The following is a 56,799-nucleotide window of genomic DNA, read 5'->3' on the forward strand; positions in this document are numbered from 1 at the left end:
TGGTTCCCGTCGGAATGGCAGCGGCGACTTTCGGTGACGACAACGGCAACGGAATGCTGCCGTGGGTCGAGGAAAAGCTCGATGACCTTGGCGCGAAGCCGCCGGTGCTCTTCGACGAGACCGACGGCATCGACTTCGAAGCCGTCTCCGATACGAACCCTGACGTCATTCTTGCCGCGTACTCCGGATTGACGCAGGAGGACTACGACACTCTCAGTGAGATCGCTCCGGTTGTGGCGTATCCCGAGGGGCCGTGGGCGACGTCGTGGCGCGACGTCATCAAGTTCAACAGCATGGGCCTCGGCATGGAATCCGAAGGGCAGGAACTGATCTCCACCATCGAAAAGGAGATCGCCGACGAGGTTGCCTCGCATCCGCAGCTTGCCGGCAAGGCAACCATGTTCCTGACGCACGTCGACACCGCTGATCTGAGCCAGGTCAGCTTCTACACGGCGAACGACACGCGCGCCGCGTTCTTCGAGGACCTCGGACTTTCGACGCCGAAGAGCGTTGCCGACGCCTCGACGGGTGGTGAGTTCTCGAAGAAGGTCAGTGCGGAGCGTGTGGACGTCTTCGACGACGTCGAACTGATCGTCACCTACGGTGACCAGGCACTTGTCGACGCACTCAAGGCTGACCCGCTGCTCTCGCAGATGCCTGCCGTCGCCAACAACGCGATCGTGTTCCTCAATGGAACCGGGCCGATGGGAACGGCGGCCAACCCGACTCCACTCGCAATTTCGTGGGTACTCGGCGACTACGTCGATCTGCTCGCCGGGGCCGCTGGAAAGTCGGAGTGACTGTAACCTCGCAGGATTCGACGTCGGGCGCTCGCGATACGCGGCGCCCGACGTTCGGCAATTCGCTGTGGCTGATCGCCCTTCTCGTTGTCCTCGCGGTGCTCATGTGCGCCTCGATCGTCATCGGCTCTCGTGAGGTCGACTGGTCCGATATCGTTGCCGCACTAGGCGGTTCAACGGACAACATCGGTCAGGGTGCGATTGCCAAGCGCATTCCGCGGACGGTGCTCGCGATAATCGTGGGAGCTGCGCTCGGTCTTGCCGGCGCAGTGATGCAGGGGATCACCCGAAACCCTTTGGCGGATCCCGGAATCCTGGGCGTCAACATGGGCGCTTCGCTCGCCGTGGTGATCGGAATGGCATGGTTCGGACTGTGGACCCAGACCAGCATGATCTGGGTGGCCGTACTCGGTGCAGCCGGGGCGGCGTTGTTCGTCTACGTGGTCGGGTCATTCGGGCGAGGTGGAGCCACCCCACTCAAGTTGGCTCTCGCCGGGGCCGCAACATCGGCTGCGTTTGCTTCGTTCATCACTGCGATCATGCTGCCGCGAAACGATATTGCGGGCAACATTCGTTCGTGGCAGATCGGCGGCGTCGGTGGCGCGAGTTTCGAGGTGATCCGGCAGGGTCTGCCTTTCCTCATTGTCGGCTTCGTGATCTGTCTGCTGTCAGCGCGCAGTCTCAACTCTCTTGCGCTCGGCGACGAGGTTGCATCAGGTCTCGGCGAACGCGTCGCGGTGGTTCGTGCAGTGGCAGCGCTCGGTGCAGTGCTGCTCTGCGGTGCAGCCACTGCCATTGCCGGACCGATCGGCTTCGTCGGTTTGGTTGTCCCGCATCTGTGCCGGTTGCTGATCGGGATTGACAACCGTTGGCTACTACCGTTTTCTGCGCTGACAGGTGCCGGCCTTCTCGTCGCCGCCGACATTCTCGGACGAATTGTCGCCCGGCCGAGCGAAATCGACGTCGGCATCATCACCGCGCTCATCGGAGCGCCCTTCTTCATTTACATAGTCCGCCGTCAGAAAATACGTGAGCTGTGACCACTACATTCGTTACTCCCGAAGTCGAGGTCGACGCAGTCGGAGCAAGCCGTATCCGACGAGGTAGACGCCGCCGCATCGTGATTGCCGTGCTGACGGTCCTCGCCGTCGCCTCTTTCGCGGTCACTCTGATGGTGGGAAAAGCCTTCTACCCGCCGTCAGATGTGCTTCGCGTCGTGCTGGGGGAGAACGTGCCTGGTGCCTCGTTCACCGTCGGTCGCCTCCGTCTGCCTCGCGCTGTCCTCGCTGTGGTCGCCGGAATCTGTTTCGGCTTGGGCGGCATCACGTTCCAGACGATGCTGCGCAACCCGCTCGCGAGCCCCGACATCATCGGGATCAGCTCGGGCGCAAGCGCTGCAGCGGCTTTCGCGATCATCTCGCTTTCGCTCGGCGGCTCGCAGGTCTCGATCTTCGCCATCGCTGTCGGTCTGGGCGTCGCAGTCTTGATCTACGTTCTGTCCTTCCGAGACGGTGTAGCGGGCACTCGGCTGATCCTGATCGGTATCGGCATCGCCGCGATGCTCGACAGCGTCACCGCCTACCTGCTCAGTACCGCCGCCGCGTGGGATCTGCAGGAGACGATGCGTTGGCTCACCGGCAGTCTCAACGGTGCCAACTGGGGTTCGACGGTTCCCGTGGTCCTGGCGCTGGTTGTCCTCGGACCGGTGCTGCTGAGCCAATCGCGCAACCTTTCGACCAGCCAACTCGGTGACGACGCAGCACAAGCGCTCGGCGTCAGAGTGGAACGAACGCGCATTCTGTCGATCATTGCGGCCGTCGGACTCATCGCCTTTGCCACTGCCGCTGCGGGGCCCATCGCCTTCGTCGCATTTCTGTCAGGGCCCATCGCCGCCCGCATCGTCGGTCCGGGAACATCACTTTTGATTCCGTCGGCGCTGGTCGGAGCGCTGCTGGTGCTAGTTGCCGATTTCTGCGGACAGTACGCCTTCGGCACCCGCTACCCCGTTGGCGTGGTGACTGGCGCGCTGGGAGCGCCGTATCTCGTCTACCTCATCATTCGCTCCAACCGAACGGGAGGTTCGCTGTGACCGAATCCCATACTCTGACTGCCGAAAACCTCGAACTCGGTTACGGAGGACGGACCGTCGTCGAATCGCTCGACCTCGCGGTGCCGCCGGGAAAGATCACGACCATCGTGGGTGCCAACGCGTGCGGCAAATCGACACTGCTGCGGTCGATGTCGCGGCTACTCAGTCCCCGAAGCGGTCATGTTCTGTTGGACGGCAAGGATGTTCATCGCCTGCCTGCGAAGAAGCTCGCTCGCACTCTCGGTCTGCTGCCGCAGTCACCGATCGCACCGGAAGGGATAGTTGTCGCCGATCTCGTCGGCCGTGGTCGTCATCCACATCAGCGGGTGCTGTCGAGGTGGAGCCGCGAGGATGACGCAGCTGTCGCCGAGGCGCTTGCGGCCACGGACACAACCGGATTGGCCGAACGATCGGTGGACGAGCTTTCCGGTGGTCAGCGCCAACGTGTGTGGATTGCGATGGCGCTCGCCCAACAAACCGATCTGCTTCTACTCGACGAGCCGACCACCTTCTTGGACGTGAGCCACCAGGTTGAGGTCTTGGACCTGCTCACCGACCTGAACCGGACTCGGGGTACAACGATTGTCATGGTTCTGCACGATCTCAATCTCGCCGCCCGCTACGCCGACTACCTCGTCGCCATGGCCGATCGCCGGGTCTACGCGGCGGGTGATCCTGCCGAGGTGCTCACGAGCGACAACGTCCGCACCGTGTTCGGTCTCGAGAGCCGAATCATCCCCGACCCCATGTCGGGTAAGCCGTTGGTGTTGCCGCTCGGGCGCCACCACGTGCTCGACGACGTGTCGACGTGACGGCGTCGAACGCCCCGGGCGGGCGGATCGAATCCGTGGAACAACTCAATGCGATTCTCGGACAGCCCCATCCGACGATCATGGAGAAGCAGACCGCTCACACAACTCCGTTGATCCGTGAATTCATCGAGCAGGCACGGTTTTTTGTGCTCGCGACATCCGATGCGGCCGGAAATTGCGATTGCTCGCCGCGTGGAGACCTGGTCAGTCAGGTTCTCTTCCCCGACGAGAAGACGCTCGTGCTCCCGGATCGTCCGGGCAACCGGCGCGCTGACTCGTACCGGAACATGATCGAGAATCCTCACGTGGGGATCCTCTTTCTCGCTCCCGGGCACGACGAGATCGTGCGCGTCAACGGCACGGCGACGCTGTCTACCGATCCTGATCTGTTGGATTCGATGGCGATGAACGGCAAGCCTGCACAGCTTGCGGTGATCGTGCAGATCGACGAGGCGTATCTGCATTGCGCGAGAGCGATTCTGCGGGCGAAGCTGTGGGATCCGTCGACGTGGCCCGCATCCGATGAGGTGCCGAGTCTGCGCGACACGATGGCGGAGCAACACAGCCTGCGCGTCGAGGACCTCGAACCCGCCAGACAAGAGGCGTACCGCAAGTACCTGTACTGACCTCAGTCCGTTGGTCTTTCGCAGGAGAACGGACTCCACCAGCTGATCGTCAACTGGTGGAGACCGTCGTTCTTACTGTTCCGGGTTTACTGAAGCGAAATTGTGGCGCCACCGGAGAACATCGAGTCGTGTACCTCGATCTCCTTGGGGGTGGCACTGGTCGGGATGTCGAAGACAATGGTGGTCTTCCGTGTGATGCCGGGGTTTATGTCGCCGCCGATCGCGGTTTCGGCGTCGATATTGATCGCTGCCATCGTGTTGTTGGTGAACTCGCGACCTTCGGTGTCGATCAAGGTCTGATTGGATCCGAAGTAAGCCTGGGGCTTGTCGGAAGTGTTCGTGATCTCGACGTGAACGAGTACGAACTGACCCTCAGCTTGCTCTTGCAAGTAGGGATTGTCGCCGATCGTCGTGAGGCCGGTCTCGATACCCGTCACGACGAAACCGAACTTTCCGTCTCGCACTTCCTCGCCGATTCCGGGATTCGAAGACTTCGTTTCCTTGGGAGCTTCGGCCGGGGCAACTGCGGCCACGGAGGCACCGTTGTCCGCGGCTTGCGTGGTTGTGGGGGCCGCGGCGGATTCTTCCCTGTCTTTGTCCCCGCCGCCAGTGGCGATCGCGACAATCACGAAGAACGCCACGATGCCTCCGACGACCCATGGCCACTTCTTCTTTTTCGCCGGTGAAGGCGGCGGTTGCTGAAATCCACCGGCCGGCTGAGCGTACTGGCCCGGGAACGGCGCGCCAGACTGATCTGGATAAGGCTGTCCATAAGGTTGCTGAGCCGGTGGTTGCTGTCCGTAGGGCTGCTGGGGTTGCTGCCCGTACGGCTGCTGAGGCGGCTGGCCATATGGCTGGTTAGGGTCCTGCGGGGGTTGTGTCATGGCCGTTCCTTCACGTGGGATTGCTCACGCATTACTAGGTGAGCATTCGATACTTCTACCAGACTGACCGGTCGCAATGTGTGCAGAGTGGTCGGTTTTGTCCGACAATGATCCGTGCCTTCAATTGCCTCCTCGCTGTTCTGGATTGCGCTGATCGCGGCCATCGCGCCGATAGTCGCGGGCCTGATCCCGCGTCGACTGGTTCCCGAAGTGGTGTTGCTACTGGTCGCGGGCGCAGTGGTCGGGCCGTTCGCCCTCAACATCGCAGCTGACAGCGAAGCGATCGGCATCCTGCGCGAACTCGGCCTCGGCATGCTGTTCCTGCTCGCCGGCTACGAGATCGACCGACAGGAACTCAGTGGGCGCGGCGGACGTCGAGCGCTCTACACGTGGCTGTTCTGCCTCGCGCTGGCGTTCACGGTGGTCGCGCTGCTTGGCATGAGGAACGTGATCTCCGCCGAAGCCGCTGTTGCCATCGCGATGACGTCGACCGCTCTGGGCACGCTGCTGCCGATCCTCAAGGACAACAAACTCCTCGACACACGCTTGGGTAAGACCGTCCTCAACCACGGGGCCGTCGGCGAGCTCGGGCCGGTCGTCGCGATGGCGGTGCTGCTGAGTGCCCGTGGTGCCGTACTGTCGCTGATCGTTCTTGCCGTCTTCGCCTTGATCGCTGTCATCGTTGCGGTGCTGCCCGGCAAGCTGATTCACGAAGGCTCGTGGACACATCGCCTGGTGCGGGCAGGGGCGGACACGACGGCGCAGACGACGGTCCGCCTCACCGTTCTGTTGTTGGTCAGCCTCGGAGTGCTGTCGGCCGTGTTCTCACTCGACGTCATTCTCGGTGCATTTGCCGCCGGCTTCATCCTGCGGCGATTGATGCCAGAGGGCGACGAGCGCCTCGAGATCAAGCTCGACGGGATCGCCTTCGGGTTCCTCATCCCGATTTTCTTCATCACTTCAGGCATGGCGATCGACGTCTCGGCGGTCGCCGCCAGTCCCGGCATACTGATTGCGTTTTTGATCCTGATCGTTGTAGTCCGGGGCGTGCCGGTGTTCTTCGTGACCAAGTTCGAGAAGGTGGAGCCGCCCTTCACCACGCGCGAAAGTGCGCAAGTCGCGTTGTACGGGGCTACCGGCCTGCCCATGATCGTGGCGGTCACGGGCGCGGCCGTCGACGCGCATCAGATGTCCTCGGACAACGCGTCGATTCTTGTCGCGGCCGGGGCGATCACCGTTCTATTGCTGCCGATGCTCGCCACTCTCTTGACGAAAAAGGAGAAAGTGTCCTGATTCAGAGATCCAACTGCTCGTCGAGCCAGTCGAACATCCGCTGATCAGTCAGACGCCTCGCCATGGGCTGGCAGTGGAAGTTCGCGCCCTCGGCAGCGGTGAAGGGAACCACCGTCGTCGGTCCGCCGGCGAGGGCGGCAAGGCGCTTGGATTGACCGGGCCAGAATTGCTCGCCTTCCGGATCGGTGATGAGCAGGGGAGTGGAGATCGAGCCGGCGACGTGTTCGAGGTGGTACTTCCGAACCTCGGCGAGAGTGTTGTAGTAGCCGTCGGCGAGGTACGGACGCGCTCGGAAACGCCAGATTCGGGCGCTGTCCTTGGAGAATTTCATTCCCAGCCCTATCGCCATGTCGCGGTCGAAGGCCTCCGACTTCCCCTCGTCGAGCAGCTTCTGCATGTTCTTGGGGATATGGGCGAGCCACGACGCGGCCACGTCCACGACCCCCGGATCGGCGATCGCTGCCGCGATCCGATGCTCGAACGCCAACGACTGCGGCACCCAGTACCCGCCCTGACTGATCCCGTACATCGCCAGCTTCGACGCATCGACGTCCGGCCGGTCCACGAGATAGTCGACGACGGGCGTGATGACGGCTTCCCAGTCGTGACGGAACGGGATGTTGCGCTCGAAGAGCATCGACTGCTGACCGGGACCGTCGAACATCAACACGTTGTAGCCCCGCTCGAGCGCCCCGGCACCGCCGCTGCCCCACAGCCCGCTGATTGGGCCGTCGCTACCGTTCACCATGATCAACGTCGGCCGTCGCACGTCGCCGGGCGGCCGGAAGAAGTACCCGGGAAGGTAGGTGTCCTCGTAAGGGATCCGGACGCGTTCGACGGGCTGGGAGGTGGTGTCGACGAAGCGGTCCCACGCCTGTCGGTGACGTTTGAAAGTGGGGACCAGAACCGAATCGTCGCTGAGACCGTCGACGGCGTTGATCGCCACACCGAAGTACGACGCCGCCCGCAGGTACGCGTTGGACGCGCTTCGCGAATGCCCGGCCTCGGCTGCCTCATCGGCCTGCCCGAATACCCGTGTACCGAGGTCGAACCAGGCCTCGTACCAGCCTTCGAGGTCCTTCTCGCCGACGTGAGCGATGGCCGAGAGCACTTCGCCGGTGTCTGCCGCGCCGAAGGTGGCTTGCCCGAGAACGACTCGTAGCTCGAAGTCGAAGGACTCGTTGCGATAGAAACCAGCAGTGAACGCCTGGTGCGGATGGGCGAAGAACGACGACGCGAGAGACATGGGCACACCTTCGCTAGTTCGGGGCAGCCATTTTCAGTTGTAGTTCCAGGATCGCCCGAATCGCTTGCCGGAAAACCTGTCAGCGCGGCGACGCCGGGAGCCCGGTGGATGGCGGCCTCGACATCGCAAATGCCAGGGTGCACAACCACAACGACATTCCCAGCACCTGCGCACGTTGAGCGATACCCAGTCCGAGATTACCGCCGCCGGAGACTTCGATGCTGTTGGTCGTCAACATCCACACCGTCGCAAGGGAAGTCAGGATCAGAATGGTCAGACCCGTCGTCCGCAAAGAAGGGTGCTCGCGATACCTGAACGCTCCCACGGTGAATGCGATCATCGCGGTGAAGATCGCGAAGACCGCCACGCTGCTCGTCAACGCGTGAACATGGTGGAGCTGCGGAAGTAGACCGTCGGGTGCGCTCGACGGGCAACCCTCGCCCGAGCATTCGAGGGGGAACGACGCGTCGGCGATGGTCGCGATGCCGAACACTGCCAGCGCAATCCAGCCCGTGACGAATAGCCTTCGCCGGGGCGTGATCAGCAGGCCCAGCGCTCCGGAGATCAACATCAAGATTGCGGACAGGACATCGGCGTTACCGAAGACATCGCGGTATTTCTGGTTCTCGGCATCGAGTTCGCTGAGGAACGATGTCACCGGGTCGAGGCCGGTGTCCAGGAAGAATTCGAGAATCCACGACGAGTAGACGATTCCGCCCAGAGCCAGCGCAGCCACCAAACCCCACCGCGCAACGTTGCGTTCCTTCACGAAATCGAGCTTACGGACCGAGCAGGGCTTTCTGGACGCGTTCGGCCGCTACCAGCGGATCTTCGTGCTCCCAGATGCGGATGACGGTCCAACCCTGCTCTGCCAGACGTGCATCGGTGTCGCGGTCTCGAACCACGTTGGCGGCCAACTTGTCCGTCCACCACTGCGCGTTGTTCTTGGGAAACGTCGCATGCTGCGGGCAGCTGTGCCAGAAGCATCCGTCCACGAACACCGCGACTTTGCGGCGTGGAAATACCAGATCGGCCCGTCGGCGAACACCTTTGATCGGCGCCCGATCCACGAAGTACCGGAGTCCGCGTCGATGCAGCTCGCGTCGAAGTGCGATTTCGGGTTTGGTGTCGCGCCGACGCTGAGCGCTCATCCGAGCGCTGGTGGCAGGATCCGTCGCAGGCACCGTGGTTCCCTCAGCCGTCGGAATCTTCGCTGTCTTCGGGATCGGACCAGGTGGGCGCAAACCTGTTGCGACGCTCCACTTCACCGTGCACGACGGTCACGAAGTCGGTGAACGAGAGCGTCTGAGCTTCGGTGGGGCGTCCGTTGCGCGGCGGCGGCTCGTCGACGTCGAAGAACCGAACTGCGCCATCGGGTTCGTAGAGTCCGATGTAGACCTTCTCGAAGAGGTCGTAGCGGGTGTCCTCGGCGCCGAGATCCACCCAGGCCTTTCCCGGAACGCCGACCACCGCGCGCTTGCCTCGGCCCGAGCGCTTCGAGAGCGTCGTGACGTGGTGTGCAAAAGAGGATTTGCCGGTGTCGCTGGTCTTGGTCGGGTCGCCGTCGTCGCACGTGGCGTACGGCTCGAACATGACGGCGACCAACACGCTGTACGGCTGACGCTGATGCAGAACCATTGCCTCGCCACGCAATTCGTGGTCGTTGCGGACGATGTTCTTGGTCCACCGTCCCAGCTTGCCGCTGCGGGGACTGTAGTCCTGGAAGTTGTACGTCTTGATGGAGACGCAGAGGATCAGGCCGAGAGTGGGGTCGAGTGCCTTGACGTCCAAGCGCTTTCGGCCCTTGGCGACATCGACTGTTGCCTCCTGGCCTTCTCCGGACGCCGTCGGGGTGATGTTGGGATACAGCGGACGCAGAGCGTCGGCGACCGTCTGTGCCAGTTGATTGGACAGTCGCTGGGCGTAGTTCTTCTTCTCGCCGCGATCGGCGTCGGCCGGGGGCTTGTCGCCCGCGAGTTGCAGTGCACTCCACAGTGGTTCGTGTTCCGGCTCGGAAAACAGCGTTTCAGGTTCGGGAAACAGCGAGTCCGTCATGCTGCGGCCTCGGGGTATCCGCCCATCCGCTCGAGATGGCTTTCGACGTCCTCGATGAAACCGGGGATGAACCGAAGATTGCCCATGCGCGCGCGCTTGAGGAAGCCGGCGGTGGCCCGAGCCGACAGCAACCGCGTGTCTTCGAGGAAGCCGCTCAGATCCTCGTAGTCGTACTGGACCGGCCAGGTCGAGGTATGGACGCGGAAGGCCTGGCGGTTACGGCCCCAGGCCGCACTCGGCCAGGCGTCGCCCGGTTCGAGTGGCGTCTCGCCCGCGGCGTCGTATTCGATGGGATCGCTCAACCGGCCACCGACCCACGACGCCATCCGCACGCTCACGGCATTGCCGACGAGCTTCCAGCGATGGCTGTGGCGTAGGCCGGGAACCTCGACGGACGGCAGCGTCCAGTCGGGATCGAAACCCTGCAGTCGCTCGGCATCGACTAGACCGGGAGTGACGATCTCACCTGACGGCAACCGGACTGCCGGCTGACTGGGGATGCCGACGGACGAGCCGCCCTTGAGCGTCGGCACGGCATTGACGGCCCATCCGAGACCGCGAGTGCCTTCGGTCCAGTAGAAGCCGCAGGGGTAGTCCGCGGGATCGCCACCCAGGCGCTCGCCGGCGTCCTGGCCGAACAGGATTTCGCGGGGATCATCTGTGCGCGAGGCAAGCATGATGACTCGCTGGCGACGCTGGGGGAGTCCGAAGGCGCGGGCGTCGACCACCCGGTACGCCCAGGTGTATCCGAGGTCTTCGAGGGCGTCGGTGATGTGCCGCATGGCGGCGCCCTTGCCGAGCTGGAGCATGAACGGAACGTTCTCGATCAACAGCCAGCGCGGGCCCTTCTTGCGCTTGACCAGACGGAACACCTCGTCCACCAGGCCTGAGCGTGCGCCGGTGATGCCTGCCGTTTTGCCGGCCTGAGAGAGGTCCTGGCAGGGGAAACCGGCGGCCACCAATTCGATGTCACTGGGCAGCGCGCGAAGTTTGGTGACGTCACCGTGCAACGGCACGTCGGCGAAACGCGAACGGAGAACTGCCTGCGCGCCCGGATCGATTTCACACAGCAGTTCGGTGTTCCACCCATGTTCCGAGAGCCCCAACTCGAGACCACCGATACCGGCAAACAAACCCACCATGCTCCGCGACGACGTCACAGCACCCTTCCTCACGAACCGACCTAGAAGCACGGTACTCGAGAACTCCGACACCGTTTGCCAACTATTCGGTCCGCGGCGTGCTCCTTACGGAAGAACCGTTGTGAAACGCCTTACATCGAGATCTTCGGGGCCGATCGAAGTCCCTAAAAGGTCCCTGATCGAAGCAATAACCCGAACCAGCGGTGCTCCGTGCCCGTTCGTCCATTACCGTGGTCGGGTGAGCATCCAACCTTCCGGTGACGCGTCCTGGCCCGCGGTATTGACCTGGCAGGCCCACAACGCTCCTCGTATGGAGTCTGTTCGTGTGCAGCTGAACGGAAATCGCATCAAGGCTTCCGGCCGGATCATCGGTGGAGCCTGCAGTGAGCACCCGGCATTCAGCGCGTCGTACGACCTGGTCACCGACGAGGCCGGCATCACCCGCCGGTTGTCCGTGCGGACCGCCCTGGCCGCCGGTGAGCGTCAGATGTCGATCAGCCGGGACGAAGAAGGCACCTGGATGGTCGAGAACGGCGCCAGTCACCAGCGCTCTGCGTTCGATGGCGCACTCGATGTCGACGTGATCCTCAGCCCGTTCTTCAACACGCTGCCCATCCGCCGCGTCGGCTTGCAGAACGACATCGAAGACGCCGAGGTCCCGGTCGTCTACGTCAATCTCCTCGACCTGCGCGTCGAGGGTGCGACCATCACCTACAGCTCCGGCGCCGACGGAATCAGTGTGCTGTCCCCGGTGTCCAGCTCGACGCTGTCCGTCGACACCGAAGGTTTTGTCCTCGACTACCCGGGTCTGGCAACTCGTATCTAGGTTTCGTATCTCTAGGTTGCGTAGTTCTAGGTTGCGGATCGCCGGATGACGCCGCCGCGTCGACCGGCGTCTCGCATCCGGTTGATCCAGTCGGGTTCTCCGGCCTGAACGTCTTCGATGTCCCACCGCTCGTGCGACTCGTAGGCGCCGCGCGCCGCGAACCCTGCGTCCACCAATCGTGCCGTCGAGCCGTTGTCGAGCAGATCGGTACGTGCACCCTGCAAAAGGTCGAGCGCCTCGTCCAGCGCGACCAGCAGGGCGTCGCGGTTGCCCTCGCACATCGCCCGCACCAGGCCAGGAGCGCTCCCGGCCACGCGAGTGCCGTCGCGAAATGATCCGGCAGCCAGCCCGAGAGCCAGTTCGCCTCCGGCAGCTCCGGTGATCGCAAGCGTTTCCGCGAGCAGGTGAGGCAGATGCGAGATTCGCGCGACTGCTCGATCGTGCTCGAGAGATTCGGCCGGCACGACGACCGAGCCGCAGTCGAGTGCAAGGTCGGCGACCTGCGACCACACGTCTGCGTCGACGCCGCTGTCGGTGGCAACAACCCATACCGCGTCGACGAACAGATCGGCATCCCCGACCGCCCAACCCGAAGCTGACGTCCCCGCCATCGGATGACCGCCCACGAACTTGGCGCTCAAGCCCGCTCGTTCGACCGCGGCCTTCACTTCACCCTTGACGCTGACGACGTCCGTGATCGGATTGTCGGGCGCATGCGCGGCGATTGCCTCCAAGGTGGCGTCGACGGCAGGCATCGGCACGGCGACCACGATGATCGCGCCGCTTTCGTTTGCTCTCTGCAGCACTGAAACCAGATCGGTGTCGGCGTCGAAACCGTCGGCTCGGGCCGCGTCGGCGGACTCGCTGGAACGGTTGTAACCCCACGCCCGGCGGCCGGATCGGACGGCGGCGCGAAGTAGCGAACCGCCGATCAATCCGAGGCCGAGAACGCAGACTGGTGGGGCGGAATCGATCGCAGACACGAGTTCAGGTTGGCACATCGATGCTCGGACTTCACTCACTGGCACCAGGCGGGCTACCGTTGCGCCATGGGTGCACAGCGCGCGGGTAACAAGAGCGCCTCTTCGAACCAGTCGGAGGAGCTTGAAGGCTTCGGTGTCGCGGTGGTCCGTGAAGAGGGGCGTTGGACGGTCAAGGCACTGACGCCCGACGCGTTGACCTCGCTCTCGGCCGCCGAAACGCAGCTGCGTGAGCTGCGAAGTTCGGGTGCCGTCTTCGGTCTTCTCGACGTCGACGACGAGTTCTTCATCGTGTTGCGTCCGGCGCCGTCGGGCACGCAGTTGCTGATTTCCGACGCGACCGCCGCCATCGACTACGACATCGCAGCCGATGTCCTCGACGCCTTGCACATCGAGATCCCCGACATCGACCCGGACGACCTCGACGATGTCGAACCCTGGGAAGAGGGCGATCTGTCCGTGCTGGCCGATCTGGGCCTGCCGGAACCCGTGCTCGCCGTCATCGCGGCCGAGACCGATCTTTATCCGGACGAGCAGTTGGGGATGATCGCGCAGCGACTCGGGTTCGCATCCGAGTTCGGCGCAGCGCTCGACAAGCTCCCGCGCTAGATGACTCTCGCTGACGACCAGCGCATGATCCGTGCGGCCATCGTGGCCGCACGTTCCGCCTCCGACGCAGACGTCCCGGTCGGGGCAGTGGTGTTCGACGCAGACGGCGTCGAAGTTGCTCGGGCCTCCAATGCCAGGGAAGCGTCGTCCGATCCGACCGCGCACGCCGAAATCCTCGCGTTGCGTGCTGCCGCAAAAACCTATGGTGACGGCTGGCGCCTGGAAGGTGCGACGCTTGCCGTGACCCTCGAGCCATGCACGATGTGTGCGGGCGCTCTGGTCCTCGCCCGGGTTTCTCGGGTCGTTTTCGGGGCGTGGGAGCCGAAAACCGGAGCCGTCGGATCATTATGGGACGTAGTTCGAGATAAAAGATTGACCTATCGGCCGCAGGTGCGCGGCGGGGTCCTCGAGGACGAATGCGCTGGGCTTTTGGAAGATTTCTTCCGCGAGCAGCGGGCCTGAATTCGGCATTCCCCATTGAGAGTGATCGCACACTCGGGTAGCCGGATCCATCAATCGAGGGCATGGTGGAGGCAGATGCCGTCAGGGCATCGGCGGATCGTCGGAAGGCGATTCGTTCGCGTTCACAGAGGAGTACTCATGGGAATCGCAGACAAGGCTCAGAACAAGGCCGAAGACCTCGGGGGCAAGGCCAAGGAAGCTGCTGGCAGCGCTACCGGTGACCGGGACCTCGAAAACGAAGGCAAGGGCGACCAGGTGAAATCGGCCGTCAAGGATGCAGGCGAGAAGGTCAAGGACGCCGCGTCCAGCATCAAGGACAAGCTCACGTAATACCGCTCCACCTGGCGATTTCAGCCACGGGCACTCCATCCGGTAAAGTCACCAACGGTGGCGTGTCCGAGCGGCCTAAGGAGCACGCCTCGAAAGCGTGTGACGGGTAACCCCCGTCCGAGGGTTCAAATCCCTCCGCCACCGCCAAAGCTCCCCACCTGTTCACGCAGGTGGGGAGCTTTTTTGTGCTTGGTGGCGCCTATAGTCCCGTTGCTCGGACGACGTCAGGGAATCGGTAGGTTTCATCGAGGACTGATTTGTCGGGGACATAGCTGCGAATGATCAGTCGAAATTCGTCGTGCGGAGCGGGTAGCCAGTTGGCACGAGCATCCGGATCGGTCGGCTCGTCGTGAGACAGGTGCAAGGTGAGCTTCCCGTCACGAAAGACGAGATCGCCCGCGTCGAGATTGACGGTGCCGAGGTTGACGCGGTTACCCGGTGCGTCGGCGAGCATAAATGCGTCCTTGTCGTACATGGTCAGAGACCAGAAGCCGCCGCGACTGCGGTCGACGGGTGGGAGTGCGTCTTCTGTGAAGGTCATGGTGTACCGCTCGCGGCCGTGGAGTAACGCTCCGTCGTGGTCGGTACCCCGGATGAGGTAGACAGCCTCGTGAAAGTCGTTGACGTAAATGTAGATGACGGCCGCGAGCGCCCGTCCGAACCAGTCGGTGCCCCACAGGCCACTGTTGCGTTGCCGTTGCCATCCGTTGCCTGCGTCGACCCCGGTTTGGACGTAGCTCGCCGATTGATGGAGGGCGACGTCGGCGCGGAGCGCGGCGCGGTCGAGCAGCGCTCGGTACGACTTGTCCGAACGATACAGTGCGACAAGCGTCTTGGCTTGATCAGCCATCGGGGTGTCTGCTGCGCCCATGGTCGGGTTGAAATCGAGCATTGCTGCAAGATCGGTCCAGAAAGATTCCGGCTTCACCCATTGAGGTCGACTGGCGTCGGGATCGACCGCCAACATTTCGGCGGTGACGCCCTGAGGGTAGATCGAGTTCGCGGCGTGGGCCTCGTAGCCGAAGGACCGCGGGCCGGGTCGATCCTCGCTGAAGGGGTACATGCCGATCTGGTCGAGCACCGACCGCGCCTGCTGCTTGGACGCCTCGGAACGTGCTGCGAAACTGCGAGGGAAGACACCAGCCACGTTCGTCGGTGATCGAAGCACATCGAGGAAGTCTTCCGGCAACTCGCCATCCCAATCAGGTCCGACCAGAAGGAACTTTCCGCCGGGAGTGCCTGTCGCCGAACCAAGTTGGTGAGTCACATTGGTCAGCACGTCGACGATCTGGATAGTCCAGTAATGGCCGTCGGGTACCTCGGTCGGGGTCTGTATCACTGCGGTTTCGTCGGTGAGATCGGCGAATCCTGCGCCGTAGATCGTGTCGTTGTTGGGTGAGACGACCCACCGCTGCGCCGGGCTCATGTAGTCGGTGAGGGCACCTGTGTAATTCTTGGCGGCGCCTGGCAGAAGACCGAGTTGGAGTCCGGTCTTGCCATCCATGATCTCCCACATGTTTGTACGGCCGAAGGTGTCCACAGCTGGATAGCCCCAGTAATAGACGATCCGGGCGAGGGCTTCCACGTAACTCTCAGCGGCGAGCGTTGCTGGAACTCCGGCCGATCTCGCCAGTTGAGCGTGTGCCGGCGTGAAACCTTGTGCGATTGAGTCGGTCGGGGAGTCCATGAAGTCATGGTGCCGGTGACCGTCCGCTGCATCATCACCCTTGCGGGGTGAACCGGTGAGGAAATCGAAAACCGGTTCTGTGTGCGCAATTCGAACGTTCAGGAGCGGCGGGCGATCCACTCTGCAGCGGCGGCATCGATGTCCTGCTTCAGCTTCTCGAAGAACGAGGGTGGCGGGGTGGGGATCAAATCTGCTGCGGTAGTGAGGGATCGACTGAGGGCGATCCGACGCTCGCGTAACTCGTCGTCGGTCAGGAGCGTCAGGTCCGCCATCGCGAGCTCCCTCGATCGGTGTGATTCGTGTTTCGGGCAGACCGTGCGCATCGGGATCGATGCATGATTCGATGCGCACGGCCCAGGCATTCCAGGCTGGGGGCCGGAATGCACAGTCGACTTTACCAAATGATTACTAATGGCTGTAGACGCGGCTCGCCTTCGGTGGTCGTGGAGCACTTTCACAGGGTTCTCCCAGGTCGTAAGTCCTGACAACTGTTGAAGCTGCAACTATCGTCGAGCCCATGAAAAAGATCTGGTGGATCGGCGGAGCAGTAGTTGTGGTCGTACTCGCCCTGCTCGTGGGGCCGTGGGCGTACGGGAAGTTCATCGCTGAAGACGATGCACCGGCGGCCGTGGTGTCCACTGAGGGCGCGGAGGCGGCGTCCGGATCGATCGACGGGCAATGGACCGTCGTCGCCGGGCAGGGGGACAACCAGACGGCAGCTGGGTACACCGTGCACGAGATTCTCAACGGATCGAGTGTGACCGTCGTCGGAACCACTGGCGAGGTGAGCGGAAACGCGGTTGTCGAGGGTGAAAAGCTCACTTCCGGCGAAGTAACGGTGCAGGTGGCAAGCATCAAGACCGACTCGGATCGGCGCGACGGCCAGTTCACGGGCAATGTGATGGATACCAGCACGTATCAGACGGCGACGTTCACGATCGACTCGCCGGTGGACTTGTCTGCTGTACCGACGGACGGAACAACGGCGACGGTCACGGTGTCAGGAACGCTGACGCTCAAGGGTCAGTCCAAGCCGGTGTCGGTCGACATGACCGTGCTGCATTCGGGTGATTCGCTGATCGCATCGGGCTCGATTCCGGTCACCTGGACCGATTTCGGAGTCGAGCCTCCGTCCCTCGGTTTCGTCACCGTCGACGGCAGCGGCTCGGTGGACTTCCTGGTCTCACTCGCCGCGAGCTGAATTACGTCCACCCGATTCGCACTGCTTCGGGGCGGGCAGGGAAGATTAAGGACATGACCTTCCTTTCTTCTTGTCCGTTCCGAAGGCAGTGTGCGATCTCTGCCCGGACGGAATGAACAGGTGATGCCCCGGTGGAGACCGTTCCGAACGGGCGAAGACCCCGATCCACGGTTCACGCTCGCCAATGAGCGGACATATCTGGCTTGGATCCGCACTGCAACGGCCTTCGTCGCGTCGGGCGTCGGACTCGAAGCGTTCGGCGGCGACATTCTCAACCCGACGGTTCGTTCCGGCTTGGCCGCGTTGTTGCTCGTCGGCGGTGCTCTGATCGCCATCACTTCCTTTGTCCACTGGATCAGCGCCGAGCGTGCACTGCGAACTGAGCGCTCGTTGCCGGTGCCGCTCATGGCGCCGGTCGTCGGCATCGTGCTGGTGATCTGCGCGACCGTCCTGGTGGTCGAGGTCGTGAACTGATTGACCGCGCTGGAACCGTCGGAAGGTGTCAAGCCTCCGGACAAGGGCTTGCAGTCCGAGCGCACATCGCTCTCGTTCGTGCGTACGAGTCTGTCGATCCTCGGCTTGTCTGCCGCCTGTCTGAGATGGTTGCCGCAGTTCGGGTCGGTGGCCCTGATCGGCCCGTCCGTCGCTGCCGTGCTCGTCGTCGCGGTGACGGTCTACGAACGTCGGTCGCGGCCCAGGCGGTTGGCCCAGTTTTCGGCCGAAAAGGCAACGCCCGCTTTGGGTATGGGAGCAACTCTCGCGGTCGCTCTGCTCCTGCTCAGTGCGACGGGGCTGTGGATTCTGCTGAAGTGACCTCGGCTTTCGGCGCCCAGCCGGGCGGGCCGAACACGTAGCCGGCTCGCTGCCGCCACGATGTCGACGCCTTCCAATCGCGAGCAATGGCAGCATATTCGCGCGTTTGGAGCTTCCAGATGTTGTACGTTCCGACCGGCGTCGTGAGTCCGTAGGTGGGGCGGTGGGTTTCGGCTGCGAAGGTTCCGAACATCCGGTCCCAGATGATGAGGATTCCGGCGTAGTTGCGGTCGAGGTACTCGGCGTCGGAGCCGTGGTGGACGCGATGGTGTGACGGCGTGTTGAAGATGAATTCGATGGGCCGCCAGAGTTTTCCGACACGTTCGGTGTGGACGAAGAACTGGTAGACGAGGCTGACGGAGAAGCCGACGAACACCATCCACGGCGGGATCCCGAGGAACGGCAACGGCAGCCACATGATGATCTCACCGCTGTTGTTCCACTTCTGCCGCAGTGCGGTGCTGAAATTGAAGTACTCGCTCGAATGGTGAGCCTGGTGTGTGGCCCAGATGACTCGAACTCGGTGTGCGATGCGGTGATACGCGTAATAGAGGACGTCGATTCCGAGCAGCAGGATCACCCAGGTGTACCAGGCAGTCGGCGAGAGGTGCCACGGAGCGAGATACACCCAGATTGCGGAATAGCCGATCAGCGCCAGCACTTTCCAGAAGGTGCTCGTTGCGATCGACACGAGTCCGAGTAGAACGCTGGTTCTGGCGTCGGCGCTTCGGTAGCCGCCCTGTGCCGGCCGTGCGCGTCCGTCGGCGTCGTCGGGATGATCTTCGAGCGCACGGGCCGCGAACCATTCGATTGCGAGGAAGATGACAAACGCGGGGATTGCGAGCGTAACGGGATCATGGAGCGGTTCGAGCAGTGACTTCCATGATTCGAGAAGGGTTTCCCACACGTGATTTGTCCTGTTCTTTAGCTCCGATCGTTACATCATGCATTAAAATGTAACGTCAGGGAACCCTTTGCGGCGAAGAACTCGCAGGTTTGTTGCGACTATTCATAGAACGATGGTAGGAATTGCCGGTGCATATCACCGCGAAGGTGGACTACGCCGTGCGGACTCTGGTCGAGCTCGCGGCAGTTGGTCCTGACCCGGCCAAGGCCGAGTTTCTCGCCAAATCCCAGGTAATACCCCACAAGTTCCTGGAAGCGGTGCTCTCGGACCTGCGGCGCGGCGGCTTGGTCAACAGCCGTCGAGGCCCGGACGGGGGATACTGGCTCGCTCGGTCCGCGGACGAGATCACGATTGCCGACGTCATACGAGCTGTCGAGGGACCGCTGGCTTCGATTCGGGGTCAGCGACCGGAAGACGTCGACTACGGGGGACCGGCAACGCCCCTCAAGGAGGTGTGGATTGCAGTGCGAGTCAACCTCCGTGCTGTGCTCGAAAATGTCACACTCACCGATGTTGCAGGTGGAGAGTTGCCCGAGTTCATTCACGAACTGACGGCAGATCCCGAGGCGTGGAATCGGCGCTGATACAGCCCGGTTTCAGTGTGCCCGTCGACGCGGAACTGCCATAGGAGCAGTGTTCGCGGTGTTGCCTCCCGCGGATTTTGCGTCGTACATCAGATGATCGGCCGCAACGATTGCTCGGGAGAACTCGTTGTAATCGAACTCTTCCTGATGTGGGATGAAAGGTAGCGTCGCTGCGCCGACGCTGACCGTGGCCAGGGGGTCGTCGGAGGCGTTCACCACGGCTTTGGGGAGCGTCGCGATTCGTTTGCGAAGTCCGTACGGAGTACCGATCATCACAACGGTGAACTCCTCGCCGCCGGTGCGCGCGGCGTAACCGAAACCGTTCACATGCGCCTGCAGGCGCGTTCCGGTCCGGATGATGACGGCGTCACCGACTTCGTGGCCGAACGTGTCGTTCACCGCCTTGAACTTGTCGATGTCGACGACGGCAACAGCAATGTCGGCACGATTTGCCGACGCGACCGACCAGATGCGCTCCGACATGTCCCACAGTCCTCGTCGGTTCAACAGGCCGGTAAGTGCATCCACTTTGGATCCCGTTGCGCGCGCGAGTAATTGCCGCCAGGTGAACTGAATCGTGGCCGGAATGAAGATCACGGCACACAGGACGACGTCCGTGCGTGCGATCACGCTGGTTGTCGAGTAGTCGCCGTTCGTCAGGCCCAGCACCGTCAGGGCGATGACAAATGTCGTGGCAAAGGCGAGATGGAAGGCCAACCAGCGGTAATCGAGAAAATAGGTGAAGTAGGCGCCGGTGGCGACAAAGAGTGCCGCGCCGAAGAGGGCGGCGTTATGGCTGGTGAAGGTGATGAGAACCGAGGCAGTTCCGAGATCCGCCCACAGTCCGTAGAGCTTGAGCATGCGTGAACCTCTGATTCGGCCGACAAACCAGAGAATCGTAGGGATCAGGTTGACGGCCGCAATGCCGACGAGCCAACTGCGCGCAAACGGTCCGTCCGGGCCCTCTCCGCTGAGGAGAAACAGGAACGCCACGATCGAGAAATTGAGTGAGCAGAACCCGATGGTGAGACGGACGAGACGTAGTACGGAGCCTCGTCCGGACTTCGATCCCCACAGCATCACCGTGGACGAAACCGGCCAGGTGTGCAGGAGCGGGTCCATCAGATTCCTTCGCCGAGCAAATTACGGTTAATTCACCGCAAAGTATGTCAGGCCATGTTGATTCACGCGTCAACTTGGCAGGCGGCGTCAGGCGGCGGAGTTGCTCGCAACTCTCTCTGTCGCGCTGTTCAGGCATTTGCCGTGCGTGAGTGTGAGGTACGCCTCGAGTTTCCGTGCCGTGTGTTCGATCGCACAATATTGCAGACCTCTGCAAAGTTGCAGAGCTCTGCAAGTTCGGTACCGTGTTGGGGTGATCATCGAACAAGGCCTTCGTGACCGCAAGAAGGCAGCAACCCGTGCCGCACTCAGCGGCGCGGCAGCACGGCTCGCTCGTGCGCTGGGGATCGAATGCGTCACCGCTGACGCAATCGCCTCCGAGGCCGGAGTGTCGACGAGGACGTTCCACAACTACTTCTCCAGCAAGGAGGAGGCAGTGCTCGCCAGTTTCGAGGAATCGGTGACTTTGTGGATCGAGGCGCTTGCGTCACGGCCCGCGGACGAACCAATTCTCGACGTCCTCGAAGAACTTGTGGTCGAAATCGTGAACGACTCAGGTCCGAGTGGGAGTGAGAAGGCAAGTATCTGGCTGCTGTCGGATTCGAGTCCCGCGCTCTACCGGGATGCCGCAGACATGCATCAGCGGATCAACCGTGCAGTCGTTCAGGCATTGGCGGAACGCACCGGTACCGACGCCGAGAAGGACCTGTACCCGACGCTCCTCCTGGGAGCGGTGGGCGGAGCCGCGAAATCGGTGATCGACGTCTGGACTGGCGGAAAGTCGGAGGCTTCCAGTCCGGAAGAGTTGGTTCACGACGCTTTTCGGCAGATTCGTGCCGGGCTGCCCGCGCCGCCGCCTACCCCTGAGATGTCGCGTCCCTGAGATGTCTCGTCTCTGAGCCCCACACGTAATACCTGTCCACGTACACGCACCGAAACAGCAAGGAGCCCGTCGTGGCCACCTATCTTTATCGGATCGGCAAGTTCGCCTACCGGCGAAAAGGCGCGGTCCTCAGCGTTTGGCTGATAATCCTGGTCCTGATGGGCGTCGGGGCAGCGACTCTGTCCGGCCCCACCAAGGATTCGTTCTCCATTCCGGGAACCCCGGCGCAGCAGGCACAAGACCTGATGGCGGAGCGTTTTCCCGACGCGCCCAATCCTATGGATTCGCTGAGCGCACGATACGTAGTGCAAGCTCCGGCAGGCACGACGCTGGCCGATCCGGCGAACGTCAAGGCCATGGACGACATGCTCGCGAGTATTCGTGGCATCGACAAGGTCGCCGACTCTGCCAAGGTGGACCCGGCGACTGCCACTCCGGAACAGGCCGCGAAGGCGTTGGTCAATCCGGTTACCGGCAACGACTCCATGGTTGCGATGTTCAAGGAAAAGGCTGCTGCGGCTGGAACTTCCGAGACACAGGCCGTGGACGACGCGCGTGCGTTGTCGCCGCTCAGTGCCGACGACACAGTCGGGTACGTCGAGGTTCCGTTCAGCGGTGACTTCGCCGATCTCGATCAGGCATTGCGTGATTCGATCAACTCCGCAGCCGATGTCGGTCGGGCCGAGGGACTCAACGTCCAGGTCAGTGGTTCTGCTGCTCAGGAAGCGGAGATGCCCGGTGGTGTCACCGAGCTGATCGGTATCGCCGTTGCCGCAGTCGTTCTGGCCATCACGTTCGGTTCGCTTGTGGCCGCGGGGCTTCCGCTCCTCACCGCGATCATCGGTATCGCTATCGGCAGCCTCGGAATCACGGTTGCCACCGGATTCATGGATCTCAGTTCGATGACTCCGACGTTGGCGATCATGATCGGTCTGGCCGTGGCGATCGACTACTCGCTGTTCATCATGTCCAGGTTCAGGCATGAGCTCACCCTTACCGACAACCGTGCCGAAGCAGCAGGTCGCGCCGTCGGAACCGCCGGTTCCGCAGTGGTATTCGCTGGTTTGACGGTCATCATCGCGCTGGTTGCATTGCGCGTCGTCGGCATCCCGTTCCTCTCCGATATGGGTGCGGCAGCGGCCTTTACCGTGCTGATCGCGGTTCTGATCGCCTTGACCTTGCTGCCTGCGATCCTGGGTATGTTCGGACGCAAGGCTTTTGCCGGCAAGATTCCCTTCCTCAGCAAGCGCGCTGAGGAGTCCGAAGACGAAGATTCGGGCAAGCCGAAGTTGGCTCTGCGCTTCATCAGTGCCGTCGTCCGTCGTCCGCTCGTGCCGCTGATCGGTGGAGTAGTGCTTCTGGGCGCATTGGCTCTGCCCGCAACGGGATTGAGCCTGGCACTGCCGTCGGAGGCCACCGGTGACCCGGCGACCAGTGCGCGTCAGGCATACGACCTGATCGACGAGGGCTTCGGTGACGGTCGCAACGGACCGCTTATCGCCGTTGTCGACGCGAAGGGGGCCAGCGTTCCCGCCGGGGAGGCCTTTGCGGAGGTCGTCTCGACCATCTCGGGCTTCGATGACGTCCAGAACGCACAGGTCGTCGGGGTCAACGAGGCCGGCGACACCGCGCAGGTACTGATCACTCCGAAGAGTGGTCCGACCGACCCCGCCACGATGGATCTGGTGTCCAGCCTTCGTGGAGCCGAAGGCGGACTCAACGATTCGATCGGCGTCAGCTACGGCATCACCGGTCAGACCGCACTCGAAGGCGACGTTTCGGACACGCTGAAGGATGCATTGGTGCCCTACCTGGCCGTCGTCGTCGGCCTTGCATTCATCTTGTTGCTCTTGGTGTTCCGTTCGATCCTGGTTCCGCTGACGGCGACGCTCGGCTTCCTGCTCAGCGTGCTCGCGACCTTCGGTGCGACGGTGGCGATCTTCCAGCACGGTTGGTTGGGCATCATCTCGAACCCGCAACCACTCGTGAGTTTCATGCCGATCTTCCTGATCGGTGTGGTGTTCGGACTCGCGATGGACTACCAGGTGTTCCTCGTGACGCGTATGCGTGAGGAGTACGTCCACGGCGCGAGCGCGAAGGAGGCCGTGACCATCGGCTTCAACCATGGCGCCCGGGTCGTCAGTGCGGCCGCGGTCATCATGATCTCCGTGTTCGGTGCCTTCATCGCGGAACCGAACTCGTTCATCAAGTCGATCGGCTTCGCGCTTGCCGCGGCGGTGTTCTTCGACGCCTTCATCGTGCGCATGGTGATCATCCCGTCCGTCATGGCACTGCTCGGCGACAAGGCGTGGTGGTTGCCGAAGTGGCTGGACAAGATTCTGCCGAACGTCGACATCGAGGGTGAGAAGCTCAGCAAGGCCCTCCGTGAAGAAAAGGAAGCGGAGCTTCAGTCCGCATCTGCTTGATCTCTGCTGTGCGCCTTTATTAACCCCCCGCGGTTAATAAAGGCGCACAGCAGTTTTTGTGTATCGAAATATCCAGCGGCACATGTCGGCCAGGATTGGTAACCTTCGCTCACTATGCTGATCAGGCTGCTGCGCACTTATCTGACGCCGTACCGGGGTGAACTCACGGGCGTTGTCGTCCTGCAGTTTATTTCGACTATGGCGGCCCTTTACCTTCCGAGTCTCAACGCCGACATCATCGACAACGGCGTGACGAAAGGCGACACCGGCTACATCCTCTCCACCGGCGGGATGATGCTGATGGTCACGCTCACGCAGATCCTGTGCTCGGTGGGTGCCGTCTTCTTCGGTGCGCGAGTCGCCATGGGCGTCGGACGCGATCTCCGGGCTTCGGTGCTGCATCAGGTCGGGACGTTTTCGGCCCGAGAGGTCGGGCACTTCGGTGCGCCTTCGCTGATCACCCGCAACACCAACGACGTCCAGCAAGTGCAGATGATGGTCGTGATGAGTTGCACCATCCTCGTCATGGCGCCGATCATGTGCGTCGGCGGCATCATCATGGCTCTGCGTCAGGACCTGAATCTGTCCTGGATCCTGGGGATCAGCGTCCCGCTTCTCGTAGTCTCGATGGGTTTCCTGATTGCCCGGATGGTCCCCGGATTCAGGGTCATGCAGGGCCGCCTCGACGCCGTCAACCGTGTTCTTCGCGAACAGATCACGGGCATCCGTGTCGTCCGAGCGTTTGTACGGGAACCGTACGAGGTAGAGCGTTTCGGCGATGCCAACCGTGAGCTGGCGGAGACTGCACTCGGCGTCGGCCGCCTCATGGCACTGATGTTCCCGCTCGTGATGCTGATCAGCAATGTCACCAGCGTCGCGGTCATCTGGTTCGGTGGCCATCAGATCAACGAGGGCTCGATGCAGATCGGCTCGCTCACCGCGATGCTCAGCTACATCATGCAGATCCTGATGGCCGTCATGATGGCCACCTTCATGGCGGTGATGCTGCCGCGTGCGTCGGTGTGCGCCGAACGTATCTCCGAGGTGCTCGACACGGATTCGTCGGTGATTCCGCCCGAGAATCCGGTCCGAGAACTGAAAGACCCGGGAGTCGTCGAACTTCGTGGCGCTCAGTTCCAGTTCCCCGGAGCCGAGGAACCTGTATTGCGCGACATCACGTTCCGTGCCGAACCCGGCAAGACGACGGCGATCATCGGCGGCACCGGATCGGGAAAGACCACTCTGCTCAACCTGATTCCGCGATTGATCGACTCTACTTCCGGATCGGTATCGGTGGGAGGAGTCGACGTCCGCGACATCGACACGGAGTTGCTCTGCTCGGTGATCGGTCTGGTCCCGCAGAAGCCGTATCTGTTCTCGGGTACCGTCGCCACCAATCTCCGCTACGGAAACCCCGAAGCTACCGACGAATGGCTGTGGGAGTGCCTCGAGATCGCCCAAGCTGCCGACTTCGTTCGCGCCATGCCCGAAGGCCTGGACACACCGGTGGCACAAGGCGGTACGACGGTATCGGGCGGCCAGCGTCAGAGACTCGCCATCGCCAGAGCGTTGGTGCGTAAGCCACAGATCTATCTGTTCGACGATTCCTTCTCGGCACTCGACCTCACTACTGATGCGAGGCTGCGTGCGGCGCTCCGGCCGGTCACGCAAGACGCCTGCATCGTCGTTGTCGCGCAGCGTATTTCCACCATCGTGGAAGCCGATCAGATCATCGTGCTCGACGACGGCGCCATCGTGGGGATCGGCACGCACGACGAACTCGTGGTCAGTTGTCCCACCTACGGCGAAATCGTCGCCTCTCAGCTAGCCGTACAGGACGCATCATGAGCAATCGACCGACTTCCTCGCCTCCCATCGGCCCGCCCGGCGGCGGCGATCCCACAAAGAAGGCCATGAACTTCGGCCCTTCGCTCAAACGTCTCCTCGGTCGCTTGAGCCCCGACAAGCCGATCGTCGTCCTGATCTTCGCTTTGGTGACGGCAAGCGTCGTACTTTCCTCGATCGCGCCGAAGATCCTGGGAAACGCCACCAACCTGATCTTCGACGGCATCGTCAGCAAGCAACTCCAGCCGGGCACTACAAAGGAACAGGCTGTCGAGGGATTGCGTGCCTCGGGGCAAGGTCAGCTCGCGGACATGGTGTCCGGCATGGCCGTTGTGCCCGGAACCGGAATCGATTTCGACGCCGTCGGCAAGGTCTTGATGATCGTGCTGCTGCTGTTCGTCTGTGCGTCGCTGTTCAGTTGGTTGCAGGCGTATCTGCTCAACATCGTGGTGCAGCGGACCGTTCGCCGGTTGCGTGAGGATGTCGAGCAGAAGATTCACCGACTTCCCTTGCGGTACTTCGATACCCATGCCCGCGGTGATGTTCTCTCGCGTGTGACCAATGACATCGACAACGTCGCGCAGAGCTTGCAGCAGACGCTCAGCCAGTTGGTCATGTCGGTGATGACCGTCCTGGGCATTCTGGTGATGATGCTGTGGATCTCACCGTTGCTCGCCTTGATCGCGGTGGCAACTGTTCCGCTGTCGATCATGGTCACAGCGTTCATCGCGAAGCGTTCACAGAAGCACTTCGTGGCGCAGTGGAAGAGCACCGGCGGAATCAACGCACAGGTCGAGGAAGCGTTCAGCGGCCACGAGTTGGTCAAGGTGTTCGGCCGCCAGCAGGAGGTCGAGGAGCGCTTCCGCAAGCAGAACGAGGATCTGTACGAGTCCAGCTTCAAGGCGCAGTTCATTTCCGGTCTGGTCATGCCGGCCGTGATGTTCCTGGGCAACCTCAACTACGTCGCCATCGCAGTGGTGGGTGGCATGCGCGTCGCATCCGGAACGATGACGCTCGGCGATGTGCAAGCGTTCATCCAGTACTCGCGGCAGTTCACCCAGCCGCTCACGCAGATAGCGTCGATGACCAATCTGCTGCAGTCCGGCGTCGCTTCGGCCGAGCGGGTCTTCGCGCTGCTCGACCAAGACGAGCAGTCGGAGGACCCGAAGAGCGCGAAGTCGCCCACGGTCGACAAGGGTCGCGTCAAGTTCGAGAACGTCACCTTCAGTTACAAGCCGGAACAGCCGCTGATCGAGGACCTGTCCCTGACTGCCGAGCCGGGCCAGATGGTTGCGATCGTCGGACCCACCGGCGCAGGCAAGACCACCCTCGTCAACCTCATCCTGCGGTTCTACGAACTCAATTCGGGCCGAATCACTTTGGACGGCATCGACATCGCCGACATGACGCGAGACGATCTGCGCTCACGGATCGGCATGGTTCTGCAGGACGCATGGCTGTTCGGTGGAACCATCCGCGAGAACATCGCCTACGGCAAGCCTGGTGCCACCGACGAGGAGATTCGTCGTGCGGCCGAGATGAGCTACGTCGACAAGTTCGTGCACTCTCTGCCTGAGGGTTACGACACGGTCATCGACGAGGAAGGCAGCAACGTCAGTGCGGGCGAGAAGCAGCTCATCACCATCGCCCGCGCCTTCATCTCGCAGCCGTCCATCCTGATCCTCGACGAGGCGACCAGTTCGGTGGACACGCGCACCGAACTGCTGGTCCAGAGCGCCACCGCGGTTCTGCGCAACGACCGCACCAGCTTTGTCATCGCGCACCGTCTTTCGACAATTCGTGATGCGAACCTGATCGTGGTGATGGAGGAAGGCCGGATCGTGGAGCAGGGGAGCCATGAGGCTCTGCTCGAATCCCGCGGCGCGTACTTCCGTCTGTACAACAGCCAATTCGTGGGCGCGGAGATCTGATGCCTCAGTAGACTGGAGCAGACTTGGTCCGCTGGGTGGACCACATTCTGTGTACTGGAGGCGCTCGGCGATGCATTCGTTGCTGGGGAAAGCGCGCCTGATACTCGATTCCTTCGATGCGGATTCGGGTGCGCTGTCGCTGACCGAACTTGCGAATCGGAGTGGTGTTGCGAAGGCGACGGTGCATCGAATAGCCGGTGAACTGGTGTCTCTTGGTCTACTGGAACGGGTCGGAACCAAGTACAGGTTGGGGTTACGGCTCTTCGAACTGGGGCAGTTGGTTCCTCGTCAACGTATTCTGCGCGAGGTGTCCTTGACGTATGTGCAGGATCTTCACGCGGCGACCCGGGAGACGGTTCACCTCGCGATTCGCGACGGCCTCGATGTTCTGTACATCGACAAGATCTCCGGTCATCACGGGGTGGACCTGCCGTCGCGGGTGGCTGGCCGGCTGCCGATGTATGCCACGGCAACCGGCAAAGCGATACTCGCGTACTCACCGGATTCCGTTTTTCGAGCGGTGACAGGCAACGGATTTGTCGAGTTCACCGATCGGACGGTGAACTCGGAAGACGGGTTACGTAGGCAACTCGACGCTGTTCGTTCGCAGCAGTTGGCGGTCGAGACCGAAGAGGTTCGCCTGGGAACATCGAGTATCGCTGCCCCGATCTTCGGTGGACTTGGTGAAGCAGTTGCCGCGATCGGTGTGTCGAGTCCGCGGTATCGAATGGACACCGAGCGTTTTGCCGAACCGTTGCGCGCGGCGGCCGAAGGGATCAGCCGGAAGGTATCGGTTCTCGAACGCTCGGCATAACCGTTTTATCGACGCACGCAGAGCAGCGCGATCACGCCGAGAACCGAAGCCCCGGTCATGGAGATGGCCACGGCAAGACTGGTGTTGCCGAGAAGGCCGACGATGGGCGCAACCACAGCGGCAGCGCCGAACTGCGCAAATCCGATCAGCGCGGCTGCTGAGCCTGCGGCTTCTCCGTGACGGGACAGTGCAACCGCCGGTGCGTTGGGCATGACAAAACCCGTTGCGCAGAGCATCAGCAGGATGGGGACGGCAAACCCGACGAATCCCCACGAGTCGGTGGCGGCAACAACAACAAATGCAGCGCCGACGGCACTACTGCCCCACATTGCCCAGATCGTGATGGAATTCGGCGACCACCGGCCGAGAAGCACGACGTTGAGCTGGGACGAACCGATCAGAACGACGGCGCCGCCGGCAAAGGCAAATCCGTATGCGGTGGCGCTCAGTCCGAACTGTTCCTGCATCACGTAGGACGACGCGGCGATGTACGACCACAAAACGCCGCGGCCGAGACCGCACACGAGCACCAACACCATGAAGTGGGCATCCTTGCCGAGCGCAATGTAGTTTCGCGCGATGGCGCCGATGCCCTTGCCCGACCGATTCTCGGGTGGAAGTGTTTCCGGCAGCGATACTGCCGCGAGTGCGATCATCGCGATGCCCAGGATGAAGAGAGCGAGAAAGACTCCGCGCCAATGTGTTACGGACATCAGTGCCCCGCCGATGGAGGGGGCCAGGATGGGCGCTACGCCCATGACCAACATCAGCCGCGAAAGTACAACTGCCGCATCGTGTCCGGTGAATAGATCACGAACGATTGCCATCGCGATCACGCCTGTCGCGGCGGCGCCGAAACCTTGAAGGGTTCGCAGCGCAGTGAGGACTTCGATGGACGGAGCAAAGAAGCAGGCCAACGACGCGCCGACGTGAATTACTGTGCCCACGAGCAGGGGACGTCGACGTCCGTAGATGTCGGACAGTGGGCCGATGAGCAACTGGCCGAAAGCCAGACCCAGCAGTGTGCCCGTCAGGGTCAGCTGAACCATCGTGTCCGACGTGCCGAATTCCTGCGTGATCTGTGGCAGCGCAGGAAGATACATGTCGACGGTGAACGGCCCGAGGGCGGTGAGAATTCCGAGAAGCAGTACCAATCGGATCCGTGCACCGCCCGTCGGGGCGATCACCGTTCGTTCAGTTGTGCTGTTGGTCAAGGAAACCCGAAACTACACTGTAGTAGTCGTATGGTCGTTCTTCCTGAAGATGATGCGACGCCTTGTCCATGATGTAGAGATGGCCATGGGGAATCATCCGCGCAAGCATGAGCGGGTAGTCCGGGGTGAGGAATGCGTCGTGCATGCCCCAGGCGAAGAGCGTCGGCGCCTGGATCTGGCCGAGTTCAGCTGTGAGATCCTGCCAATCGCCACGAGGTGAGTCCGCCGAGGCAGCCAGGGCCATTTCTTCGGGGTCGAGACTTTGCTCGTATCGCATCTGGAGGGTTTCGGCGGGCAACTTCGATCCGTCGAACCATTCGAGACTGGTGATCAAGGTGCGGAGTTTTTCGAGGGTGGGGCCGGTGCCGCCGTAGTAGACGTCGCGGGCGTTGCGGCCACGACGGCCATCCTCGGGGAGCGGCGCGAGTGGACCGTAGAAGACGGGCATGCTGCCCGTGATCACCAGGGAGCGAACGCGTTCCGGGTACTTTGCCGCAAGATTGAGCGCTATGGTGCCGCCCCACGAGTTGCAGACGAAGTCTGCGCGTTCGATTCCGAGTTCGTCGAGCAGGGCAACCACCTTGGCGGCGTGGAAGTCCCACATTGGGCCGGCGATGGTGCACTTGTCGGACCGACCGTATTGCAGCAGATCAACGAGAATCGCTCGTCGATCCGAGGCGAAGAGCGGTGCCACCGGCCCGAAGTCGGACCACGCAGTGCAGCCGGGGCCGCCTCCGTGCAGGAAAATCGTGGGGTCGCCCTCGCCGAGGTCGTAGTAATGGAATGTGACGCCATCTGCTTTGGCGTACAAGCTCTTCGGTTGATCAGCCATGGCTATACCTGACCTCGAGGTGAGCGGTATGGGAAGTATCGCGGTCCGGCAGGCGAACCCGGTTCGTGGCTGTGAGACTTCCGAATGCCTAGCGTGCTGGCATGAGAACAGAACTCGAGCACGCGCGTGATCGCGCGGAGGCGATGATCGGTACGGGGGAAACGCGAGAGTTGGGAACGGTGCGTCCGGCGGAGTCGGTTGCGTTTGCGGTTGCCACCGCCGAGACGGACCCCCGGTTTCTCGACCCGGAGCACCCGGCATTTGCCGTCCATCCGATGTATCTGCCTTCGCTTTTGCGAGGACCGCAAGGTGGCTCCGATCGAGAGTACCGAGCAGACGGCATGTTCCGTGACGAAGTGCCGGGCACAGACGGTATCGACGTGCGCTTGATGGCCGGCGGGCAGAGTGTGACTTTCTTGCGACCGGCCCCGCTGGGTGAGGCTGTCGTCGTAGGGCGAGTACTCGATACCGTGACGACCAAGGGCCGGGCTCCGGACGAGTTTCTGCTGCTCTCGGTCACCAAGACTTACCGGGGTGCGCAGTCCGGCGCATTTGCCGAGGTCGTCGAGAAGTTCATCGTCCGATGACCGAAACAGTAGTCGTGGGCACGCCGATCGAATCGGTGACCTTGGTCTGCGATCCGGTTCGGATCCTTCGATTCGGGGCGTCGACGCACAATTCGCACCGTATTCACTACGACGCCTCCTATGCGCAGACGGAGGGGTTGTCCGCACCGGTGGTCATGGCCCAGTTGCAGGGCACGCTGTTCTTTCGTGCCGCGTCACACTTTGCCGGTGGATACGAAGGAGTTGTGTCCGTCTCCTGGCAGAATCGTGCGCCCGCGCCCGTCGGAACCACACTCGAGGTGTCGGGTGAAGTGTCCCAAATCGACAGTGACCAACTAACTTTGGCATTGCGGGAGCATTCGGACAATGGCGTGCTGTGTGCCGTCGGAACCGCTGTGGTGGTCCGGGTCTGCTGAGCGAACCGAATCCATTGGCGTAGATCGCAATCTCACCCAAGATCTGTTTCATTCAAACGTTCAGTGTCGAGAGGACTTCACATGACTGGTGTCGAGGCGTCGGAAGCCACGTTCGCGCTGCCCGAGCGGCCACGAGCGGCCGGTCGGCAGGATTGGACGGCATGGCCGGGTTACAACGCAGCCGGCAGCGGATACCGCGGTTACTGGTACCCGGTCACGTGGTCGAACCACATCACCAAAGACCCCAAGAGCTTCACCATCTGTGGTGAAAAGCTGGCGATCATCCGCGACGCAGGCAAGGCATATGCCCTGCACGATCGGTGCCCGCACCGCGGCGTTCCGTTGTCCGAGGGCGATCAGCAGTTCCCGGGAACTGTCAGCTGCCCGTACCACGGCTGGACGTACCGGCTCACTGACGGCAAGCTGGCCGCGGTCATCACCGACGGTCCGGATTCCAAGATCTGCGGCAAGCTGAACGTCCAGACCTATGCGATCGAGGAGCGACTCGGTCTGGTGTGGGTGTACATCCCGATCGCCAACGAGCCGGCGCCGTCCATCGACGACCAGTTGCCGCGTGAGCTGGTGGAGAACAAGGGTATCGTCGGTGGTCGGATTCAGCCCCGAGAAGGCAACTGGCGCTTCGCATGTGAGAACGGTTTCGACGAGGGACATGCGAAGTACCTGCACCGCACCGCATTGTGGCGTCTGTTCAAGCCGATGCCGACGTGGAACATCACGAGCATCGTTCCGGAGGGACGCTGGATCTACCGCGTGCAGGAAGCGGTGTACTGGGAGGCGGAATTCCCGGGCGTGGGAACCTGGACGAACAAGCGGTGGTGGAAGAAGAAGCCGGACGAGACCCAGATTTCGCAGATCGGAAACGTCGGCGCCGGTCTGGACGTCAATCCTGTGATCGCAGCTCAGAATTTCCCCGGTTTTGCTTCACTGTCCATGCCGGGTGTCCTGCGCATCGCGTACCCCAAGTTCATTCACTACGAGTTCTACGTCCCGGTGGACGAAGACAACCACAAGTACGTCGGCCTCATGGTCAACTTCGTCTCCGGCGCAGCAAAATTGGGCTTCTACGCCAAGTACCTCGGCGCGATCCGCTGGCTGTTCCACGGTCAGTTCTCGGGTCAGGATGCGTGGATGGTCGAGGTCACCGACGCACCGCCGGAGAAGCTGTACCGACCGGACGTGTCGCTGACGACGTGGCGAAATCTGGCAGAGGAAGAGTACGCCGAGAAGATCGCCGACGCGGCCAAGCACACCCCCAAGGCGCCGGTCAGGCCCACCCGAGAGCGCCGGACGCCAACGCCCCGCTCGGCCCCTGTCGCCGACGCTCAGATTCCCACCGGCACCAGCGAATAGGAGAGATACATGTTCAAGATTCTGACGGCTGTCGCTATCGGTGCCGCTGTTGCAGTGGCAGTTCCCAAGCTGTGGCAGCTGGCCGGCGAGCGCAGCAATACTCAGGTACATCAGGTCAATCCATGACCACTGCGAGGGCCGATGCTCTCGCAGGCCTAGGCGACGAGCGCCGGGAATGGGTCGAGCGAGCCTACGCCCATGTCGATCGTGCGCGATTGCGGGATCTCGCCACTTCGGTGGTCAACATTCCCAGTCCGACGGGTGACGAAGCACCGCTGGCCCGCCACATCACGGCGGTCCTGGCAGCGTCGGGCATCGAGGCCCACACAATGGATCTCGATGATCGGCAGGCGAACTCGTGGGGAAGGCTCCGCGGTGACGGGTCCGGACCGGACCTGTTGCTGTATGCGCCGATCGACACCGTCACGACCGGCGATCCGGCGGAAGACCTGCCGTGGGTGGGAAATGAGCTGCGAGCGGATCTGACGCCGCACGCCCAGTTCGACGAGAACTACGTGATCGGATTGGGTGCGTCGAACCCCAAAGGCCACGCCGTCTGCATTGTCGCGGCGGCCGAAGCAATTGCCGCAGCCGGTATTCCGCTCCGCGGTGACCTGGTGCTCGGATTCGGCGCCGGTGGTATGCCGACCAATGCCCGCCCCGGTGTCGGAAACCCCCGACGCAACACCGGCCAGGGCGTCGGCTGCTCGTTCCTCCTGGAACAGGGAGTGTGGGCGGACTGCGCGTTGATCGCCAAGCCCGGCTGGACGGTTTCCTGGGAAGAAGTGGGACTGGCCTGGTTCGAGATCACGGTGCACGGTCTGCACACCTACGTCGGCTCGCGCCACCGGTTGCCGTACCGCAACGCGATTACCGCAGCCGGCGAGGTGGTCGCCAAGTTGGAGGAATGGTTCCCGAAGTACTCGGCGGCGCATCAGGACGGTTTGGTTGCGCCTCAGGGGATCGTTGCCAACATCCGCGGCGGGTGGGAGCGAACAGCGTCGTTCACCCCCGAGCAGGTGCGCCTTACCGTTGATCTACGGCTCAGCCCGCGGACGACGCCCACCGCGGCCAAGCGCGAACTCAAAGCCGTCGTTGCGGAGATCGCACAATCGCTGGATCTGCAGATCGACGTCGAACAGGTTCTTGCCATCCCCGGTGAGGGTTCCGACCCTCGAATGTGGTTGCGCCGCGCCGCAGTCCACGCGTGGGAAGCTGCCGAAGGAGAGCCGCATCAGGACTTCTTCGACGCGAGTGGAGCCACCGACGCAAACATCCTGCGCAGCCGCGGCATCCCGACGATTCGGGTGGGTATGCCCAAGGTGGTCGACGCACCGTTCGAGGTGGACTTCGCGATGGGGATGAACACTGTGGACCTGGCTGCGGCGGAGAGATTTACGAAGTATCTGATCCGAGTGGCCCTCGACACCGTCACCCGCTCGCTCGAGGAAGTAGGAATCGACTGATGGCGAAGATAGTTCTGGGTATCGGTGCCTCCCACAGCACCTTGATGAACACCCATTGGGAAGAGACGACGCACAAGGCGGAGGCCGAACGCTTCCGGGACGCGCTGTATCTGAGCCGGGAGAAGATCGCGGCGTCGAAACCCGATGTTGTCTTGATTCTCGGCTCCAACCACTTTCGCGGTTTCTGGCTGGATCTGATTCCGGCGTTCACTCTCGGCGTCGGAGAGTGCATTTCCAGTGGCGAGTCAGGAACACCCAAGGGGCCGCAACGGGTCGACGTGGAGTTCGCCAGGCACCTTGCAAACGAGCTGATCGAAGGTGGCCGGTTCGATCTTGCCTACTCGGCGCGATTGCAGATCGATCATGGTCAGTCTCACGCGATTCAGTACCTTCTCGACGGAATCGATGTTCCGATAGTTCCGTTGGTGGTCAACGTATTCGCGCCGCCCCTCCCGACGTTCAAGCGATGTGAGGAAGTGGCGAAGGCCCTGCGGGATGCCGTTGCGTCGTATCCGGCGGATACCCGGGTCGTGGTGATCGCGTCCGGTGGATTGTCTCATCGTCTGCCCTGGCCGGACTGGCGGGATCCGCACGGTGAGGACGAGGATTTCATGGTTCAAGCCTGGCTGGACGGCCGGGAGAACTGGTCCGACTACGACGTCCGGCGACGCCAGATCATCCGCGCAGCCGATGCCGCGATCACTCCGGAGTTCGATGACCGAATTCTTGATCTGTTTGCCAGCGGCAAGGCAAGTGAGCTTGCCGAGTTCACGACGCAGCAGATCGAAGACGAGGCGGGCAACGGTGCGCAGGAGTTGCGGACCTGGCTCATGATGGCCGCGATGCTCGACTACGTTCCGGGTGAACGCCTTGCCTACGAAGCGATTCCCGAGTGGCTCACCGGTATGGGTGTCACGATTCTCGATCCAGCTGGAACAGACAGCGCAACAACATAATCTGCACCTTCAGTAAAGGAAGTTTCTCTGATGACAATCTGGAACGAACTTGCCGGGCTCGATTTCGAGTTGACGACCGTCGACGCCGGCGGTGTGCCCACGCGCTCTCTGCAGGCAGGATCCGGTGACGAGGCCGTGATCTTCCTGCACGGCACCAGCGGACACCTCGAGGCATTTGCACGCAATATTGCACCGCACGCCGAGTCTTACCGGGTTCACGCGATCGACATGCTCGGCCATGGTTACACCGGCAAGCCTGACTACCCGTACGAGATTCCGCGCTACGTCGAGCATTTGGTGAACTACCTCGACGCGGTCGGACTGGACCGTGTGCACTTGGTGGGTGAAAGCCTCGGTGGTTGGGTCGCTGCCTACCTGGCCAGCGAGCAGCCCGAACGTGTTCTGTCGCTGCAGTTGCTGGCAGCAGGCGGAACAGTCGCGAACCCGGTAGTCATGGAGCGCATCAAGACGTCGACCGCGAAGGCCGTCCAGAGTGACGACATCGAATTGACCCGCGCACGTATGCAGTTGCTCATGCATGATCCCGCCGATGCAACCGAGGAATTGGTTCAGGCTCGTCACCGGATCTACCATCAGCCTGACTTTGTCGCCAACATCCACAACCTCCTTTCCTTGCAGGAGATGGAGGTTCGCCAGCGGAACCTGCTGCGCCCGGATCGAATGGCACTCATCAAGGCGCCGACTCTTGTGGTCTGGGGTCAGGAAAATCCGTTCGGTGATGTTCCGGAAGCGAAGAAGATGGCCGAGGATATTCCGGGCGCTCAGCTCGAACTCTACTCGGAGTGCGGTCACTGGCCGCAGCACGAGCAGGCAGCGAAGTACAACCCGCTGAGCCTCGAGTTCTTGGCAAAGGCATCAGCCAGCGCGAAGGCAGCTATCTGAGAAGTTCCTGCCAAATATGCTGCTGCGTAATGGAGCCGGTCTCTCGATTGGGAGGCCGGCTTCCGCGTTTTCGAAGGTACAGTCATCGTCTTACAGCGAAGGAGTTCTCGTGAAGAAAGTACTTCTGCTGACGGCCGACGCCGACAACGGACTCGGTACCGCAATCCGTGACGCCGTCAGGGGTGAGGCGGAGGTAGTTCGATTACCTGAGCGCACCACGGGGGCGCTCCGTGCGGAGTTGCCGACATGCGACGTCGTGGTGGGGGACTGGAGTGGTGATCTGCCACTGGGCAAGGAGGAAGCAGAGCTCGGCCGGAATGTGCTCCTCGTCCAACAGCCTGGTGCCGGAACCAATTTCATCGATGCCGAAGCCTGGCGCGCCGCCGGAGTTCCGGTGGCGAATACTCCCGGTGCAAACGCGAACTCGGTTGCGGAGTGGGCAGTGCTCGCGGCAGGTGTGTTGTGCCGCTCCATGTTCTGGGCGCACAACGAGGTTACCGATGGTCGATGGCCACAGGAATCCATCCTGACGCGCGATTGCCGCGATCTGGCGCAGCGCCGGGTCGGCGTCGTAGGTGTTGGTTCGATCGGCCGCCGGTGTGCAGAATTGTTTGCCGCCTTCGGTTGCGACGTCTACGTCACCGCGCGTTCGAGACCGCGTGACACTGTGGCTGCGACGTTTGTGTCACTCGACGAGTTACTGCCTCTCGCGGATGTCCTGGTGCTGGCCGTCCCGCTTACGGAATCAACTCGGGGACTGATCAATTCCCATCGAGTTGCGCAGTTGCCCACCGGAGCGATCGTGGTCAATGTGGCGCGCGGCGCTGTCGTCGACGACGCGGCATTGGCGCGTGCCTTGCGTTCCAGGCATGTCGGCGGCGCTGCCCTCGATGTGTTCGACGTTGAACCACTACCGATTTCGAGCCCGCTCCGTGGATTCGATTCGACCCTCCTGAGCCCGCACGTCGCCGGCGGCAGCGCCGGAGCGCGTGCGTCGATCTATTCGATGACGGCGCAGAATGTCGCCAGTGCGCTGCGCTCGCAGACAATTCGGTGGACATTGTGATCGAGGGCCGTGTTACCGAAGTATTTCGGTCCGCACGTTCCTCCAGGTGCAGTGTTTCGCCGAGGTAAGTTCCTGTCCCCGGTCCGCACGGTGGACCCGGTTGGTTCTCGGGTGTAGGTACACACAGCTAGGTTTGCTCTCCACGACCCGCAACTGCGGCACAGATCACAAACAAAGGTGTGAGTAGATGGCCTCGCTGTCAAAGTTTGGAAGGACTGCTCTTGTTTCGGCTGCGCTGCTGCTGACCGTTGCAACCGGCGCATGCAGCCGCCCGGCGACGCAAAGCACAGCTGATTCTGCCGGAAGTGGACCACTGCGTATCGCAGTCGGAATCGATGCTTCCTACGCTCCGTTCTTCGTAGCGGATCAGGAAGGCATGTTCGACGCTGCCGGTTTGGACGTCGAACTCGTCCAGTTCGGTCGTGGTGGCGAGGCCGTCGACGCACTCTCGACCGGGCAGGTCCAGATCGCCGGTAGCTCCGATACGACAACGATCGCCCAGTTGCGTCAGAATCCGTCGTTGCGCGCGATGTACTCGTACGAGGCGTCGGGTGACTACATCAAGGTCGTGCTGCGTAACGGTGTCGACTCACCGGCTGCGATCAAGAAGATGGGCATCGTCCCGGGTCTCAGCCAGATTTCGACGGACAAGTACCTCGCTGCCAACTCCGTTGCCCCCGGTTCGGTCGAGATGATCTCGGCGACCCCGACGGACATGCCCGCACTGCTCAGTCGCGGCGACATCGACGGGTTTGTCCTGTGGGAGCCGTGGCCGGCCACCGCCCTGGATCAGGGAACCGGCCACGTGGTGGCAGTAACCGGAGACTACGGCTGGTTCTATCATCATTGGGCGATCACGACGGCTCCGTGGTTGTCGGCCAACGAAGAGACAGCGCGAACCGTCGCGAAGGTGCTCGACGAGGCAACGCGCAAGGTCGAGTCGGATCCGGGCGTGGCAGCGTCCGCGACCAAGGCGGCTGTGAACGTCAGCGAGGATCAGACTATTGCCGCGGTGGACGAGATCGACTTCGCCGTGGTGAATCTCGAAGCTGCGGATGTCGAGTCGGCTCAGTCGATCGTAGATTTCTACAAGTCGATCGGTGTTCTCAGCGACCAGCCGGATCTCGAATCGGCAATGCTTCTGGATTGGTACAAGGATGGTGCACAGTGAGTATCGCAACAAGTGGTTCAACGACCAGCTCGACGAATAGCGCGGGGACAGCCGGCCCCGGCAAGAAGAACACCGGTGTTGCCATCGACGTGGTCGACCTCGGAATCAGCTTCGGCGCGGCGGAGATCGTCGCCGGAATCGACATGCACGTGCAGCCAGGTGAATTCGTCTGTCTGCTCGGTCCGAGTGGCTGCGGCAAGTCGACGCTGCTGTCGTCCATGGCCGGCTTCGTGGAACCCAGCGCCGGCGAGATCGTGTGCGACGGAGATGTCGTCGCCGGCAGTAACCGCCACGCCGGCATGGTGTTTCAGAGCTCCGAAGCGTTGTTCGAATGGATGACCGTGAGCCAGAACGTGGCCTACGGCCCCAGGATGCGTGGAGCGAACCGCAGCGAGCAGGCGAGTATCGCGGCCGAGTACCTCGCGATGGTCGGCTTGCCCCACGCGGGTGCGAAGTTCCCCTCGCAGCTGTCCGGCGGTATGCGGCAACGTGTTCAGATCGCACGAGTTCTTGCCAACCAGCCGTCGTTGGTTCTCATGGACGAGCCGTTCGGTGCGTTGGACGCTCAGACTCGTCAGGTTCTGCAGACCGAACTCGACCGTATCTGGCGGCACACCCGCTGCACCGTGGTATTCGTGACTCACGATATCGACGAGGCACTGACGTTGGCTGACCGTGTGATCGTGATGTCGGCCGGCCCGCGGGCCCGGATCAAGAGCGTCTACGAGGTCAATGCGGCTCGTCCGCGAGACCGCAACGATCCCGAGGTGATCGAGCTCTACGAGAAGCTGCGGGACGACATTCGGGCAGAAGTGGTTGCGTCGCTGCGGAACCAAGGCATTGAGGAGGATGAGCTGTGACGGCTGTAGTGACCGGTGGTTCAGCCGGTGTGAGAACAGCGAAGGTGGCGGAGACAAAAAAGCGTTCGTCGGCGCGGCGATCCAAGATTGTCAAAGCGACGCTGATGTATGCAGCCTCAGCGGCAATCGGTTTGGGCATCTGGTCGTTCCTGGCGTGGTGGTACGGGCCGACCACCATTGCATCACCGGCCGAAGTATGGTCGGCGGCACAGGAACTGTGGGAGAGCGGCGTTCTGTGGTCGTCGATCACCGCATCGGGTCAGCGAATTCTCATCGGCTGGTTCCTGGGTGTCGTGATCGGTGCTCCCGTCGGAATTCTGATGGGCCGCATTTCCATCGTGCGACAGCTCCTCGATCCGTACATCGAGTTCTTCCGGTTCATTCCGCCTATTGCGTTTGTCACTCTCGCCGTCGTCTGGTTCGGCATCGGTGAGACGTCGAAGGTTGTTCTGATCTTCTACACCTCGGTATTCATCGTCACGGTCAGCACGATTGCCGCGACTGTAGCGATCAGCGAGAACAAACTGCAGGCAGCGGCAAATCTTGGTGCCAACAAACTTCAGATCATGAAGACGGTGGTCTTGCCGTCGTCGATCCCCGGCATCGTCACGGGCGCTCGCCTGGCGATGGGCAACAGCTTCCTCACCATCGTGTCGGCGGAGATCGTCGCCGCCGACCAGGGTATCGGTTCGATGATCTGGCAGGCTCGAAACTACGGCCGGATCGACTGGACGTTCGTCGGCATCATCGTCCTGGGCATCATGGGCTTCATCTTCGACCGGATTCTCCGCATTCTGTCCTCGCGGTACCTCGCCCGTTACGGCGTCAAATAGTCAGGAGCGCAGCATGAATCACCCGCTGAGCATTGCCGAGCAGGCCGGAATTCCGGGACCGCCCGAGTTCACCGATATCGAGAGTGAGCGGCGTCGTCGCAAGACCGCTGTCATCGGCGGGTATCGGATTTTGTCGAAATTCGGTTTGGACGAGGGAATCTCGGGACATATCACCGCCCGAGACCCAGAAGATCCGGAGACTTTCTGGACTGCGCCGTTCGGGCGGCACTTCTCCCAGGTTCAGCCGGAGGAATTGCTGCATGTGGCGTCGGACGGCGCGGTCATTTCCGGAGACGGACCGCTCAACCGAGCAGCGTTTGTCATCCACAGCAAGGTTCACGAGGCTCGTCCCGACGTCATCGGAGCTGTTCACGCTCACGGTTTGAACGGTAAGGCGTTCTCCTCGCTGCACACCCGCCTCACGCCGATCACTCAAGACGCGTGCGCCTTTCACGAGGATCACTCGATCTACGAGGAGTATCACGGGGTGGCGCTGGACGAAGAGGAGGGGATTCGCATCGCGGATGCCCTCGGATCGAACAAGGCCGTGATCCTCACCAACCACGGTCATCTGACCGTCGGAACTTCCGTGGAGAGCGCAGTGTGGTGGTATGTGTCGATGGAGCGGTCGATGCAGGCGGAGTTGACGGCGCGAGCCGCCGGTGATCCGGTTGTCCTGCACGAGAAGATCGCGGCGCAGACCTACGAAGCAGTCGGCACCGAGAAGGTGGGGTGGTTTGCGTACTCGACCATCATCCAGAAGATCGCAGCAGACGAGCCCGAGGTATTCGCGCACTGAATTCTTCGCGCACTGAATTCCTGCGAGCATTGGGCCCGTCGACCGAGAGGTCGGCGGGCCCTTTTCGTGGTGTCCCGCAACTGTTACCGAGGTCTGTTGAGCGGACCGGTTTCATTTGCGTGAGTCCGTCGGCGCAATACCGTATCGAGTGTGAACAAAACGTCTTCCACGGCGACCGACAACGAGATCGGCGTCGATATTCTGATCATTGGTGCCGGCCCCGCCGGGCTGTACGGCGCGTACTACGCAGGCTTCCGCGGCCTCTCGGTTGCCGTGATCGATGCCCTTGCGGAACCGGGGGGACAGGTCAGTGCGATGTACCCGGAGAAGGCGATCCTCGACATCGCGGGATTCCCTTCGGTCAAGGGACGCAACCTCATCGAGGGTTTGATGGCGCAGGCTGCCCCGTTCGATCCGGTGTACCTTCTGGGCATGCAGGCTCGTGAGCTGTCGCATGACGACGACGGCCGGGTGCGGATCACCACCAGCACGGGCCAGGTCGTGGTGGCCGGCGCGGTTGTCATCACCGGCGGCATCGGAACCTTCACCCCGCGTCCGTTGGCGAAGGGTTCGGAGTTCATGGATCGGGGGCTGAGTTACTTCGTCCCGGATTTGTCGGCGCACACCGGGAAAGACGTTGTCATCGTCGGTGGCGGCGACAGCGCGTTCGACTGGGCCGTTCACCTGGAACCGATTGCCAAGTCCGTCACCCTGGTTCACCGGCGAGATCGTTTCCGCGCACACAAATCCACAGTCGCCAAGGTGCAGGAAAGCAGTGTCCAGGTTCTCGTCAACGCCGATGTCTCGGCGGTACGTGGAAACGGGTGGATCGGCGAGGTCGACATCACCCACAAACAAGACAAGAGCACGTCCACGCTGCCCGCTCAATCCGTCATCGCTGCATTGGGATTCACGGCCGACCTCGGTCCGATGATGGAGTGGGGAATCGAGATCGACAATCGCCACATCGCGGTGAACACACGGATGGAGACGAATGTTCCGCGTGTGTATGCCGCCGGGGACATCACGGACTATCCCGGCAAGGTCCGCTTGATCGCCGTCGGTTTCGGCGAGGCCGCGACTGCGGTGAACAACGCTGCGGCAGTGCTGGATCCGGAAGCAGAAATCTTCCCTGGACACTCCACCGAACAGGAGAGCTAGGCAATGGCATTTGTCATCGGTGAAGCATGCATCGACTACACGGACCGATCGTGCATGGAAGAATGCCCCGTGGATTGCATCTACGAGGGTGATCGCAAGCTCTACATCAACCCGAACGAATGCATCGATTGCGGCGCTTGCGAATTGGCTTGCCCGGTGGAGGCGATCACCGTCGACCGGAAAGCAGACCCGGATTTCAAGGAAGACAACAAGCGCTTCTTCCTCGAGGTCTTGCCTACCCGTAGCGAGCCCGTCGGAAATCCGGGTGGTTCGGCAAAGATCGACATCGTCGGCGTCGATACCCCGATGGTTGCGGCGTTCTGATGGCTGGCGGCCTGCAACTCGGATACGTTGATTCGTCTTTCGGGCAATTGCATTACGCGCAGCAAGGTTCGGGTGAGGCGATTCTCCTGCTTCATCAGGCGCCCCGGTCGTGGGACGAGTTCCGCGAGTTCATTCCACTCCTTGCCGACGACTTCCGCGTTGTCGCGATGGACATGCCGGGGTACGGCAACAGTGCTCCGGTACCCGGCCCGCAGACCATCGAGACCTATGCGCGAGGCGCGTGGGAATTGCTCGACACCCTGGGCGTCGATCGAGTCACGGTCATCGGTCACCACACCGGTGCGGCAGTGGCGCTCGAGATGGCGGCATCACGCCCCGAGAGGGTGCACGCTGCCGTGCTCTCGTCGTGCCCGTGGACCGACCGCAACTACCGCGAGGGGCACTCGGGACCCGGTGGGATCGACTGCGTCGACCGGGCCGCAGACGGTAGCCATCTCACCAGGCTGTGGGAGATGCGTCGCCCCTACTACCCCGAACCAGGCACCGCACTGCTCGACAGGTTCATCCGAGACGCGCTTGCCTACCGGGTAGATCCGGCGGAGGGGCACAAAGCCTGCGCCCGCTACGTCATGGAGGCGAGAGTCGGTTCGGTGACTGCGCCGGTTTTGCTGATCGGCGCGCAGAAGGATCCCTTCTCGATGCCTAACATTGCGCCGTTGCGTGCACACCTGACGGGTGCGGCAGTGGTGGAAACGGAGATCGTCGAATCGGGGACCGTCGCACTCGTCGAGGAGCACGCTCCGCAGATTGCATCCGCCGTCCGCATGTTTCTGGAGAATTACGCAGGTAGGCGCCCCGTGTAAACTCTGCGGGACGGGTTCACTGAGCGGACCGTGTGGCGTGCGTCTCATCGTGTCGTCACCATAGTGTCAGTCTCGAAGCACCTGCACCTAACGAGGACCCCGACCGATCTCGGTCGTTGTGGCACTCGGTCTCGGCAGGCTGTCACAGATCGTTCAGGAGGACACTCATGGCCGCTCCACAACAATCCGTCGGGTTCGGATCCGTACTACCCATCGCGTCGGAAACGACCGCTGCATCGCAGCCTGCAGGTGAACTGTCCTCGGTCCTGGGCAAGGCTCGAATGATCTTGGACGCTTTCGACACCGACCACAGTGACCTGTCTCTGACGGAGCTCACCCGGCGCAGTGGGGTCGCGAAAGCGACGGTTCACCGGTTGGCCGGCGAGCTGGTCGAGTGGGGATTGCTCGAGCGCGCGGGTACCAAGTACCGGCTCGGCCTGCGATTGTTCGAGCTGGGCCAATTGGTGCCGCGTCAGCGGATTCTGCGCGACGCGGCGCTGCCGTACATGGAGGACCTACTACTGGCGACGCAGGAGACGGTTCACTTTGCGGTTCGTGACGGCATCGACGTCCTCTACATCGAGAAGATCATCGGACACCGCGGGCTCAATCAGCAGTCGCGGGTGGCCGGTCGGCTCCCGCTGTACTGCACCGCCACCGGCAAGATCATCCTTGCCTTCTCCCCGCAATCGGTCTTCGACGAGGTAGTCGAGCAGGGTTTCACCGCCTTGACCAGTCGAACGACGATGTCCGTCAGCGTGCTGCGCCAGCAAACCGAGCGGATGCGTAAGGAACAACTCGCGGTGGAGGTCGAGGAGACACGGCTCGGGTACATGAGCGTCGCAGTGCCGGTGTTCAGCGGCCCGCGCACTCTGGCCGGCGCGTTGTCTGTGACAGCGCCGACGGCTCGCCTCAACGTCAGCCGCATCACCGGGGCCCTGCGCACTGCCGGCGCCGGAATCACCCGAAAACTTCATGCCATGAAGTGCACACATTCGCCGAGCGACCCGCTGGCTCTGCGCACGATCTGCAGTCCGGTGATGTGTTCGTTCAACGGTTGCGGCAAGTAGCGAGGCGCGGTCTATCGCCGGGCGCGGAACACGCTCTTCTCGCAGTCCCAGGTGTGTGGGCCGACGCCCCTCTCACGTAGCACTGCTTTCTGTACCTTGCCGGTTTCGGTGAGTGGCAACGTGTCCACGACGTCGATGTACCGGGGAAGTGCAAAGTACGGCAGCTGTTGCTGGGAGAACTCCAGAATCGAAATGGGGTCGAAAGATACTCCGGGGCGCAGTATTACAGTTGCCATGACGTCGTCCTCGGCCAGATCCGACGGTACCGGGAAGACGGCAACCTGACCGACCGACGGATGCAACGCCAGAACGGTTTCCACTTCGGCCCCGGAAATATTTTCACCGCGGCGCCGAATCACGTCTTTGATGCGATCGACAAATCGGAACCAGCCGTCTGCTTCCCGAATCACCCTGTCACCGGTCTGTATCCAACTCTCCGTCGCCGGAATCTCCTCGCCCAGATAGCCCAGTGAACAGGCGCCGGGGATCGTGCTGCGGACCACCAGTTCGCCGGGCTCCCCGTCTGCGGCCGCAGTACCGTCGTTGACGACTGCGGCGTCGTAGCCACTCATCACCCGCCCCATGTACCCGGCCCGCCGATCTCCCGGAAGTGTGCCGATCGCGAGATTGGTTTCGGTACTTCCGAATCCGTCCACGAGTTCTACACCGAATCTCTGGGCAAACGGTTCGATCAGATGAGCCGGCGTTGCGGGGGCAAGTGCCACGTGGACGCTGTGCTGTCGGTCTTGCGGCGATGGGTCCGCGTTCATCAACATGGCCACCATCGCACCCAGCAGGTAGTCGACAGTTGCGCCGATCTCGCGAACTTCGCGCCAATGATTGCGGACCGAAAAGCGTTGTCCCAGGAAAAAAGTAGACCCGGCCCAAAGGGACTGAACAAAGGCATTGAGAGCATTGGTGTGAAACAGCGGCAGGCAGTTGTGCAGCACATCGTCCCCGGTGAGCCCGAGTGAGGCGCCGACGCCTTTGCCCCACTGCAGGAACTGCGCGTGCGGGCATCGGACGCCTCGGGGCAGACCGGTGGTGCCGGAGGTGAAGAGTATCGCGGCCAGGTCGAGCGGATCGAGGGTCTCGGGCTCACAGCCCGGATGCGAACCGGCAGTGGGGACGCACTGTTCACCCATGACCCACACGGTGCCGTCGAATCCGGCTACAGCGCCTGAGTATTCGGGTGAAACCAGGATCCGTTGTACACCAGCCTGTTCGAGTGCGCCGGCAACACTGTCGGCTCGGAGGGCCGTATTGAGTGGGACGACAACCGCACCGATCCACGCGCATCCGAGAACAAGGTCTGCCAGTTCGATCCTGTTGCCGGACAGTGCCGCCACGCGCTCCCCACGGCCGACACCGTGATTACGGAGATCCGCCCCCATCGACGCTGCACGATCCCGCAATTCGCGGTAGGTGACCGTGATCCCGTCGACGACGAGCGCCGGGTGCTCCGGACGTTCCAAAGCTCGCCTCCGGATCAAATCCGGAAGCGAGCGCGGAATGGCATGTGCGTCGTGGTGCATGGGTAATTGTATCCCTCAGGGTACGACGACGGCCCGGCCGGCAACCTTGCCCTCACCCATCAACTGCAGTGCCGTTGCGATGTCATCCAGCGGAAACTCCTGCACTGCAACGGAAATCTTGCCTTCGATGAGCAGCCGGATCATTTCAGGTGCCAGTTCGGCTTGCCGGGCAGTCTTGCGAATCATGTTGACGGGCAGGATCCGGACATCGCTGAGCAACCAGTTCGGCAAGTCCAGGGTGAGGCTCTTACCCAAGGTATATCCGATCAGGGCAGCCCGGCCACCGGGGACAACACTCGCCAGAAGGTGCGGCAAGCCGTCGCCGCCAAGTGTGTCGATCACGGCGTCGACGGAAGGCTCGGATCCCACCACTCCGGCAAGTTCGTCGCCTTGCCCGACGACGGGACGCACACCCTCCGGAAGCAAGGCAGCCTGATCTTCGCGCGGTACAACACCGATTACCTCGGACGCTCCAGCAAGCAGAGCGAACTGTGCTGCCATCGATCCGACAGCGCCGGATGCTCCGGCGACAACAACTCGTTCGCCGGGAGCGACGGCTGCAATGTCGTTGACGGCAACATAGCCGGTTGTGCTGGGCAGGAAGAAGGTTGCGGCGACGGCCGGCGACAGTGCGGGATCAAAGGGTGTGAACGCCTTGTCTGCCGCTACCAGATACTCAGCCCAGCAACCGTTCTTGAACAGGCCGACTCCGCCGCCTCGGACCAGAAGGCGGGTGCCAGGCTCATAGGTGTCGGATTCGATTACCGTCGCCGCTCCGTCTGTTCCACCGATATGTGGCAGGTTCGGCTTGACTCCGAAGTTTCCGCTCGCGACGGTGATGTCGAGATGGCCGAGCGCGGCAGCGTCGATGCGCACGAGCGTCTGACCGGATTCACGTGTGGGAATGTCGATGTCGTCGATGACCGGTGAAGTGCCGAACTGATGGAGTCGGGCCGCGCGCATTGTGTCTCCTAGTAGCGATCTGTGAATGGATGTACTGAATATGAGTGCGGTCAGGACAGGATCGACTGGTCGCGAAGTCCGGCGATCAGTTCGTCGCTGTATCTGAGCACCGACTCGAGGACGTCGTCGGTGTCCGCGCCCAGCACCGGCGCAGCGCGTCGGATCGAGCCGGGTTCGGAGTTCCGGCGAACGGGGATGCCTTCGTGGAGGAATGTTCCGGCGAGGGGATGTTCCTGTGCCGAATAGAAACTGCGTGCCCGAAGATGTGGATCGCTCTCGACCAGGTCGCGTCCGTCCTGGACGGTGCCGGCCGCGATACCCGCCGATTGCAAGCGTTCCATGACGGTTTCGGGTGACAGAGTCCTGGTCCAGTCGGCGATGGCGTCGTCGATACGTTCGTGATCGGCTTGGCGGCTTTCTGCACTCGCGAAGTCAGGATTGCCGATCCATTTCTCTGCTTCGATGATGCGGCACAATGCATTCCATTCCGTGGTATCGCGAACGGCAATCGAGCACCACCGGTCGCTGCCGAGGCACGGGTACACGCCGTGTGGTGCCAATTCGTGATGGCTGTTGCCGATCGGATCGGGGGACTGTGACCGGGCGGCTCGGAGAACGCTGGTACCCATGTGCGCTGCCATGGCTTCGAGTTGTGACAGGTCTACGTGCTGTCCCCGGCCGGTCCGGTCGCGGTAGTCGAGGGCTGCCAGCATCGCGACGCCGGCTTGCAGTCCGGCGACGATGTCGCCATGGCCGTAGATGACTCCGACAACGTCATCGGCGTTCCAGCCGGTCAGTGCGGTCAAACCGGTACTTGCCGAAACGATGTCGGCATACGACACCCAGTCCTTGCGAGGACCGGTGTGACCCATCCCGGACATCGACACGTAGATGATGTCCGGTTTGAGCTCCCGGAGTTGTTCGTAGCCGAGCCCCATCTTGTCCATGACCGACGAGCTGAAATTCTCGACCACGACGTCGGAGTTCCTGATCAGGTCGCGCAGTACCGAAAGGCCCTCTGCGGATCGGGTATCGAGTGTGATGCTGCGCTTGTTGCGGTTGACGTCGTTGAAGTACCCGCTGGTGTTCGGATTGTCGTGCGGTCCTCGCGAGAGATGCATGAACGGTGCAAAGCGAGTCGGGTCCGGGCGTCCGATCGATTCGACCTTGATGACATCGGCACCGTGGTCGGCAAGGATTCTGGTGCCGTACGGGCCCGCCAACACCCACGTGAGATCCAGGACGCGGACACCTTCGAGGCTGGGCGTGCTGCCACCGCTGAACTCGTGGGTTTCGTTCACTGCCACAGGCGAGGTGGCCTTCAAGAGTTCCTGATGCTGGCCCAACCGGGCAGCCTCGAGCGTTCCGATGCGCCGGCCTTCGGGGAAAGCGAAGCCGAACCCGAGATCGCGGTAGGTACCGTGATCTCCGGTCACGTCGGTGAAGAAGTCCCGGTCGTTGAGTTGCGGGTTACGCAGCAGTTCTTCGGGCCGGTCGACCGCTGCCCACGGCAACTTGCGTGACTGCGCGCTGACCGCGAATTCTTCCTTCGGCCACTTCGCGATGAAGGCGGACAGAACGTCGAAAATGTGTTCCTGATGCGTCTTTCGGTAGACCGCGTCGGACCACTCCGGTTGATCGAGATCGTCCTGAGCATCGTTGTCGATCAGCCAGGCCAGCATGCCGTCCCACATGCGGGGGCTACCGCCGAGGCCGCCACCGACATAACCGTCGGCGGCCTGGAACAGTCCGTGCGGAACGAGCGGATGTACCCGGCCCGGACGCGGTGGTACGCGGTCCTCGTGAATGTAGGCAAGAGTGCCCGCTTCCAGCGCGGCGGCAACACATTCCTGAGCGCTGATCTCCAGCAACGGGTTGTGGCCCTTGGATCGCGAACGCAGTCCGAGAAGCACGCCGATTGCGGCATTGATTCCGGCGAGCTGCTCAGCCTGGAGTTCGGGGAGCAGCAGTGGAGGGTGCTCGGGATCGCCGACCTGGGCCATCATCCCGCCGAGTGCCGCGACGGTCAGATTTGTTGCCTTCCAGTCACTTCGCGGTCCGGTTGTGCCGAAGGGTGTCACTCGTACGTGAACGAGAGATCCTCGGTTGTCGCGTAGAGCGCCGGTCGCGCTGCCGTCGAGCAGGACGTCGGCACTGCGCAGCAGTGCTTCGAAAGCGAGGCGATCGTTGCTGTCGTCGATATCGAGGACAACGGACTTCTTGCCCGCATGCCAATGCAAGTACGAATCACCCTGGGACTCGGTGCGACTGGGGTCACCGGTGGGTGGTTCTACCAGAATGACTTCGAAACCCAGCCCGACCAGGATGCGCCCGGCGAATCGCGCAAACGGACTGGAAATCTCTACGACCCGTACCGGGGGATGCACCACAACTACTCCGTTTCAATCGAAAGATATCGCCGAACCGACTGGTGTCGAACGTAGTTCTGCGGCCCGGTGGGCGACATGATTTCGGTCTGCCCACCGGACCCGTTCTCACTCTCCGCTCAGGCGGCGTTCTGCTCGAACCATCCCGAGAGGAGGACAGCGGACGGATCGATGTCCGCGGAGATCTTGCCCTGCTCGCGGAAGAATGCAACAAGTTCGTTTGCGCGCTCCACGTCGTCCTCGGTGAATCCGCGTCCACCGAAATCGATTTGGGTCACCCGGTCTGCGGCCTCGGCCGGGTCCATCTGTATAGACGCGGCAATTGCGGTTGCAGCCCGATCCGGATCCGAGTTCACGATTGCCGACGCTTCCGAGATCACCTTGAACACCTTGCCTGCGGTTTCTTCGTTCGCGGACAACCAGTTGTCCGAAGCGATGATCCATTGGGCGTACTTGGCGCCGAAGTCGCCGGTCGTGGCAACAACGCGCCCGCCGGTATTGACACTCTGCGTCACCCAGGGGTCGAAGGACAGGAAGCCGTCGATGTCACCGCGCGCCAGCAAAGCAGGCTGTTCGGGCGGGCTTGTGCTCACGAGTGTGACCGTCGTGGGGTCGATGCCGAGACTGGCCAGGTACTGGTTCGTGAAGTAGAGACCGATGCCGGGGAAGACGCCCATGGTCTTGATCGACTTCGGTTCGACGCCGTTCCTCAGTACAACCTGGAAGTACCGGTCGGATTCCTGAAATACGCCCAGCGCCCGCAGGCTCGGATTGGCGGCCATGACGGACAGTGCCGTCGAGTCGGCATTGCCGGAGAGTTCCGAAGTTCCGGCTACGACGTTCTGGGCGCCCGCCGCCCCGCCTTCCGTCTGGATGACCTGGACGTCGAGGCCGGCGGCCTCGAACATGCCCTCGTGGTCGGCCAGGAAAATCGGGGCGTACGACGGGTCTACACCCACCGCGATCCGTACCAGGCCACCACTTTCGGCGGAGTTGTCGGTAGCGGGGCGGGTGCATCCGCTGACGGCGATCGTCAGGGCGGCGAGAGAAGCGACTGCGCCCACCCATTTCTTCTGAAATTTGTTGAGCATGATGGCCTCTCGGTAAATGGGAGCTGTCAGCGTCCCGTGAAGGTGGGGGACCGCTTGTCGAGGAAAGACTGAAGTCCCTCAGCAGCGTCGTCCGTCTTGATCAGGTCGAGCACTGCCTCGAATTCGAGATCCAGCGCTTGATCGAGCGGCAACGACATGCCCTCGTCGACAATGCGTTTGATCATTCCGATGGTGGCAGTGGGTTTCGTCGCGAGTTCGCGTGCGAGGTCAGCGCAATGCGCATCGAGGTCGGCGTCCGCAACGACGGTGTCGACCAGGCCGATATCGAGTGCATGCTCGGCGCTGAGGCGCTTGCCTTCGATCATGAGCACTTTGGCTCGGTGAGCCCCGATGAGGCGTGGAAGTCGCTGGCTGCCACCGGCACCCGGAAAAAGCCCAAGTCCGATCTCGGGGAAGCCGATGGTCGCCGACTGCGCCATGATGCGGAAGTCGCAGGCCAACGTCAGTTCTGCTCCGCCGCCGAGTGCGTGCCCGTTGATCTTCGCGACGACAGGTTTGGGAGCCGACTCGAGGATCCGCTGTACGTCGACCCACGGGCGCATCGCGCGCTGAGTTTCTTCCGTCAGCTCGCGCATCACGGTGATGTCCGCACCGGCGACGAAGAACCGTCCAGTGCCCGTCACGACAATGACGCGGACGGTCTGGTCCGACGCGAGTACCGGCAGTATCTCCAGAAGCTCGGCGATCATGCTGGGGTTGAATGCGTTGGCTGGAGGTTTGTCGATAGTCACGGTGGCAATCGAGTCTGTGACGTCGACGGTGACGAAGTTGTAGGTCTGGCCGGTCTGTCTCGTCAAGTGAGCTCCTGTCAGCGGGTTGGCGGGGTAAACCGGTCGAGCCGGGGGATGTGTAGTGGGAAGTATGGTGGGGACCCTCACGCGGCGGTACCGCTCGGGTTCGGTCAGTAGACCAATGCGGATGCTGATCGCGTAGGAACTTTCTTCGCTGTGATCACGGCGATATTTGCTCCTGTGACAGGATTGAGCCCGTGACTTCTGCAGTACCGACACCGCCCGAGCCCGTCGTCGACAAGCGTCCCGAGTCGATTTTCACGATAGGGACCAGGCTCGAGGACCGGCTCGGACGAACCGGAACCATCCACACACCGCACGGCGATATCGCGACGCCGTCGTTCGTGGCCGTCGGAACCAAGGCCACGGTCAAGGCCGTGCTGCCCGAGTCCATGAAGGAACTCGGTGCGCAGTCGTTGCTCGCCAATGCGTACCACCTGTACTTGCAGCCGGGACCCGACATCGTCGACGAGGCCGGCGGGCTGGGCAAGTTCATGAACTGGGACGGGCCCACCTTCACCGACAGCGGTGGCTTCCAAGTCATGTCGCTTGGTGTCGGGTTCAAGAAGGTGCTCGCGATGGAGGCCGTCGGTGTGCAGTCCGACGACGTCATCGCGAAGGGCAAGGAGCGTCTCGCGACAGTCGACGACGAGGGCGTGACGTTCAAATCGCACCTCGACGGCAGTAAGCATCGCTTCACCCCCGAGGTGTCGATGCAGATCCAGCATCAGCTCGGCGCCGACATCATGTTCGCGTTCGACGAGCTCACAACGCTGCTCAACACCCGCGGCTACCAGGAGCGATCGGTCGAGCGCACGCAGGCGTGGGCGATCCGCTGTATCAATGAACACGAGAAGCTCACCGCCGAACGCGCTGACAAGCCCTATCAGGCTCTCTTCGGCGTGATCCAAGGCGCGCAGTACGAAGATCTGCGACGTCAAGCCTGCCGCGGACTCGAGTCGATCGAAGGCGAGAACGGATACGGCTTCGACGGCTACGGCATCGGCGGCGCCCTCGAGAAGCAGAACCTCGGAACGATCGTGCGTTGGTGTAACGAGGAACTACCCGAGAACAAGCCGCGTCATATGCTCGGCATCAGTGAACCGGACGACTTCTTCGTCGCAATCGAGAACGGTGCGGACACCTTCGACTGCGTCAACCCGTCGCGTGTTGCTCGCAATGCTGCGATTTACGTCCGCTCCGGCAGGTTCAACATCAACACCAGCCGATTCCGTCGTGACTTCACGCCTATCGACGACGAGTGCGACTGCTACACGTGCGCCAATTACACCCGCGCGTACATCCATCACCTGTTCAAGGCGAAGGAAATGCTCGCGTCGACGCTCTGCACCATCCACAACGAGCGATTCACCGTGAAGTTGGTCGACGATATCCGAGCCAGCATCGAAGGTGGGTATTTCCACGACTTCAAGGCGGACATGCTCGGAAAGTTCTACGCGGCGAAGACGCCTGCACCTCAGGCGTAGGTCGGTTCGCGCTTCTTCACGTATGCGATGACGCGGTAGGTGATCGGCATGACCAGAACCTCGACAAGCGTCTTCCACAGGAAGCCGACCAGCACGTAGTTGATGAAGTCTTCCCATGTGCTGATGCCGATGACACCGGCCGCGATGGAACAGAAGATGAGGGTATCGGCGAATTCGCCGACGACGGTCGAGCCGATCAGCCGCGCCCACAGATGCTTCTCCTGCATGCGCTTTTTCATCATGACCAGAACCAGTGAGTTCAGTAGCTGTCCGACGAGGTAGGCGGCCAAGCCCGCGACCAGTAGCCGGGGAATGACACCGACCACGGTTTCGAGGGCGGCCTGGTTCTCGTAGAACTCTGCCGACGGGAGTTGCACTGCAATCCAGAAGCACGCAGCGGCAAGAATCAGTGCGCCGAAGCCCAGGTAGATCGCGCGTCGGGTCGCTTTGAAGCCGTAGACCTCGCTGAGCACGTCACCGAGGACGTAGGCGAGCGGGAACAAGAAGAATCCACCATCGGTGATGATGGGCAGAATCTGCAAGGGACCGAGCGAGAAGTCGGAATCCGCAAAGAAGGCGACCCCCTTGGTCGCCGCCACGTTCGAGATCAGCAGCGTTGCGGTGAAGAGCGCGACGATCGTCGGGTAATAACCCCGGCTGACGTGCGCAAATTTGGTTTCGTGGGTCGATTCGTCTTGCTGATCCTGAGCTGTCACGTCCGTCATCCAAGCACCACAAGGCGCTCGGATGCGAGTTGGCGACCGTCCAGTTGCGCAGAACACACCGAAGGCCCTGCGGTTTCACGTGGAACCGCAGGGCCTTCGGTGATGGGGTGAAGCCTCGTCAGAGTGCTGCTACGAAGCGTCCTGTGATGACGCGATACGCATAGGTGCCTGCGATGAGAGTGACCGGTCCGGTGACCAGCAATCCGAGACCGCAGAGCAGTGCGCCAACGAGGTTGATGCCGATTGCCGCGAGTGCCAGGAGAAGCAGTGGGCCGACATTCTTCGAGATGACGCTGGCGCTCGACTTGATTGCGGTGACGGGATCCTGATCCTGATCGATCACGAACTGCAACGTGAAATAGGTCAGGAATGCGATGACGATGCCCGGAATGATCAGCAGGACGAGGCCGATCGCTACCGCGAACCCGACCAAGATGCTCGCCAGAATAACGGCGCCGATGTTCGAGAATTGGAAGAAGGAACCGAAAGCCGGCTTGTTGCCGTCGACTTCATGAAGGGCACCTCGAACGTAGGCAGCCTGGATCAGAATGCTGACGACGATCGAGACCAATCCGCCTATGATGCTCAACGCCGACACCGAAGTCGACCCGTCGGTCGAGAAGTCGAAGCCCCCGAACAACAGGTTGATGCCAAACGAAATCAGGCCCGCGACAACAGTGATGCCGATCCACGTCAACGCATTGTTCTTGAAGCGTTCCCAGCCGTAATTCAGCGCGGCACCCACGGAAAGCTGTGGTCCACCGAATCCTGCGCCGTAGTCATTGGCGGGCGGCGGCGGGAAGTTGCCGCCCCCGGGAGGAGGCGGGTACCCACCAGGCGGTGGGTAGTTGCCACCGGGAGGGGGATAGCTTCCACCCTGCGGAGGCGGCGGGTAGTTGCCACCCTGAGGGGGCGGGAAGTTTCCGCCCTGAGGGGGCGGGTAGCTACCTCCCTGCGGGGGGCCTGCGGGTGGTGGGTAACTTCCGGGAGGAGGTGTTCCCTGCTGGCCATATGGATCCTGGGGTGGGAATTGCTTCCCGCCTTCTGGATTCTGGTTGGGGTCGTACCCACCGGTTGTCATGTGTTCCCCTCAGTCGTAAATATCGCGCTCGAGTGTGACAGTGGATATGACCCTACTGGGATCAAAGAGCGATGTGGATGACATCTGCTCACTTGGATTCGGAGGTCACCTGTGGTTTAGGCTGCGTTGTATGACGAGTTCCGGGGGCAACAACGACGATTCTTCGAGCGATTACCAGGCAAAACCTGGGTACGGAGAATTTCCGAGCCTGCCTCCTGAGGGGTACGGCGTGTCCCCGTCCGAAACGCAGTCTTCACCTGAAGTTCCCGGATATACCACTCCCAACGAGCAGTACCCGGGTTATCCACCGCCGTCGTACAACCCGCCCGGTAATAACCCCCAGCCGGGCGGAATCGGTGAACCGAACCCGTACCTGCCGCCGCAGAATTTCGGACCGCAGAATCAATATCAGCAGAATCAATATCAGCAACCCGGACAATACGGACAGGCTCAATACGGACAGCCTCAGTACGGCCAACCTCCGAACCCGTACGGTCAACCGAATCAATTCGCGGGTGGGTACGCACCGCCGATGCAGCCGGTCGGCACCAATGGTCTCGCAATTGCATCGCTGGTTGTATCGCTTGCGGGTGGTTGCTTCTACAGTCTCGGCGGAATCGTCGGAATCATTCTGGGAATTGTCGCGCTCAATCAGATCAAGCAGACAGGTCAACAGGGGCGCGGGCTTGCGATAGCCGGAATTGCGGTCGGCGCGGCCTTCTTGGCAATTTTTGCCGTGATTCTCGTGGTCGCACTCATATCGAGTGCATCGTCGTCGTACTGAAGTGTCGTCGTGCTGAAGTGGCGAGCGCTCACACGGGAGTGACGATGGACGACGCAGGAAGTGGCTTGCCGAAGTAATAGCCCTGGCCCATGTCGCAGCCGGCCCGCAAGACGTTGGCTGCGTGTTCCGCGGTTTCGACGCCCTCTGCGATCGAATCAAGCCCTAGCTTCCGAGCGATGTCGGCGATGGACTCCATGACCATGAAGGCACGGTCTCCAGCACGACCCGCTGCGCTGACGGCCCAGGTCAAGGATTGGTCGATCTTGAGAATGTCGAGCGGCAATTCCGACAATGCGGAGAAAGACGCGAAGCCCGCCCCGAAATCATCCAGCGCGATTCGAATTCCCTCGTTGTGCAAGACGTGAAGAGTCTCGGCGGCATGCCGGCCTACGACGCCGAGTTCGGTGACTTCCACGATTATTCTGCTCAGTGGCGTTTGTGAACTGTCGAGGGCTCCGAGGATCTCGTGAGCGGCGTGCGGGGTAGCGAGTTGGCGAGGTGAAAAGTTGACCGCGACCATCATGCGCTCAGGCCACGACGCTGTTTGGGCACAAATCATTTCCAGAGCTTGTAGCCCGATGGGAATGATGAGCCCAGAGGATTCGGCGGAGCGCATGAAATCTTGAGGTTCGATCAACCCTCGCAGCGGATGGCGCCAACGCAAAAGAGCTTCATAGCTGATAATTGCTGACGAGTTCAGATTGACCTGGGGTTGATACAACACCTCGAATTGATGGTCGTCGAGTGCCTCGCGAAGCTCGCGGACCATGCGTATTCCTTTTCGTCCTGAGTCGCCCGTGCCGCACGTGCGTGTCAGCGTGGATGCTGCAAGTGGGTACTGTGGTCGGATTCCAGGTTCAGATCCCGGGCGTGGTTTTGCAGGAACAACTCGCCCTGAATTTCCTTCGCCAGTCTCGACCGTACTTCACTATTCGAGAATTGCCAACGAATAGCTATTGCGGACGGCTTTGTCATATCGGACAATCGTAGTTTTGTTCCGACGAGGCACCGATTGATACGTCACTTACTGCGCCGGGAAAATCCACGGGGTCCGGGGGATCTTGCGAGAGTCGAATCGATCCGCCAATTGGGGTGGTGTGACAACCTCGCCGGGTTCGGCGAGACCGATGCTCGACGCGATCATCGTCAGAACCTGCTCGGCACTGCGTCCGGCCTCGAGTTGATCTGCCAGAGTCACTGCGCCGTCGCGCTTCGCGAGTCGCTTGCCTTCACTGTTCAAGGCAAGAGGAACGTGGGCGTACGACGGTGGTTCGATGTCGAGCAGCCGGGCAAGGTATGCCTGACGTGGAGCCGAGGTCAGGAGGTCGTCGCCGCGAACCACCTGGTCGATGTTCTGTGCACCGTCGTCGACGACAACGGCAAGGTTGTAAGCGGGCACCCCGTCTCCGCGGAGCAGGACGACGTCGTCGACTGGTCCCGTCACCTCGCCGAACAGTTCGTCATGGACGGTGAACGAGTCGATGCCGGCCCGTAGCCTCAGCGCGGGAGATCGGCCACTTGCCGATTTCTCGGCGCGTTCGGCCTCCGAAAGGTTCCGACACGTGCCGGGGTAGGCGCCGTCTGGAGCATGGGGCGCTGATGGTGCCTGCAGGATCTCCTTGCGTGTGCAGAAGCAGGGATAGGTCAGGTCACGCTCGCGCAATTGGTCGATAGCCTTGTGGTACAAGGGAAGACGGTGTGACTGCAATACGACTGGGCCGTCCCACGTGAGGCCGAG

58 protein-coding genes and 1 tRNA gene (2 of these 59 cut by a window edge) are annotated in these 56,799 nt (G+C 62.0%); 37 read left to right on the top strand and 22 right to left on the bottom strand.

What is annotated here, in order from left to right:
* The 5 genes in view from A0W34_RS01630 to A0W34_RS01650 are tightly spaced (each overlapping or abutting the next) and all read left to right on the top strand, a layout consistent with a single transcriptional unit that may run on beyond the window.
* Positions 1–800: the 3' portion of an iron-siderophore ABC transporter substrate-binding protein gene (locus tag A0W34_RS01630; RefSeq protein ID WP_081557225.1), read on the top strand. Its footprint begins 235 nt before the window's first position; the window shows 800 of its 1,035 coding nt (coding positions 236–1,035); its start codon lies beyond the left edge, outside the window; it ends in the stop codon at positions 798–800.
* Complete coding sequence (locus A0W34_RS01635; RefSeq protein ID WP_075831854.1) at positions 797–1,840, top strand: FecCD family ABC transporter permease; 1,044 nt, start codon at positions 797–799, stop codon at positions 1,838–1,840. Before A0W34_RS01630 ends, A0W34_RS01635 begins: the two co-directional genes overlap by 4 nt.
* Entirely contained in the window at positions 1,837–2,889 is a 1,053-nt protein-coding gene (locus tag A0W34_RS01640) for a FecCD family ABC transporter permease (protein ID WP_081557226.1), read from the top strand. The genes A0W34_RS01635 and A0W34_RS01640 overlap by 4 nt, the downstream gene beginning before the upstream one ends.
* Complete coding sequence (locus A0W34_RS01645) at positions 2,886–3,701, top strand: ABC transporter ATP-binding protein (RefSeq protein ID WP_050655593.1); 816 nt, start codon at positions 2,886–2,888, stop codon at positions 3,699–3,701. Before A0W34_RS01640 ends, A0W34_RS01645 begins: the two co-directional genes overlap by 4 nt.
* On the top strand, positions 3,698–4,327 hold the full coding sequence (locus A0W34_RS01650; RefSeq protein ID WP_081557227.1) for a pyridoxamine 5'-phosphate oxidase family protein: 630 nt from the start codon (positions 3,698–3,700) through the stop codon (positions 4,325–4,327). Before A0W34_RS01645 ends, A0W34_RS01650 begins: the two co-directional genes overlap by 4 nt.
* A gap of 86 nt (positions 4,328–4,413) precedes the next feature.
* On the opposite strand, the gene A0W34_RS01655 is transcribed toward A0W34_RS01650, so the two are convergent.
* A complete protein-coding gene (locus A0W34_RS01655; RefSeq protein WP_198035681.1) occupies positions 4,414–4,968 on the bottom strand; it encodes a DUF4352 domain-containing protein in 555 nt (184 codons plus the stop codon).
* 357 nt (positions 4,969–5,325) lie between these two features.
* Here A0W34_RS01655 and A0W34_RS01660 point away from each other — a divergent pair, with 357 nt between their 5' ends.
* The gene (locus A0W34_RS01660) at positions 5,326–6,504 is read left to right on the top strand and encodes a cation:proton antiporter (protein WP_003943855.1); all 1,179 of its coding nucleotides are present in this window, start codon (positions 5,326–5,328) and stop codon (positions 6,502–6,504) included.
* A 1-nt stretch (position 6,505) separates the two neighbouring features.
* Here A0W34_RS01660 and A0W34_RS01665 read toward each other — a convergent pair whose 3' ends face one another.
* The 5 genes from A0W34_RS01665 to A0W34_RS01685 form a co-directional block, all read right to left on the bottom strand.
* Positions 6,506–7,750 carry an alpha/beta hydrolase family protein gene (locus A0W34_RS01665; RefSeq protein WP_054827395.1) on the bottom strand — a complete coding sequence of 415 codons (1,245 nt, stop codon included), beginning with the start codon at positions 7,748–7,750 and terminating at the stop codon, positions 6,506–6,508.
* A gap of 79 nt (positions 7,751–7,829) precedes the next feature.
* Entirely contained in the window at positions 7,830–8,519 is a 690-nt protein-coding gene (locus tag A0W34_RS01670; protein ID WP_073512854.1) for a DUF998 domain-containing protein, read from the bottom strand.
* A 10-nt stretch (positions 8,520–8,529) separates the two neighbouring features.
* Positions 8,530–8,934 carry a very short patch repair endonuclease gene (locus A0W34_RS01675; protein WP_030535751.1) on the bottom strand — a complete coding sequence of 135 codons (405 nt, stop codon included), beginning with the start codon at positions 8,932–8,934 and terminating at the stop codon, positions 8,530–8,532.
* Between the two features lie 10 nt (positions 8,935–8,944).
* Positions 8,945–9,805, bottom strand: a complete 861-nt coding sequence (locus A0W34_RS01680) for a hypothetical protein (RefSeq protein WP_003943911.1) — start codon at positions 9,803–9,805, stop codon at positions 8,945–8,947.
* Entirely contained in the window at positions 9,802–10,947 is a 1,146-nt protein-coding gene (locus A0W34_RS01685) for a DNA cytosine methyltransferase (protein WP_030535749.1), read from the bottom strand. The genes A0W34_RS01680 and A0W34_RS01685 overlap by 4 nt, the downstream gene beginning before the upstream one ends.
* A gap of 238 nt (positions 10,948–11,185) precedes the next feature.
* Between A0W34_RS01685 and A0W34_RS01690 the strand changes: the two genes are divergently transcribed.
* Positions 11,186–11,773, top strand: coding sequence for a putative glycolipid-binding domain-containing protein (locus A0W34_RS01690; protein ID WP_073512852.1), 588 nt, complete (start codon positions 11,186–11,188; stop codon positions 11,771–11,773).
* A 26-nt stretch (positions 11,774–11,799) separates the two neighbouring features.
* Here A0W34_RS01690 and A0W34_RS01695 read toward each other — a convergent pair whose 3' ends face one another.
* Positions 11,800–12,774 carry a prephenate dehydrogenase gene (locus A0W34_RS01695; RefSeq protein ID WP_063315232.1) on the bottom strand — a complete coding sequence of 325 codons (975 nt, stop codon included), beginning with the start codon at positions 12,772–12,774 and terminating at the stop codon, positions 11,800–11,802.
* Between the two features lie 48 nt (positions 12,775–12,822).
* On the opposite strand from A0W34_RS01695, the gene A0W34_RS01700 reads away from it, so the two are divergent.
* The 4 genes from A0W34_RS01700 (at position 12,823) to A0W34_RS01715 (ending at position 14,301) form a co-directional block, all read left to right on the top strand.
* On the top strand, positions 12,823–13,362 hold the full coding sequence (locus tag A0W34_RS01700; protein ID WP_003943823.1) for a tRNA adenosine deaminase-associated protein: 540 nt from the start codon (positions 12,823–12,825) through the stop codon (positions 13,360–13,362).
* Complete coding sequence (locus tag A0W34_RS01705; protein WP_003943976.1) at positions 13,363–13,824, top strand: nucleoside deaminase; 462 nt, start codon at positions 13,363–13,365, stop codon at positions 13,822–13,824. It abuts the gene before it with no gap.
* Positions 13,825–13,962: 138 nt separating this feature from the next.
* A complete protein-coding gene (locus tag A0W34_RS01710) occupies positions 13,963–14,154 on the top strand; it encodes a CsbD family protein (protein ID WP_003943869.1) in 192 nt (63 codons plus the stop codon).
* A 56-nt stretch (positions 14,155–14,210) separates the two neighbouring features.
* Positions 14,211–14,301 (top strand) — tRNA-Ser (locus A0W34_RS01715).
* 52 nt (positions 14,302–14,353) lie between these two features.
* Here the strand turns inward: A0W34_RS01715 and A0W34_RS01720 are convergent.
* Complete coding sequence (locus A0W34_RS01720; RefSeq protein WP_231915696.1) at positions 14,354–15,841, bottom strand: DUF1254 domain-containing protein; 1,488 nt, start codon at positions 15,839–15,841, stop codon at positions 14,354–14,356.
* A 98-nt stretch (positions 15,842–15,939) separates the two neighbouring features.
* Complete coding sequence (locus A0W34_RS33070; RefSeq protein ID WP_003943953.1) at positions 15,940–16,113, bottom strand: hypothetical protein; 174 nt, start codon at positions 16,111–16,113, stop codon at positions 15,940–15,942.
* A 245-nt stretch (positions 16,114–16,358) separates the two neighbouring features.
* Between A0W34_RS33070 and A0W34_RS01730 the strand changes: the two genes are divergently transcribed.
* From A0W34_RS01730 to A0W34_RS01740, 3 genes are all read left to right on the top strand, one after another.
* Positions 16,359–17,042, top strand: coding sequence for a YceI family protein (locus A0W34_RS01730; protein WP_064073560.1), 684 nt, complete (start codon positions 16,359–16,361; stop codon positions 17,040–17,042).
* Between the two features lie 123 nt (positions 17,043–17,165).
* Positions 17,166–17,516 (top strand): YidH family protein, encoded by a 351-nt coding sequence (locus A0W34_RS01735; RefSeq protein ID WP_003943804.1) that lies wholly within the window; start codon positions 17,166–17,168, stop codon positions 17,514–17,516.
* Positions 17,517–17,855: a DUF202 domain-containing protein gene (locus A0W34_RS01740; RefSeq protein ID WP_050655588.1), complete on the top strand. Its 339-nt coding sequence runs from the start codon at positions 17,517–17,519 to the stop codon at positions 17,853–17,855.
* On the opposite strand, the gene A0W34_RS01745 is transcribed toward A0W34_RS01740, so the two are convergent.
* Positions 17,821–18,762, bottom strand: coding sequence for a sterol desaturase family protein (locus A0W34_RS01745; RefSeq protein WP_047271543.1), 942 nt, complete (start codon positions 18,760–18,762; stop codon positions 17,821–17,823). The two genes, A0W34_RS01740 and A0W34_RS01745, sit on opposite strands and share 35 nt — an antisense overlap.
* Positions 18,763–18,890: 128 nt before the next feature.
* Between A0W34_RS01745 and A0W34_RS01750 the strand changes: the two genes are divergently transcribed.
* Positions 18,891–19,346 (top strand): RrF2 family transcriptional regulator, encoded by a 456-nt coding sequence (locus A0W34_RS01750; RefSeq protein ID WP_003943908.1) that lies wholly within the window; start codon positions 18,891–18,893, stop codon positions 19,344–19,346.
* Positions 19,347–19,358: 12 nt separating this feature from the next.
* Here the strand turns inward: A0W34_RS01750 and A0W34_RS01755 are convergent, their stop codons facing one another.
* Positions 19,359–20,468, bottom strand: a complete 1,110-nt coding sequence (locus A0W34_RS01755; RefSeq protein ID WP_020968182.1) for a GGDEF domain-containing protein — start codon at positions 20,466–20,468, stop codon at positions 19,359–19,361.
* A gap of 250 nt (positions 20,469–20,718) precedes the next feature.
* Here A0W34_RS01755 and A0W34_RS01760 point away from each other — a divergent pair, with 250 nt between their 5' ends.
* The 5 genes from A0W34_RS01760 to A0W34_RS01780 all read left to right on the top strand — a co-directional run bounded on the left by A0W34_RS01760 (position 20,719) and on the right by A0W34_RS01780 (position 28,364).
* On the top strand, positions 20,719–21,348 hold the full coding sequence (locus A0W34_RS01760) for a TetR/AcrR family transcriptional regulator (RefSeq protein ID WP_081557229.1): 630 nt from the start codon (positions 20,719–20,721) through the stop codon (positions 21,346–21,348).
* Positions 21,349–21,419: 71 nt separating this feature from the next.
* Positions 21,420–23,774 (top strand): MMPL family transporter, encoded by a 2,355-nt coding sequence (locus A0W34_RS01765; protein ID WP_081557230.1) that lies wholly within the window; start codon positions 21,420–21,422, stop codon positions 23,772–23,774.
* A 114-nt stretch (positions 23,775–23,888) separates the two neighbouring features.
* Positions 23,889–25,622 (top strand): ABC transporter ATP-binding protein, encoded by a 1,734-nt coding sequence (locus A0W34_RS01770; RefSeq protein ID WP_081557231.1) that lies wholly within the window; start codon positions 23,889–23,891, stop codon positions 25,620–25,622.
* The gene (locus A0W34_RS01775) at positions 25,619–27,550 is read left to right on the top strand and encodes an ABC transporter ATP-binding protein (RefSeq protein ID WP_007731644.1); all 1,932 of its coding nucleotides are present in this window, start codon (positions 25,619–25,621) and stop codon (positions 27,548–27,550) included. The genes A0W34_RS01770 and A0W34_RS01775 overlap by 4 nt, the downstream gene beginning before the upstream one ends.
* A gap of 70 nt (positions 27,551–27,620) precedes the next feature.
* Positions 27,621–28,364, top strand: a complete 744-nt coding sequence (locus tag A0W34_RS01780) for an IclR family transcriptional regulator (protein WP_007731643.1) — start codon at positions 27,621–27,623, stop codon at positions 28,362–28,364.
* Positions 28,365–28,369: 5 nt separating this feature from the next.
* Here A0W34_RS01780 and A0W34_RS01785 read toward each other — a convergent pair whose 3' ends face one another.
* Both A0W34_RS01785 and A0W34_RS01790 read right to left on the bottom strand, forming a co-directional pair.
* Positions 28,370–29,551 carry a multidrug effflux MFS transporter gene (locus tag A0W34_RS01785; RefSeq protein WP_081557232.1) on the bottom strand — a complete coding sequence of 394 codons (1,182 nt, stop codon included), beginning with the start codon at positions 29,549–29,551 and terminating at the stop codon, positions 28,370–28,372.
* A gap of 7 nt (positions 29,552–29,558) precedes the next feature.
* Entirely contained in the window at positions 29,559–30,410 is an 852-nt protein-coding gene (locus A0W34_RS01790) for an alpha/beta fold hydrolase (protein WP_007731641.1), read from the bottom strand.
* A gap of 101 nt (positions 30,411–30,511) precedes the next feature.
* On the opposite strand from A0W34_RS01790, the gene A0W34_RS01795 reads away from it, so the two are divergent.
* From A0W34_RS01795 to A0W34_RS01865, 15 genes are all read left to right on the top strand, one after another.
* The gene (locus A0W34_RS01795; protein WP_064073558.1) at positions 30,512–30,997 is read left to right on the top strand and encodes an FAS1-like dehydratase domain-containing protein; all 486 of its coding nucleotides are present in this window, start codon (positions 30,512–30,514) and stop codon (positions 30,995–30,997) included.
* Complete coding sequence (locus A0W34_RS01800; RefSeq protein ID WP_021332874.1) at positions 30,994–31,392, top strand: hypothetical protein; 399 nt, start codon at positions 30,994–30,996, stop codon at positions 31,390–31,392. Before A0W34_RS01795 ends, A0W34_RS01800 begins: the two co-directional genes overlap by 4 nt.
* Positions 31,393–31,473: 81 nt before the next feature.
* Complete coding sequence (locus tag A0W34_RS01805; RefSeq protein ID WP_081557233.1) at positions 31,474–32,763, top strand: aromatic ring-hydroxylating oxygenase subunit alpha; 1,290 nt, start codon at positions 31,474–31,476, stop codon at positions 32,761–32,763.
* 122 nt (positions 32,764–32,885) lie between these two features.
* Entirely contained in the window at positions 32,886–34,229 is a 1,344-nt protein-coding gene (locus A0W34_RS01810) for a M20 family metallopeptidase (RefSeq protein ID WP_007731632.1), read from the top strand.
* Positions 34,229–35,185, top strand: a complete 957-nt coding sequence (locus A0W34_RS01815; RefSeq protein WP_007731630.1) for a 3-(2,3-dihydroxyphenyl)propionate dioxygenase — start codon at positions 34,229–34,231, stop codon at positions 35,183–35,185. Before A0W34_RS01810 ends, A0W34_RS01815 begins: the two co-directional genes overlap by 1 nt.
* A 30-nt stretch (positions 35,186–35,215) precedes the next feature.
* The gene (locus A0W34_RS01820) at positions 35,216–36,088 is read left to right on the top strand and encodes an alpha/beta fold hydrolase (RefSeq protein WP_019746500.1); all 873 of its coding nucleotides are present in this window, start codon (positions 35,216–35,218) and stop codon (positions 36,086–36,088) included.
* Between the two features lie 109 nt (positions 36,089–36,197).
* Positions 36,198–37,154 carry an NAD(P)-dependent oxidoreductase gene (locus A0W34_RS01825; protein ID WP_019746501.1) on the top strand — a complete coding sequence of 319 codons (957 nt, stop codon included), beginning with the start codon at positions 36,198–36,200 and terminating at the stop codon, positions 37,152–37,154.
* A 187-nt stretch (positions 37,155–37,341) separates the two neighbouring features.
* A complete protein-coding gene (locus tag A0W34_RS01830; RefSeq protein WP_081557234.1) occupies positions 37,342–38,325 on the top strand; it encodes an ABC transporter substrate-binding protein in 984 nt (327 codons plus the stop codon).
* Positions 38,322–39,185: an ABC transporter ATP-binding protein gene (locus tag A0W34_RS01835; RefSeq protein ID WP_007731623.1), complete on the top strand. Its 864-nt coding sequence runs from the start codon at positions 38,322–38,324 to the stop codon at positions 39,183–39,185. Before A0W34_RS01830 ends, A0W34_RS01835 begins: the two co-directional genes overlap by 4 nt.
* Positions 39,182–40,018 carry an ABC transporter permease gene (locus A0W34_RS01840; protein WP_019746502.1) on the top strand — a complete coding sequence of 279 codons (837 nt, stop codon included), beginning with the start codon at positions 39,182–39,184 and terminating at the stop codon, positions 40,016–40,018. The genes A0W34_RS01835 and A0W34_RS01840 overlap by 4 nt, the downstream gene beginning before the upstream one ends.
* A 13-nt stretch (positions 40,019–40,031) precedes the next feature.
* Positions 40,032–40,817, top strand: coding sequence for a class II aldolase/adducin family protein (locus tag A0W34_RS01845; protein ID WP_054188628.1), 786 nt, complete (start codon positions 40,032–40,034; stop codon positions 40,815–40,817).
* 150 nt (positions 40,818–40,967) lie between these two features.
* Positions 40,968–41,978: an NAD(P)/FAD-dependent oxidoreductase gene (locus A0W34_RS01850; RefSeq protein ID WP_050655582.1), complete on the top strand. Its 1,011-nt coding sequence runs from the start codon at positions 40,968–40,970 to the stop codon at positions 41,976–41,978.
* Between the two features lie 3 nt (positions 41,979–41,981).
* Positions 41,982–42,302: a DUF362 domain-containing protein gene (locus A0W34_RS01855; protein WP_007731605.1), complete on the top strand. Its 321-nt coding sequence runs from the start codon at positions 41,982–41,984 to the stop codon at positions 42,300–42,302.
* A complete protein-coding gene (locus A0W34_RS01860) occupies positions 42,302–43,126 on the top strand; it encodes an alpha/beta fold hydrolase (protein ID WP_007731603.1) in 825 nt (274 codons plus the stop codon). The genes A0W34_RS01855 and A0W34_RS01860 overlap by 1 nt, the downstream gene beginning before the upstream one ends.
* A 167-nt stretch (positions 43,127–43,293) precedes the next feature.
* A complete protein-coding gene (locus A0W34_RS01865) occupies positions 43,294–44,196 on the top strand; it encodes an IclR family transcriptional regulator (RefSeq protein WP_007731601.1) in 903 nt (300 codons plus the stop codon).
* 11 nt (positions 44,197–44,207) lie between these two features.
* Here the strand turns inward: A0W34_RS01865 and A0W34_RS01870 are convergent, their stop codons facing one another.
* The 5 genes from A0W34_RS01870 to A0W34_RS01890 all read right to left on the bottom strand — a co-directional run bounded on the left by A0W34_RS01870 (position 44,208) and on the right by A0W34_RS01890 (position 50,990).
* Positions 44,208–45,731, bottom strand: coding sequence for an AMP-binding protein (locus A0W34_RS01870; protein ID WP_081557235.1), 1,524 nt, complete (start codon positions 45,729–45,731; stop codon positions 44,208–44,210).
* Between the two features lie 15 nt (positions 45,732–45,746).
* Positions 45,747–46,694, bottom strand: a complete 948-nt coding sequence (locus A0W34_RS01875; RefSeq protein ID WP_007731598.1) for a quinone oxidoreductase family protein — start codon at positions 46,692–46,694, stop codon at positions 45,747–45,749.
* A 50-nt stretch (positions 46,695–46,744) separates the two neighbouring features.
* Positions 46,745–49,081 (bottom strand): CaiB/BaiF CoA-transferase family protein, encoded by a 2,337-nt coding sequence (locus A0W34_RS01880; protein WP_232329968.1) that lies wholly within the window; start codon positions 49,079–49,081, stop codon positions 46,745–46,747.
* 119 nt (positions 49,082–49,200) lie between these two features.
* Positions 49,201–50,172: an ABC transporter substrate-binding protein gene (locus tag A0W34_RS01885; RefSeq protein ID WP_007731596.1), complete on the bottom strand. Its 972-nt coding sequence runs from the start codon at positions 50,170–50,172 to the stop codon at positions 49,201–49,203.
* Positions 50,173–50,198: 26 nt separating this feature from the next.
* Positions 50,199–50,990 (bottom strand): enoyl-CoA hydratase/isomerase family protein, encoded by a 792-nt coding sequence (locus A0W34_RS01890; RefSeq protein ID WP_020723626.1) that lies wholly within the window; start codon positions 50,988–50,990, stop codon positions 50,199–50,201.
* Positions 50,991–51,181: 191 nt separating this feature from the next.
* Here A0W34_RS01890 and tgt point away from each other — a divergent pair, with 191 nt between their 5' ends.
* A complete protein-coding gene (gene tgt / locus A0W34_RS01895; RefSeq protein ID WP_030535742.1) occupies positions 51,182–52,471 on the top strand; it encodes a tRNA guanosine(34) transglycosylase Tgt in 1,290 nt (429 codons plus the stop codon).
* On the opposite strand, the gene A0W34_RS01900 is transcribed toward tgt, so the two are convergent.
* Positions 52,462–53,196, bottom strand: a complete 735-nt coding sequence (locus A0W34_RS01900; protein ID WP_030535741.1) for a queuosine precursor transporter — start codon at positions 53,194–53,196, stop codon at positions 52,462–52,464. The genes tgt and A0W34_RS01900 overlap by 10 nt on opposite strands.
* Before the next feature lie 118 nt (positions 53,197–53,314).
* Positions 53,315–54,277, bottom strand: coding sequence for a proline-rich domain-containing protein (locus A0W34_RS01905; RefSeq protein WP_080552802.1), 963 nt, complete (start codon positions 54,275–54,277; stop codon positions 53,315–53,317).
* 130 nt (positions 54,278–54,407) lie between these two features.
* Here A0W34_RS01905 and A0W34_RS01910 point away from each other — a divergent pair, with 130 nt between their 5' ends.
* Positions 54,408–55,061, top strand: a complete 654-nt coding sequence (locus tag A0W34_RS01910) for a DUF4190 domain-containing protein (protein ID WP_064687953.1) — start codon at positions 54,408–54,410, stop codon at positions 55,059–55,061.
* Positions 55,062–55,089: 28 nt separating this feature from the next.
* Here A0W34_RS01910 and A0W34_RS01915 read toward each other — a convergent pair whose 3' ends face one another.
* Both A0W34_RS01915 and gluQRS read right to left on the bottom strand, forming a co-directional pair.
* Positions 55,090–55,830, bottom strand: coding sequence for an EAL domain-containing protein (locus tag A0W34_RS01915; RefSeq protein ID WP_081557236.1), 741 nt, complete (start codon positions 55,828–55,830; stop codon positions 55,090–55,092).
* Between the two features lie 255 nt (positions 55,831–56,085).
* On the bottom strand, positions 56,086–56,799 hold the 3' portion of the coding sequence (gluQRS, locus tag A0W34_RS01920) for a tRNA glutamyl-Q(34) synthetase GluQRS (protein WP_064687952.1). The gene runs 183 nt beyond the window's last position; the window shows 714 of its 897 coding nt (coding positions 184–897); the start codon falls outside the window, past its right edge; the stop codon is at positions 56,086–56,088.

The sequence above is a fragment of the Rhodococcus sp. BH4 genome (assembly GCF_002079265.1).
GTDB lineage: Bacteria > Actinomycetota > Actinomycetes > Mycobacteriales > Mycobacteriaceae > Rhodococcus_F > Rhodococcus_F qingshengii.

Coding starts and splice junctions, on each gene's coding strand:
- A0W34_RS01905 (WP_080552802.1), bottom strand. CDS start 54,277: ATGACAACCGGTGGGTACGACCCCAACCAGAATCCAGAAGGCGGGAAG.
- A0W34_RS01885 (WP_007731596.1), bottom strand. CDS start 50,172: ATGCTCAACAAATTTCAGAAGAAATGGGTGGGCGCAGTCGCTTCTCTC.
- A0W34_RS01855 (WP_007731605.1), top strand. CDS start 41,982: ATGGCATTTGTCATCGGTGAAGCATGCATCGACTACACGGACCGATCG.
- A0W34_RS01820 (WP_019746500.1), top strand. CDS start 35,216: ATGACAATCTGGAACGAACTTGCCGGGCTCGATTTCGAGTTGACGACC.
- A0W34_RS01805 (WP_081557233.1), top strand. CDS start 31,474: ATGACTGGTGTCGAGGCGTCGGAAGCCACGTTCGCGCTGCCCGAGCGG.
- A0W34_RS01795 (WP_064073558.1), top strand. CDS start 30,512: ATGAGAACAGAACTCGAGCACGCGCGTGATCGCGCGGAGGCGATGATC.
- A0W34_RS01875 (WP_007731598.1), bottom strand. CDS start 46,694: ATGCGCGCGGCCCGACTCCATCAGTTCGGCACTTCACCGGTCATCGAC.
- A0W34_RS01815 (WP_007731630.1), top strand. CDS start 34,229: ATGGCGAAGATAGTTCTGGGTATCGGTGCCTCCCACAGCACCTTGATG.
- A0W34_RS01810 (WP_007731632.1), top strand. CDS start 32,886: ATGACCACTGCGAGGGCCGATGCTCTCGCAGGCCTAGGCGACGAGCGC.
- A0W34_RS01730 (WP_064073560.1), top strand. CDS start 16,359: ATGAAAAAGATCTGGTGGATCGGCGGAGCAGTAGTTGTGGTCGTACTC.
- A0W34_RS33070 (WP_003943953.1), bottom strand. CDS start 16,113: ATGGCGGACCTGACGCTCCTGACCGACGACGAGTTACGCGAGCGTCGG.
- A0W34_RS01800 (WP_021332874.1), top strand. CDS start 30,994: ATGACCGAAACAGTAGTCGTGGGCACGCCGATCGAATCGGTGACCTTG.
- A0W34_RS01790 (WP_007731641.1), bottom strand. CDS start 30,410: ATGGCTGATCAACCGAAGAGCTTGTACGCCAAAGCAGATGGCGTCACA.
- A0W34_RS01720 (WP_231915696.1), bottom strand. CDS start 15,841: ATGGACTCCCCGACCGACTCAATCGCACAAGGTTTCACGCCGGCACAC.
- A0W34_RS01710 (WP_003943869.1), top strand. CDS start 13,963: ATGGGAATCGCAGACAAGGCTCAGAACAAGGCCGAAGACCTCGGGGGC.
- A0W34_RS01755 (WP_020968182.1), bottom strand. CDS start 20,468: ATGGACCCGCTCCTGCACACCTGGCCGGTTTCGTCCACGGTGATGCTG.
- A0W34_RS01845 (WP_054188628.1), top strand. CDS start 40,032: ATGAATCACCCGCTGAGCATTGCCGAGCAGGCCGGAATTCCGGGACCG.
- A0W34_RS01865 (WP_007731601.1), top strand. CDS start 43,294: ATGGCCGCTCCACAACAATCCGTCGGGTTCGGATCCGTACTACCCATC.
- A0W34_RS01775 (WP_007731644.1), top strand. CDS start 25,619: ATGAGCAATCGACCGACTTCCTCGCCTCCCATCGGCCCGCCCGGCGGC.
- A0W34_RS01680 (WP_003943911.1), bottom strand. CDS start 9,805: ATGACGGACTCGCTGTTTCCCGAACCTGAAACGCTGTTTTCCGAGCCG.
- A0W34_RS01700 (WP_003943823.1), top strand. CDS start 12,823: ATGGGTGCACAGCGCGCGGGTAACAAGAGCGCCTCTTCGAACCAGTCG.
- A0W34_RS01705 (WP_003943976.1), top strand. CDS start 13,363: ATGACTCTCGCTGACGACCAGCGCATGATCCGTGCGGCCATCGTGGCC.
- A0W34_RS01770 (WP_081557231.1), top strand. CDS start 23,889: ATGCTGATCAGGCTGCTGCGCACTTATCTGACGCCGTACCGGGGTGAA.
- A0W34_RS01870 (WP_081557235.1), bottom strand. CDS start 45,731: ATGCACCACGACGCACATGCCATTCCGCGCTCGCTTCCGGATTTGATC.
- A0W34_RS01900 (WP_030535741.1), bottom strand. CDS start 53,196: ATGACGGACGTGACAGCTCAGGATCAGCAAGACGAATCGACCCACGAA.
- A0W34_RS01695 (WP_063315232.1), bottom strand. CDS start 12,774: ATGTGCCAACCTGAACTCGTGTCTGCGATCGATTCCGCCCCACCAGTC.
- A0W34_RS01830 (WP_081557234.1), top strand. CDS start 37,342: ATGGCCTCGCTGTCAAAGTTTGGAAGGACTGCTCTTGTTTCGGCTGCG.
- A0W34_RS01685 (WP_030535749.1), bottom strand. CDS start 10,947: ATGGTGGGTTTGTTTGCCGGTATCGGTGGTCTCGAGTTGGGGCTCTCG.
- A0W34_RS01915 (WP_081557236.1), bottom strand. CDS start 55,830: ATGGTCCGCGAGCTTCGCGAGGCACTCGACGACCATCAATTCGAGGTG.
- A0W34_RS01665 (WP_054827395.1), bottom strand. CDS start 7,750: ATGTCTCTCGCGTCGTCGTTCTTCGCCCATCCGCACCAGGCGTTCACT.
- A0W34_RS01860 (WP_007731603.1), top strand. CDS start 42,302: ATGGCTGGCGGCCTGCAACTCGGATACGTTGATTCGTCTTTCGGGCAA.
- A0W34_RS01735 (WP_003943804.1), top strand. CDS start 17,166: ATGCCCCGGTGGAGACCGTTCCGAACGGGCGAAGACCCCGATCCACGG.
- A0W34_RS01910 (WP_064687953.1), top strand. CDS start 54,408: ATGACGAGTTCCGGGGGCAACAACGACGATTCTTCGAGCGATTACCAG.
- A0W34_RS01780 (WP_007731643.1), top strand. CDS start 27,621: ATGCATTCGTTGCTGGGGAAAGCGCGCCTGATACTCGATTCCTTCGAT.